Origin of the sequence: Vibrio sp. Y29_XK_CS5 (assembly GCF_024181835.1) — a bacterium.
Taxonomy (GTDB): domain Bacteria; phylum Pseudomonadota; class Gammaproteobacteria; order Enterobacterales; family Vibrionaceae; genus Vibrio; species Vibrio harveyi.
The window spans coordinates 405,273-445,801 of record NZ_JAMZAM010000002.1 but is presented as its reverse complement, the minus strand read 5'-3'; the positions used below and the strand labels follow the sequence as shown (position 1 = coordinate 445,801).

The 40,529-nt window shown below is 46.2% G+C and carries 33 protein-coding genes and 1 pseudogene (1 of these 34 only partly in view); 8 read left to right on the top strand and 26 right to left on the bottom strand.

Annotated elements, in window-relative coordinates:
* Positions 1-1,023: 1,023 nt before the first annotated feature.
* Both NL647_RS12270 and NL647_RS12265 read right to left on the bottom strand, forming a co-directional pair.
* Complete coding sequence (locus NL647_RS12270) at positions 1,024-4,185, bottom strand: efflux RND transporter permease subunit (RefSeq protein ID WP_029789086.1); 3,162 nt, start codon at positions 4,183-4,185, stop codon at positions 1,024-1,026.
* A gap of 2 nt (positions 4,186-4,187) precedes the next feature.
* Positions 4,188-5,324 carry an efflux RND transporter periplasmic adaptor subunit gene (locus NL647_RS12265; RefSeq protein ID WP_017188234.1) on the bottom strand — a complete coding sequence of 379 codons (1,137 nt, stop codon included), beginning with the start codon at positions 5,322-5,324 and terminating at the stop codon, positions 4,188-4,190.
* 498 nt (positions 5,325-5,822) lie between these two features.
* On the opposite strand from NL647_RS12265, the gene NL647_RS12260 reads away from it, so the two are divergent.
* Together NL647_RS12260 and NL647_RS12255 are read left to right on the top strand one after the other, a co-directional pair.
* Positions 5,823-6,449: a winged helix-turn-helix domain-containing protein gene (locus NL647_RS12260; protein ID WP_253650206.1), complete on the top strand. Its 627-nt coding sequence runs from the start codon at positions 5,823-5,825 to the stop codon at positions 6,447-6,449.
* Positions 6,403-6,825, top strand: coding sequence for a hypothetical protein (locus NL647_RS12255; RefSeq protein ID WP_050923014.1), 423 nt, complete (start codon positions 6,403-6,405; stop codon positions 6,823-6,825). The genes NL647_RS12260 and NL647_RS12255 overlap by 47 nt, the downstream gene beginning before the upstream one ends.
* Before the next feature lie 62 nt (positions 6,826-6,887).
* Here the strand turns inward: NL647_RS12255 and NL647_RS12250 are convergent, their stop codons facing one another.
* The 16 genes from NL647_RS12250 to NL647_RS12175 all read right to left on the bottom strand — a co-directional run bounded on the left by NL647_RS12250 (position 6,888) and on the right by NL647_RS12175 (position 25,450).
* Positions 6,888-7,784: an alpha/beta hydrolase gene (locus NL647_RS12250; protein ID WP_154203061.1), complete on the bottom strand. Its 897-nt coding sequence runs from the start codon at positions 7,782-7,784 to the stop codon at positions 6,888-6,890.
* Between the two features lie 17 nt (positions 7,785-7,801).
* Positions 7,802-9,721: a TonB-dependent receptor gene (locus tag NL647_RS12245; protein WP_253650205.1), complete on the bottom strand. Its 1,920-nt coding sequence runs from the start codon at positions 9,719-9,721 to the stop codon at positions 7,802-7,804.
* A 145-nt stretch (positions 9,722-9,866) separates the two neighbouring features.
* The gene (locus tag NL647_RS12240) at positions 9,867-10,805 is read right to left on the bottom strand and encodes a LysR family transcriptional regulator (protein WP_020195661.1); all 939 of its coding nucleotides are present in this window, start codon (positions 10,803-10,805) and stop codon (positions 9,867-9,869) included.
* Positions 10,806-11,001: 196 nt separating this feature from the next.
* Entirely contained in the window at positions 11,002-12,639 is a 1,638-nt protein-coding gene (locus tag NL647_RS12235) for a methyl-accepting chemotaxis protein (protein WP_017819109.1), read from the bottom strand.
* A 183-nt stretch (positions 12,640-12,822) separates the two neighbouring features.
* Entirely contained in the window at positions 12,823-13,299 is a 477-nt protein-coding gene (locus NL647_RS12230; protein WP_253650204.1) for a hypothetical protein, read from the bottom strand.
* A 164-nt stretch (positions 13,300-13,463) separates the two neighbouring features.
* Entirely contained in the window at positions 13,464-15,173 is a 1,710-nt protein-coding gene (locus NL647_RS12225) for an ABC transporter permease subunit (protein WP_252044944.1), read from the bottom strand.
* Between the two features lie 46 nt (positions 15,174-15,219).
* Complete coding sequence (locus NL647_RS12220) at positions 15,220-16,734, bottom strand: ABC transporter substrate-binding protein (protein ID WP_005441857.1); 1,515 nt, start codon at positions 16,732-16,734, stop codon at positions 15,220-15,222.
* Positions 16,724-17,572 (bottom strand): ABC transporter ATP-binding protein, encoded by an 849-nt coding sequence (locus NL647_RS12215; RefSeq protein WP_009698234.1) that lies wholly within the window; start codon positions 17,570-17,572, stop codon positions 16,724-16,726. The genes NL647_RS12220 and NL647_RS12215 overlap by 11 nt, the downstream gene beginning before the upstream one ends.
* A gap of 20 nt (positions 17,573-17,592) precedes the next feature.
* Positions 17,593-18,354 (bottom strand): ATP-binding cassette domain-containing protein, encoded by a 762-nt coding sequence (locus tag NL647_RS12210; protein ID WP_017819105.1) that lies wholly within the window; start codon positions 18,352-18,354, stop codon positions 17,593-17,595.
* Between the two features lie 171 nt (positions 18,355-18,525).
* Entirely contained in the window at positions 18,526-19,830 is a 1,305-nt protein-coding gene (locus tag NL647_RS12205; RefSeq protein WP_253650203.1) for an MATE family efflux transporter, read from the bottom strand.
* Positions 19,827-20,609: an ABC transporter ATP-binding protein gene (locus NL647_RS12200; RefSeq protein WP_253650202.1), complete on the bottom strand. Its 783-nt coding sequence runs from the start codon at positions 20,607-20,609 to the stop codon at positions 19,827-19,829. The genes NL647_RS12205 and NL647_RS12200 overlap by 4 nt, the downstream gene beginning before the upstream one ends.
* Positions 20,609-21,415 (bottom strand): ABC transporter ATP-binding protein, encoded by an 807-nt coding sequence (locus NL647_RS12195; protein WP_053052876.1) that lies wholly within the window; start codon positions 21,413-21,415, stop codon positions 20,609-20,611. Before NL647_RS12195 ends, NL647_RS12200 begins: the two co-directional genes overlap by 1 nt.
* Positions 21,412-22,236 (bottom strand): nickel/cobalt ABC transporter permease, encoded by an 825-nt coding sequence (gene opp1C, locus NL647_RS12190; RefSeq protein ID WP_253650201.1) that lies wholly within the window; start codon positions 22,234-22,236, stop codon positions 21,412-21,414. Before opp1C ends, NL647_RS12195 begins: the two co-directional genes overlap by 4 nt.
* Positions 22,233-23,177 (bottom strand): nickel/cobalt ABC transporter permease, encoded by a 945-nt coding sequence (gene opp1B, locus NL647_RS12185; protein ID WP_038866927.1) that lies wholly within the window; start codon positions 23,175-23,177, stop codon positions 22,233-22,235. Before opp1B ends, opp1C begins: the two co-directional genes overlap by 4 nt.
* A 108-nt stretch (positions 23,178-23,285) precedes the next feature.
* Entirely contained in the window at positions 23,286-24,872 is a 1,587-nt protein-coding gene (gene nikA / locus NL647_RS12180) for a nickel ABC transporter substrate-binding protein (protein ID WP_253650200.1), read from the bottom strand.
* A 281-nt stretch (positions 24,873-25,153) separates the two neighbouring features.
* Entirely contained in the window at positions 25,154-25,450 is a 297-nt protein-coding gene (locus tag NL647_RS12175) for a DUF2607 family protein (protein ID WP_038866925.1), read from the bottom strand.
* Between the two features lie 258 nt (positions 25,451-25,708).
* Here NL647_RS12175 and NL647_RS12170 point away from each other — a divergent pair, with 258 nt between their 5' ends.
* Positions 25,709-26,374: a DUF1007 family protein gene (locus NL647_RS12170; protein ID WP_080992764.1), complete on the top strand. Its 666-nt coding sequence runs from the start codon at positions 25,709-25,711 to the stop codon at positions 26,372-26,374.
* Entirely contained in the window at positions 26,374-27,243 is an 870-nt protein-coding gene (locus NL647_RS12165) for a nickel/cobalt transporter (protein ID WP_253650199.1), read from the top strand. The genes NL647_RS12170 and NL647_RS12165 overlap by 1 nt, the downstream gene beginning before the upstream one ends.
* A gap of 80 nt (positions 27,244-27,323) precedes the next feature.
* On the opposite strand, the gene NL647_RS12160 is transcribed toward NL647_RS12165, so the two are convergent.
* Positions 27,324-27,647, bottom strand: coding sequence for a cupin domain-containing protein (locus NL647_RS12160; protein ID WP_050921699.1), 324 nt, complete (start codon positions 27,645-27,647; stop codon positions 27,324-27,326).
* Positions 27,648-27,650: 3 nt separating this feature from the next.
* A complete protein-coding gene (locus NL647_RS12155; RefSeq protein WP_253650198.1) occupies positions 27,651-28,457 on the bottom strand; it encodes a class I SAM-dependent methyltransferase in 807 nt (268 codons plus the stop codon).
* 212 nt (positions 28,458-28,669) lie between these two features.
* Here NL647_RS12155 and NL647_RS12150 point away from each other — a divergent pair, with 212 nt between their 5' ends.
* From NL647_RS12150 to NL647_RS12140, 3 genes are all read left to right on the top strand, one after another.
* Positions 28,670-29,350 (top strand): Crp/Fnr family transcriptional regulator, encoded by a 681-nt coding sequence (locus tag NL647_RS12150; RefSeq protein WP_050921074.1) that lies wholly within the window; start codon positions 28,670-28,672, stop codon positions 29,348-29,350.
* A gap of 201 nt (positions 29,351-29,551) precedes the next feature.
* On the top strand, positions 29,552-31,807 hold the full coding sequence (locus tag NL647_RS12145) for a TonB-dependent hemoglobin/transferrin/lactoferrin family receptor (protein WP_253650197.1): 2,256 nt from the start codon (positions 29,552-29,554) through the stop codon (positions 31,805-31,807).
* Positions 31,808-31,900: 93 nt separating this feature from the next.
* Positions 31,901-32,737 carry a hemin ABC transporter substrate-binding protein gene (locus tag NL647_RS12140; RefSeq protein WP_049535749.1) on the top strand — a complete coding sequence of 279 codons (837 nt, stop codon included), beginning with the start codon at positions 31,901-31,903 and terminating at the stop codon, positions 32,735-32,737.
* A gap of 81 nt (positions 32,738-32,818) precedes the next feature.
* Here the strand turns inward: NL647_RS12140 and NL647_RS12135 are convergent, their stop codons facing one another.
* The 4 genes and pseudogenes from NL647_RS12135 to NL647_RS12120 all read right to left on the bottom strand — a co-directional run bounded on the left by NL647_RS12135 (position 32,819) and on the right by NL647_RS12120 (position 37,323).
* Positions 32,819-33,154 carry a zinc ribbon domain-containing protein YjdM gene (locus NL647_RS12135; RefSeq protein ID WP_005450215.1) on the bottom strand — a complete coding sequence of 112 codons (336 nt, stop codon included), beginning with the start codon at positions 33,152-33,154 and terminating at the stop codon, positions 32,819-32,821.
* A 153-nt stretch (positions 33,155-33,307) separates the two neighbouring features.
* A complete protein-coding gene (locus NL647_RS12130) occupies positions 33,308-34,762 on the bottom strand; it encodes a sucrose-6-phosphate hydrolase (RefSeq protein ID WP_239923854.1) in 1,455 nt (484 codons plus the stop codon).
* Between the two features lie 31 nt (positions 34,763-34,793).
* A complete protein-coding gene (locus NL647_RS12125; protein WP_253650196.1) occupies positions 34,794-35,717 on the bottom strand; it encodes an aminoimidazole riboside kinase in 924 nt (307 codons plus the stop codon).
* 165 nt (positions 35,718-35,882) lie between these two features.
* Positions 35,883-37,323: pseudogene (locus NL647_RS12120) on the bottom strand (sucrose-specific PTS transporter subunit IIBC).
* A 235-nt stretch (positions 37,324-37,558) separates the two neighbouring features.
* Between NL647_RS12120 and NL647_RS12115 the strand changes: the two are divergent.
* Positions 37,559-38,545, top strand: a complete 987-nt coding sequence (locus tag NL647_RS12115) for a LacI family DNA-binding transcriptional regulator (RefSeq protein ID WP_009698245.1) — start codon at positions 37,559-37,561, stop codon at positions 38,543-38,545.
* A gap of 63 nt (positions 38,546-38,608) precedes the next feature.
* Here the strand turns inward: NL647_RS12115 and NL647_RS12110 are convergent, their stop codons facing one another.
* Complete coding sequence (locus tag NL647_RS12110) at positions 38,609-39,982, bottom strand: carbohydrate porin (protein ID WP_253650302.1); 1,374 nt, start codon at positions 39,980-39,982, stop codon at positions 38,609-38,611.
* Positions 39,983-40,442: 460 nt separating this feature from the next.
* A protein-coding gene (locus tag NL647_RS12105; protein ID WP_009698247.1) for a carboxymuconolactone decarboxylase family protein crosses the window boundary here: on the bottom strand, positions 40,443-40,529 show its 3' portion. It continues 297 nt past the right edge of the window; the window shows 87 of its 384 coding nt (coding positions 298-384); its start codon lies off the right edge, out of view — the gene reads right to left on this strand; the stop codon is at positions 40,443-40,445.

Sequence of the window (40,529 nt, the reverse complement as noted above, 5' to 3'; positions counted from 1 at the left end):
GAGATCAGGAATCTAATTGCCACACGCTCTCACTCAATATTTCACGTCAAGCTACGGCTCTCGGTGAGCAAATTCTGAATCACGCTCGTCCCTCGCTATTCAGAATGACGAGAAACATAACCCAGAGAGCAACACCCCGTCATTCCGACGAGCCTAAGCGAGATCAGGAATCTAATTGCCACACGCTCTCACTCAATATTTCACGTCAAGCTACGGCTCTCGGTGAGCAAATTCTGAATCACGCTCGTCCCTCGCTATTCAGAATGACGAGAAACATAACCGAGAGAGCAACACCCCGTCATTCCGACGAGCCTAGGCGAGATCAGGAATCTAACTCCCACACGCTCTTGGCTCAATATTTCTCATCAAGCCACAGCTCTCGGTGAGCAGGTTCTGAATCACGCTCGTCCCTCGCTGTTCAGAATGACGAGAAACATAACCGAGAGAGCACCACCCCATCATTCCGACGAGCCTAAGCGAGATCAGGAATCTAACTCCCACACGCTCTTGGCTCAATATTTCAAGTCAAGCTAAGGCTCTCGGTGAGCAGATTATGAATCACGCTCGTCCCTCGCTGTTCAGAATGACGAGAAACATAACCGAGAGAGCAACACCCCGTCATTCCGACGAGCCTAAGCGAGATCAGGAATCTAATTGCCGCGAGCTCTTGGCTCAATATTTCACATCAAGTCACAGCACTCGGTGAGCAGATTCTGAATCATGCTCGTCCCTCGCTGTTCAGAATGACGAGAAACATAACCGAGAGAGCAACACCCCGTCATTCCGACGAGCCTAGGCGAGATCAGGAATCTAATTGCCACACGCTCTCACTCAATATTTCACGTCAAGCTAAGGCTCTCGGTGAGCAAATTCTGAATCACGCTCGTCCCTCGCTGTTCAGAATGACGTAAAAATTAAACTTAAAACCCAAACTATCCAATTAAATCCAAAAATAAAGGACGCCGAAGCGCCCTTTTCTTGTACTTATTAGCAATAGTATAACTTAGTCTTTAGCGCTAAGTCCTACTCTTGGCTTGCCGTTGGTTGTGAAGTAGATTCCACTTGCTCTTTTTGAGCCTCTTTTCTTGCGCGGCGGTCGAACAAACGCTCAACCACAACGAAGAACACAGGCACGAAGAAGATACCAAGCAAGGTCGCACTTACCATACCACCAAGTACACCCGTACCTACCGCGTTCTGACCCGCAGAGCCTACGCCCGCACTGATCGCTAGCGGCACTACACCCAGACCAAACGCAAGCGAGGTCATGATGATAGGACGGAGACGAACACGTACCGCGTGCAGCGTTGCTTCAATCAAGCCCGCGCCTTTCTCGTAGTATTCCTTCGCAAATTCAACGATAAGAATCGCGTTCTTCGTTGCCAGACCAACAGTGGTCAACAAACTAACTTGGAAGAATACGTCGTTATCCATACCGCGAGTCATGACCGCAAGTACCGCACCTAGCACACCCAGAGGCACTACAAGTACAACCGCGAATGGTACTGACCAGCTCTCATAAAGTGCAGCTAGTACAAGGAAGACAACCAGAATCGACAGCGCGTAAAGCATTGGCGCTTGGTTACCTGATAGACGTTCCTCGTAAGAGATGCCGTTCCAGTTCACCGTAAAGCCAGGAGGCAGTTTTTCTACCATGGCTTCAATTTCTGCCATCGCTTCACCAGTACTTACGCCCGGAGCCGCGCCACCTTGGATGTTCATCGCAGGTAGACCGTTAAAGCGTTGCAATAGCGGAGAACCGTAAGTCCACTCACCCGTTGCGAATGCCGAGAATGGCACCATTTCGCCCTGTGAGTTCCGCACGTACCACGAGTCGAAATCTTTCGGCTGCATGCGGTGTTCTGCGTCACTCTGTACCATTACCTTCTTCACGCGTCCGCGGTCGATGTAATCGTTGATGTACGCACCACCCCATGCCGAAGCTAGGATTTGGTTTACATCGTTGATGCTCACATCAAGCGCACGCAATTTTACGTGGTCGATATGAACTTGGTACATCGGCGCATCTGCCTGACCGTTTGGACGCACACCCACCAGTTTCGGGTTTTGTGCTGCCATACCTAGGATTTGGTATTGCGCCGCTACAAGCGCTTCATGACCGTTACCGGTTGAGTCTTGTAGGTAGAAGTCGAAACCAGTCGCATTACCCAACTCTTGAATCGCAGGTGGCGCAAACGCAAACACCATTGCTTCTTTAATCGTTGAGAAGTAACCCATCGCACGACCTGTCAGCGAAGCCGCATCCGAACCTGGTGCTTCACGCTCTGACCAATCTTTCAGACCGATAAACGCCATACCCATGTTCTGACCTTGACCAGCGAAGCTGAAGCCCGCTACCGAGAACACTGACGCGACGTTGTCTTTCTCTTCTTCTAGGAAGTAGTTACGGACTTTTTCTAGCGTCTTTTCTGTCTGCTCTTGAGTCGAGTTCGGTGGCAAGATTGCCATGGAGAACACCGTACCTTGGTCTTCATCCGGTAGGAACGACGTCGGTAGGTTCATGAACAACCAACCTGCACCCGCACTCATTGCCGCGAACACCAACAGCATACGACCAGTGCGTTTTAGCATTTTCGCTACGCCTGCTTCGTAACCCGCCGTTGCCGCATCAAACTTACGGTTGAACCAGCCAAAGAAGCCTTTCTTATCCGAAAATTCTGCATCGCCTTTCTTCAGTAAACTCGCACAAAGTGCCGGAGTAAGAATGATCGCCACCAATACCGATAGCGTCATCGCCGCTACGATGGTGATAGAGAACTGACGGTAAATAACACCAGTTGAGCCAGACATGAACGCCATCGGTACGAATACCGCAGACAGCGTCAAACCAACACCCACTAGTGCGCCAGTGATCTGCCCCATTGACTTCTTCGTCGCTTCTTTAGGATCGAGACCGTCTTCGTGCATTACACGTTCCACGTTCTCTACTACTACGATCGCATCATCCACCAGCAAGCCGATTGCCAGAACCATCGCAAACATGGTTAAGGTATTAACACTAAAGCCGGTCGCATAAAGGATCGCGAACGTACCCAGCAATACCACCGGAACCGCAATCGTTGGGATGATCGTCGCACGGAAGTTCTGTAAGAACAGATACATGATCAAGAATACCAACACGATCGCTTCAAGCAGTGTCTTGATTACTTCTTTGATCGACGCGTCTACGAATGGCGTTGTTTCGAACGGGTAAGCGATCTTCAAGCCATCTGGGAAAGTCGCACTTAACTGACCAAGACGTTCTTTTACAGCTTCTGCCGTTTCTAGCGCGTTTGCACCAGTACCGAGGGAAATACCAAGACCTGCTGCCGGGAAGCCGTTGTACTGACCTTTGATGTCGTAGCTTTCTGCACCGCGCTCAACACGCGCCACGTCTTTCAGGTAAACGTTCGAACCGTTCGCTTCTGATTTCAGAATGATGTTTCTGAATTCAGCCACGCTGGTTAGACGGCTTGCAGAAGAAATTGTCGCGTTAAGCAACTGACCTTTTTGCGCAGGCGCTGCACCCAACTGACCAGAAGAAACCTGTGCGTTCTGTTCACGAATAGCGTTCGCGACGTCGATTGCAGTAAGGTTGAACTGAGTCAGTTTGAATGGGTCTAGCCAAACACGCATTGCGTATTGAGAACCAAACGCTTGCACTTGACCTACGCCCGTTACACGGCTGATCGGATCTTGAATATTGGTAACAACAAAGTCACCGATGTCGTTTTCTGTAAAGTCCGGGTCTTCAGAGTAAACCGCCACAACCATCAAGAATGAGGTGTTAGATTTATTTACAACGATACCTTGGCTTTGTACTTCCATCGGAAGCGACGTCATCGCCAATTGCAGTTTGTTCTGCACCTGAACTTGCGCGATATCTGGATCGGCTTCGCTATCAAACGTCAGCGTGATGGTGGCATTACCAAACGCATCACTGCTTGAGTTTAGGTAGCGCAGGTAGTCCAGACCCGTCATGTTTTGCTCGATAACCTGAGTTACTGAATCTTCTACGGTTTTCGCAGAAGCACCAGGGTAACGAGCACTGATTGAGATCGTGGTCGGTGAAATCGTTGGATATTGAGAAACTGGCAAGTTGAACAAAGACATTACGCCCGCCAACATAGTCAGAATCGCAAGTACCCAAGCAAATACCGGACGATCGATAAAGAATCGTGCCATGATTAAGCCTGCTCACCTGATTGAATAGTTACTGGATTACCCGGTTGGATCATCTGTAGACCGGTTGTGATGACTTTATCACCCACTTTCAGACCGTCAGTAATACGCCACTGGTTACCAATAGACTCCGCCGTTGTTACCGGAGTTATTGTTACCTTGTTGTCCGCACCCACTGTCATTACTGAGGCTTTGCCCGTTGCGTCACGCGTAACTGTGTTCTGCGGGATAAGAATAGCCACTGGGTCCACACCTACTGTTACCGTTGCGCGCACAAACATACCCGGTAGCAATAAGCCATCTGGGTTCGCGAATTCTGCACGTAGCGTTACGCTGCCAGTACTTTCATCTACATTCACTTCGGTAAACTTCATAATACCTTTATGCGCATACGTCGAACCGTCTTCAAGCGTTAGTGTTACTTGAGCGGATTCGTCTTTTTGCAAGTGACCTTGTGACATCGCTGCTTTCAAACGGAGTAGCTGAGCAGAAGATTGCACGATATCAACATTGATTGGGTCTAGCTGTTGGATAGTCGTTAGCGTCGCCGCTTGGTTTGCCGTTACTAGCGCACCCGCCGTTACGTTAGACTTGCTGATCACACCGCTGATTGGCGCTTTCACTTGTGCGTAAGAAAGATTGATCTTCGCTGTATTGATCTTCGCTTTCGCTACCAACACTTGCGCTTTCGCTTCTTTGTACGCTGCTTCTGCTTCATCGAGATCTTGTTGGCTGATCGATTTCTTCGTAATCAACGCGCGGTAACGACGAACTGTTGAGTACGTCGATTCTTCCGAAGCTTGAGCACGGATCAATTCCGCTTCTGCACTTAATAGGTCTGCTTGGAACGTAGAATCGTCGATCTGGTAAAGCGATTGACCTTTCTCAACCACACCACCCTCTTCAAAATTGCGCTCAGAAATAATACCCGTTACCTGTGGGCGAACTTCTGCCTCTTTAAACGCTCGGCTACGACCAGGCAATTCTACCGTTAACGCTTGGCGAACCGGTTCAACCGTCATTACCGTCACTTCTGGTGTCGGCGCTGGACCACCTTGTGCTTGTCCTTCTTGGCTCTGTTCACACCCGACCAATAATAGGCTCGACGCAATCAAGAGCGATAGCGTGGTTCTACGTGTCATGAAAATTCTCTCTTCCTAACTAAAAAACGTGACTCAATAAAAAGTCAGCAAATATTAGTCGGGATGATAATTACTCAATGTTGTACATACAACAAAATTTACCGCTCTTTACGATAGACAAAAATGTTTGTTCTAAAGCTGTTATTGATCTCTCAATTTGAGCGCTTTTCTATTGGAAAAATAAATTTTCTGTGAGCAATTGAAATTGGATTTTTCTTAAGAAAAACAGGAGAAAAGAGTAGACAAAACCAGAGAATTCGTGACAAAGAAAGTCAACAAAAAATCATATTGGAGAGAAATTAATATAAGCAGAGCATAAACTGAAATGATAACAAAATGGCATTGAATTTCATTTACAACTGATTAACATTGAATCATAAGCTGAACATTTACGCTTCGCTTTGTGTAATTATCTTTCAAATATAACCATTGATTTCCTTTTTTAAATCCCTATAATTCGCTCCCCCTACACACCCTAACATACGAAACACGTTGGTTATGAGTAACAATAACTCTTTAGTATTAGGGAATTACCTTTGGGACAGGACGACTCACTATTTACACCCATCTCCTTTGAATGGCAAAACAGAAGAACAAGAGACGGTTAAGCTAACTAATAAGCAAAAAGCGTTGTTAAATTGCCTTGTTGATGCGTATCCAAACACGATCAGCAATAAAGAGATTATTCAGCAGGTTTGGGGCTATGAGCATATCTCACAAGAGAGCTTGCCGCAGCTGATTAATCGCACCCGACGCACATTAGAAGATAACGAAAAGACCATTCTGGTTAATACCCCTGGGGTTGGCTACTCCCTCAGTTTTGAATTTGCTCCAGACGAGCCAGTTTCACAGCCAATGACCAAGCCAGAAGAGTGCGAACTCAAACCCGTCAGCAAGCAAAACACAAAACTATGGAATGCGCTTTTTATAGTAATGCTGTTAGTCACCCTCTTTAACCTTTGGGAAACCGGGAATGCTCTTTATTACAAGCACGACTTTGAGCAGGTACTAAAAGCCAAAGCTTACCCAGAAATAAAACGTTCCGATGACGGAAAAACAATAGTGACAATTAACAACCATGAATGCATTTATCACAAAGATCAGCTTTTACTTCAATGCCCGTAAATTCAAAGTATTGATAGCATTAGTTGTGTTCAACGGCATTCTCTTGTTCACTGCACATCAATCAAAAGTACAACTGTTTGGCAAAGTAGAAGCGATGCAATACAGGTGGACGACCTATACTCTACTCTATAAGGACTACCTTGAGAGCCGTCTTCATTACTCTGCTATTGATGCCGCGGAAACAAAGTTTCAGGCAATGGACTATAAGTACGAATATTCAAAGTCTAAGGGAAACGAGTACATCGTATTGGGCTATGAAGAGCCGGTGACCATACGCCACAATCGTGTTTTCTATCTGGATGATCAATGCAGTCTGGTTTTCTTTGGTAAGGCAAAACGAACCTTAAAAAATATGACATTCCGCTGCTTATACTGAGAAGATTGCAATCGCTGTTAGAACATAAAAACCGAGCTGAATAATTTCAGCTCGGTTTTCTTTTATTTCGAAACAACAGGAAAGTGTTTGTTAAGAAACGCCATCACGTGCGGAACATACTTCTGGGAATCAAATATCGGCGCACTATGCCCCACTCCTTCTTCAATCCACAACTGGTTCTCAATGTTATTCTCATCCAATTTAGCTTTGAGTAGTTCGCTTTGTGACAAAGGAACACGCTTATCTATCGTTCCATGTAACTGGATAAACGGCGGCGTTTTGTCGTTAACATAGGTCGTTGATGATGCCTGCTTGGCGATTTCAGGAATGGCACTTGGCGTGTCACCTAAAAAGCGAGACACCGATGATTTCTTACTCGCACTCTTTCCCCCCTTACTGCCTAGCGCTAACAAATCAGTGGGACCAAAAAAACTCACAACCGCTTTCACCTGATATTTGGGCTTCACATAAAATGAGATGTCGCCGTGCGCATTCGTCGTTCCAATCAAGCCCGCTAAGTGTCCACCCGCAGAGCGCCCCATCATCACTACGTTATCTGCCGCAATATGGTATTGCTTCGCATGATCATGAAGGAAGTTAATAGCATCATTGATGTCTTGCACTGGCGCCGGAAATATAGCCTCGCCGCTCAAACGGTAATCGACTGAAGCAAGCGCATAACCTTTCTCGATGACTGATTGCAATAACAGTGGGTTCTTAGTAGGTATCGCATCCTTACTCCCGCGCTTCCAAGCACCACCATGAACCCAAACCAAAAGTGGATAAGGTTGCTCACTGTGCACTTTCGGTTTATAGAGATCGAGCTTAATCTCTCGACCTTTAACGGTTTTAAACACAATATCTTTGTCAACGACAGCACTTTCTAAGGTGTTTGCCTGTACATTTACCGTCAATATGCTGAGTGAAATTGCACTAAGCAAAGTCATGATTTTCTTCATTGATTTTAAGTCCACCATTAGAACGATGCTTCTGCAGCAACCCAGTATCGACGACCATCTTCAACATAGCCATATTTATCGTATGTTGTTTCCGCATCGAATAAGTTGTAGATACCTGCCATCAGCTTAAATTGGCGATTGATTTGCCAGTTACCACCAAAGTCAACATAAGTAATTGACGGAGCAGAGGCATTTCTTGAATCCACAGTAATTGGGTCGGATTCTTCGCTGCGATAAGACACACGAACCCACGAGTTAATATTGTCACGAATCGCCCAATCTGCGTTCAGCGCAACCAAATGCTCTGGAGCTTGTGTTAACGGCTGACCTTTATCTTCACCTGACTTTTTCTCACTATAGGTATAAGTGTAAGTGGCACCGACATTGATCGTTTCAGTCACGCCTTTGTTAATCGAGCCTTCCGCACCATACGTGATAGCATCTTCAATATTTACATACGTTGCATCGCATGCACGTCCAGTACAGCTTGGATCGAGGTTAATCGTGTCGATCTTGTCTTTAAAATCGTTGTAAAACACCGTCAAACTGGAGTTCAAATCATTCACTCCGGAGTAATACATGCCTAACTCAGTGTTGACGGAAGATTCAGGTTTCAAGTCTGCATTGCCATAAACTTCACATTTACCGTTACAGCTTTCTTGCACCCAATCTTCCTCCATTTCCGTCAAACTTGGTGCGCGATACCCCGTTGAAACACCACCTTTCATTGTCCATTCTGGATTAAGCGTCCAAACACCGTACACACGCGGACTAAAGTGTGAGTTAAACTGCTCGTTGTCGTCGTATCGTAGACCCAATGTGAGCGCAAAGTTGTCTGTCAGGTACCATTCATCTTCGGCAAATGCCGACCATTGCGAGTTCTTGAAAACAAAATCACCGTTATCCAGTTCTTCACTTTCAAATGCAGCACCGATTGAAATGTAATGCATACCAAATGCCTTGGACCATTGAGTATTGGCATTGATGTTTTGCACTTCTAAACCACGCCCTACATTTTCAACCGTTTCAGTGCTGATGTATGAAGAACCAGTTACAGATTCATAGTTAGCATCATGTGCAATACCAACCGATTGACGGTTATTGTTGGTCGCAGAGCTCCTAGTCCGTGATTTCCCTTCCGTGTTCACTCGCTCTTGATCGTGATGAGTGTAATCAAGGGTGAATGTATCTTCTTCCGTTGGAGTGAAATACACAGATGCACGATAGTTCTCAAGCGTTTTACCGCCGTTTGCATAAAGTATTTCGTCTTCAATACGCTCTTGATACATCCCTGAAATCGCAGTGCTCACCAAGCCATCAATCAAAGGACCTGCGAGGTACATTTCGCCTTGATAGAAATCGCCTGACTTACTGTTTTCTTGTAGCGTTGCTTCCGCGCGGAGACTACCTGTCCACTCTGGAAAATTTTTGCGTGTAATGATGTTGATCACTCCACCGATGGCATCTGAGCCATACAAAGTCGACATTGGACCACGCACTACCTCAATACGCTCAATCGCATTTAGCGGTGGTAACCAATCCTGCTCAAAGCCTCCCCCGCTACTAACCTGCGTTTCACGACCAGATTGCTTACGTCCGTCAACGAGAATTGCGGTGTAATCTGAAGGCATGCCACGCAAGGAGATCTCTTGGCGAGAACCGCCACCAGTGATAACAACACCCGGTATGTCTTTCAGGGCATCGGTTAGATCTTTATAAGAACGGTTTTCGATTTGCGCGCGGTCAATCACACTAATCGACGCAGGAGCTTCCAACGTAGATTGCTCATACCCAGAAGCTGTCACCACCATGGTTTCCATAATGGTGTGATCTTCAGTTATTTGAGAATCAGCAAAAGAAACAAGAGGGAGTGCCGCTGAAATACCTGCGGTAACGTTTACCGCAGTGCGACAATTAAAAGGGATATTCTTGAGCATGTTTGATAACTAATTTTATTTACAACTGATAATTGTTATCAATTAAACTCTCATTACCCTATGCTTTCAATCAATACAGTATGCACGACATCGAATCTTACTATGCAGGATCTGCAACGTTGATTCACAATACCCAATCAAGCATTTATGCATGCATTTCGTTATCTTCGAACAACTCGTTGAATAACTCACGAATCCAAATACACATTGGGTCATCATGAAAACGCTTATGCCAATACAAATACACTTGTGAGAAATCCAAACGTAGTGGTTCTGGCACTTCACGTGTAATTAGGCGTTCATCCTGACAAGCCGCTTCGGCGAATGGCGTCGGTAAATGAAAGATGATATCCGTCTCAGCCGCAATACTCGGTGCTGATGTGAAATTAGTAAGTTGTACTGGCGCCGACAAACGCTGCTTTTTATCTGCTAAGCCTAACTCAATGAACTTGTGCTCAAATGACAACGTTTTCTCTCCTTGTAGAGAGATTTGACCAAAATGGTAATCACGCAACTTCTCTGCCGTTAAGGCTTCATTGGCAAGTGGATGGTTTCTACTCATTAATAAACGAAAGTCTCGTTTAGCCACGACCTTACGATAAATATTTTGTTCCGATGTCGGCGGCTCGTGGGAAGAAAGCGAGAAATGCACATCGCCAGACACCAGTTCCTCAAAATGGCGTTTCGGTGTTGTGTCGATACTGACCACAAGATTTGGTGCTCGCTCACGAATGGCAGCAACAAGCTTGGGCATCATAGTGTTGATCTGCGGCTGCAAACCATAGAATCGAACGGTGCCTTCCACCTTCTCTGGTTCGAATGAATTCTTATGCGATAACTTTTCAAGACTAATAATCAACGCAGATATATCTAACTTGATCGCTTCTGCCTTTGGGGTAAGTTCATAGCCAAAGCTCGTACGTACCAATAACTCATCATCAAAAAACACTCGCATCTTTTGCAGTGCTCGACTTACTGAAGACTGACTCGTATTGAGCAGCAAAGCAGTATTCGATACGTGCTTTTCTTCGAGAAGGTATTTAAGAATGTAGAGAGACGTTACGTCAATTTGAGGAATTTGCATAAGCGAAATCTGGCAGCGAAAAGTGAAATTGTAGAGCCAGATTATATGATCGATGCTGCCATGAGTAACAACTTTTCACCAGTTTCAATGATGAATAGAGAGTTCCCGCCCCCCGCATAATGGTGTGGATTCAAACACCTAAAGACAAAAAAGCCCCAAACTAAAGGGGCTTTGAGTTACCTAATCTTCCACTTGATTAAACGCGGAACTGACTGACTTGCTTGTCTAACTGTTGCGTCTGTTCTGACAGCATAGACAGTGACTGTTGCGCTTGGCTCACCACATCAACAATCGACGTGCTGCTGTCTGCGATACCTTGAACGTTGCTGTTCACTTCATCACTTACTGAGCTTTGTTGACCTGCTGCTGTAGCAATGTGCGTGTTCATCTCGTTCATACGTGCGATCGCGTTAAGGATTTCAGCCAAAGATTCTGTCGCCAAACCTGCCGATTGAATGGTGTCTTCGCTGCTGGTTTTACTGCCCTGCATCACTTCCACCGCCTGAGCAGCGCCTGCTTGCAGCTTCTCAATCATCGATTGAATCTCGCCCGTGCTCTTTTGAGTACGGCTGGCTAAGGAACGCACTTCATCTGCCACGACAGCAAAACCACGACCTTGTTCACCAGCACGCGCCGCTTCAATCGCCGCGTTCAATGCCAACAAGTTGGTCTGTTCTGCAATGCCACGGATAACATCCAATACTGAAGCAATGTTGCTTACGTCATTATCTAGTGTGTTGATGACTTGGCTTGCACTTTCAATCTCACCCGCAAGATCACGAATCGCTGCGACTGTTTGCTCCAAAATCACATTGGTATTCGACAACTCTTCGTTCGCTGTTTGGCTTGCCAAAGCGGCTTCTGTTGCGCTGTCGCTCACGTTGCGACTGGTCACTTGCATTTCATGAACTGCTGCGGCAACAGCTTCGCTATCACGTTGTTGGTGAACTGTTGAATCTGCAATGGTTGAGGTCAACGAATTCAGGTTGTTCATTTCCTGACGCAATGTGTTTGCGCTTTCGACGACTTGTGACACTGTCGCTTGAATTTTAGTCACGAACTGGTTGAAGCCACCGGCAAGTTGACCAATTTCATCTTGCGAGTTGATGCTAATACGTTGGCTCAAATCCCCTTCTCCAGACGCAATTTGCACCATTGCTTCTTTGATGTCGTTGATTGGCTTCACAACAGTTTTTAGCAGTAATACCACCATACCAAGCGCTGCGATAATTACGATTGCGATGCCTGCTTCAAGAATAAGTTCTGCACGGAGCGCCGCTGCTGCGATATCCGTTTTTAGCGTCTTTTGTTTCGCTTCAATCGCATCTTTCACCACATTTAGTTGCTCACGTACCGCGCCAAATTGGTGTTCAAATTCCGCTTTGTTTGACTCGTAATAACTTACCCACTGCGATTGTGGCTTGCTGATCATGGTTTCATAGCTTTGCAGCCATTTCTCACCTGTTGATACTAGCTTCTGCACCTCGCTACCATGACTGCGAGGCATTACCCCCGCATCGGACAGTGACATGACTTTCTTCATACGTGGCAGAGCTTTGTATGCGTTGTCTTTGTATTCAAATAGATGGTGGTCAATTTCCGCTTGAGACTGCGCCAGAGCTAAACCTTGAATCGCTGACGTCGCTTGATAAAGGTCGCGATACGCATCTTCAATGGTAAAAAGGCTTGGGGTAACCTGCTCGTTAAGCGTGTCGCTAAGCTCGGTTTGTTTCCACATCGTGAGAACATTCAATACTGAGCTTAAAGTCAGTAATACAATCATCAAAGATAGAGGGAGAACTATCTTTTGCTTGATAGAGAGGTTGCTGAACATGAATAGATACCTTTTGTTATATTGTTCAAATCGCGCCCAATTATAACAAAGAGAAAGCACAAGTAATTTCATATACAGTGCAACGTATTATAATAATTTTTATCTTTACGACTAATATTTTAGATTCAACAAATAATTGAATCTATTGGCTTATCTATAAGGGACCAAGGTCACAAAGACACATCAAGAACTTCTGTCAATACAAGTTGTTTCCCCTTGTTTTGGTTGGAAGATCTCCATCATGGGTTCAATTTGACCATTACCCCACACGACAAAGCCAAAGCACAATAAGGGGAGTAAGAGATGAATAAGGGATTTGAACGTACCGAGCTTGCCGCGTTGAATCGCTGTGGGTCTGAATACTTTGACGCCTTTTGGTGGGAACTGACCTTCGATCAAACCACGTACGCCAAGTGGCAACATCAATACCGCAGCAAGTAAAAACACGGACAGTGGCACCCAAAAGAACAGTATGTGAACCAGAAGTTCTAAGCCCTGCATACCGAACACTTCATAGCATTCGGGCGCTTCGACGACTGCTTGCAGCAGAGGCTCTCCCTTAAGCTTAAACAGCACGCCAACTAGAAGACCAAATACACCAGCGATAGCGACTCTGATGATCTTTTCTTTTTTGCTGTACTGCGGCGCGTATTCCTTCATGCCCTTTCCTATCAAGATAAAAACCGAGAAAGTTAGCTTAAGAATGGCACGCCAGAGTGCAAATGCGTGCTTGGCTTTTGGGACACACAATGGCGAATAATGAAACAGAAAGAAAACAGCCTCAATATCGCTATTGAGGCTGTTGGAAAGTTCACGAGTCCGGTTTAATCGTCGAACAACAAGTTGATTGCAATTGCCATCAAAACTAAGCCTGAGATTGGCAGTAAGACACCCAATGGTGAGCGCTCGATGTAAGGCAAGTTTTCCGCAATCAATAAGCCCCATTCAGGTTCTGGCGGTTTAACGCCAAGTCCGATAAAGCTCAGAGAAGTCAGACTGAGCGTAATGTATGGCAAACGTAGAAACGCGTGACGAATCAATGGCGGCAGCACGTAGGGCAACAAGTAGTAGCGGAGTACTCGCCACTGACTGGTTCCCCAAATGGGCGCAAGATGCGTATAAGGCTGCGCTTTGGCTTCCATCAACAAGCTCGCACAGTGCGCCGCTAATGGTGCCCACGACACCATAACAATCGCAATCAAAGCGCTGTTTGGGTTCATCCCCGTTAGACCAGCAATCAGCAGACCCGCCACAATGTATGGCACACCTTTGGTGATCTCAATTAAGCCTTGGCTATAACGAGTCACGAAGCCGAGCAGCAAACCAATAACCAAACTTAGGAACGTCGCGATGATGCCCATTTTGATTGTCGACATCATACCGCCGCCAACACGAGCAAGCAGATCTCGACCAACGGCGTCGGCACCAAACGGTGCTGCTAAGCTTGGCGATTCAAGGCGGGTAAATTGGATGGTGTAAGGATCGCGCATTAACGCCCATCCTGCACAACCAATCAGCAAGGCAAAGATCGTGGCACTGACGATACGTTTGGTGGTGTTTTGGGTAAAACGGAACGTGCTGTGACTGCTGATCAACTTGCCACTCGTGACACTGTGCCCGAGTAACCAGCGTTGCAATAAGATGCTCGCACTGCTAATCAACATAGAGAACACCAGCAACACCAACAAGCCACCTTGCAGCATCGGCAGATCTTGTGACTTCGCTGCGCCTAAGATTAGTCGTCCGATACCCGGAATAGAAAACACTTGCTCCACAGCAACCGCGCCGCCGGTTAAACCAATCACCGTCATTGCGATTTGAGGAATCAAGTTACTAACGGCACGCCACAAGGCAAAGCGTAAGATTTGAAACTTACTGACGTTCGCCGATAGCCAAGTGATCACCCAAGGCTCATCTAATACACGCTTGAGGCTGTCATTGAGCAAGCGCCCGAACAAGCCAGCAGCAGGTAATGCCATTGCCAAACTTGGTAACCAGAGGTTTTGCACGCCTTGCCAACCATAAGGTGGGAACCAACCCAACCAGATGGAGAACACCATGATCAGCAATGAAGCAATCACGTATTCAGGCAATGAAACCAACACCGAACTGAGCGTGTCATGATGTTTGTCTAAACGATTCTGTTGCCAACGACGCACGGTGTAAAGCACGCTCGCCATGCACATTACAAATGCCATGCCTAGCGCTGTAAGCATCAGTAATAGTGACGTTTTTGCGGTTTGTTGAACGCTCTCCATGACGGACGCCCCGCTCACCCAAGAGACACCTAAGTCACCTTGCATGGCAAGCGTCAACCAATCCCACAGTCGCTCAGCAGCGCTGCGGTCAAGTTGAAGATCTTCTCGAATTGCTTGCAGAGCTTCTGCCGTCAGCAATTGTTGAGCACCCGCACGGGCACGGAGGATTGATTGGCTTGGGTCGATACCCGCAATATCCGGCATCAAACCCACCAGCACAACCACTACCCCGAGTGATAGGAAGCGCGACAAAAAACGCGTAAACCATTCAGGCATACAAGCGCTCCAACGAGAGCGCATGTTGGCAACAGACGACATCGAGTTAGTTCACCTCAGTAAACTGGTCGATCAGGCGACGCTCACGTGGGTCACGTTGTGCATTCTTCACGCGATCACTCTCACCTTGGATTACACGCTCGTGAAGCAGTGGAATCACAGCGTATTGCTCAAGGATTTTGCTTTCTGCTTCGATGATCGCTTGTTGGCGTTTCTCACCCAATGGCTGACGATCAGCGTGTTTCAATGCTGCGTCCACTTCTTCAGAGCAGAACTGACCTAGGTTGTAAGAACCTTTACAGCTAAAGTCACTTTGCATGTACGCCACTGGGTCACCAGAATCCAGCACTGTTGCACGTGACAACAAGAACGCATCGAACTTACCTGCTAGTGCATCGTTTTCGATTTGTGCGTATTCACGAACGTCTAGCTCAACCACAAAGCCAGCCGCTTCAAGTTGTTGCTTTAGTAGCACCGCCACTTCTGGCAACTCTGCACGGTCGGTAAACGTACCAATGGTGATCTTTTCACCATTCGCGTGGCGCATTTCCATGGTTTCCATACGAGGGTTCGCATCACGAATTGGTTGAGCCCATGCCAATGCTGGACCTAAAAGACCTTTCGCTGAATCGGCGTGGTTCTCGTAAACCGTTTTGATGATTTGCTCACGGTTAACCGCTTGAGCCGCTGCTTTACGCAAACCAAACTGGCTAAACACATCAGATTTGTTGTTTAGGTAAAGCGTGTTGGTACGTGGCATTGCGACTTCGTGCAGCTGTGAAGATTCCATCATCGCGATTTGCGAAACAGGAACGGCTTCAACGACATCCGCCTCACCGGTACGCAGTGCAGCAGCACGAGCAAAACCGTTTGGTACGTATTCAGCAAAAATGCTGTCTACTTTCGCTTTTTCGCCCCAGTAACCATCAAAACGTTTCAGTTTCGCGCTGGTTGTCCCGTTGATTTCTGTCAGAACAAATGGACCCGTACCCGCATTGATTGGCACAACACGACCGTTTTCTTGGTATGCAGCACCAGAAAGGATCGCTAACTGTGGGCTAGATAGACGGCTTGGCAACAATGGATCGTTAAAGGTCGTTTTGATTTCAACAGTGAAGTCGTCCAATGCGCGAACTTGCCATTCGATACCATCCAAAATGCGTGGCTTTGGTGCGGCATCTAATGCTTTTTGTAGAGAGTTCACAACCGCGTTGGCATCAAGGTCAGAACCATCGTGGAATTTCACGCCCTTACGTACCGTAAATTGCCACGTCATCGGATCAACTTGTTCCCACTCTGTTGCCAGCATTGGCTCTGCTACCGACTGATCGTTGAGGTTCACTAGCGTTTCTGCTGTGCTCCAACGTGACAGTTTGAACGCGTCATCTGAGAGTGGCGACAAACCTGTGCGTGGTGGTTGCATCATGGCAACGCGAATTTCCGTTGCTTGCGGTGCAGCTGCTTTTTCCGCTTCTGGCTTGCTTTCGCCAGAGTCAAAACAACCCGTCAGCAGTGCGCTTAAAGCCAGCGACAAAGCTAACTTGGGAGTACTAAGGTGCATAAGAAACCTCTCCAATGGTTTTTGTGAATTCATTACTTTTGTGTTGAGCGCTCATCAAGGCTCTCGTGATCAAGTGTGATGGGTTATTTGTCACGTTCTGTGCTGTGCCGTGCTCGACAACACGTCCTTTGTCTAACACTAGGATTTCATCGCATAGGGTTTGTGCCGCATCGAGGTCATGCGTCACCAAAATCAGGCGCATCTGACGACTCTTTTGAATGCCTGCCAACAGGTCAAGAATCTGTTTACGACTGACGGGGTCTAGGCTGCTGGTTGGCTCATCGGCAACCAACACACAAGGCTCAACAATTAAAGCTCTAGCGATAGCCACACGTTGCGCTTGCCCAACCGATAACTGCTGCGGGTTACGATCCAACAATGTGAGATCCAAACCGACATCCGCCAACACCTTTTCCACCTTCTCGTTAAGCTCTTGCGTTAAACCAATGTTGCTTAGCGGTTCGAGTAAGATCTGGCGAACGGTGTAATACGGATTCAAGCTAGACTGCGGCTCTTGCGGGATCAGTTGAATGTGCTGACACAACTCTTGTCGCTGCTTAGCCGAGCTACGCGATAGCGGATAGCCACACACATACACTTCACCAGATGTGGGCTTACGAAGACCGAACAAAAGCTCAATCAAGGTCGATTTACCCGCACCAGAAGGACCAACAATCGCAATATTCTTTGTGTCGATAGCAAGATCCAATTGTTCAAGCGCTTTAAACGGTTTACCCCCTAACCAACTTGGTTTGGAGTAATAGTGAACACTGGCTTGCTCAAAGCGAACTTCCGCCGATTTAGGCTGCGTGTGCCCGCTCAAGTTGTGCTTAGTCAAAATAGGCTCCAGAGATGAGGTTAAGGCAGCAGTTGCGCAAGTTGTTGGCAGAAAGGATGCGAACTTTGCTGAATGGCTTGCCATGGTGCGCCATAAGCCACCATGGTGTTGTCCGCAATCACCAAGACTTTGTCACACGCCAAAGCCGCAGACAGATCGTGTGTGATCAACAAACCACTGATGTTGCGTTGCTGAACACTACTGCGAAACAACTCAAGGATCTCCGCTTCGGTGATTGGATCGAGCGCACTGGTGGGCTCATCAGCGATGATCAAGTTGGCACTACCAAGCAATGCAATGGCAATACAAATACGCTGACGTTGACCACCAGATAGCTGGCTTGGATGCTGCGCTAATGCTGCTTTTGGATCCGCAAATCCGAGTTGAGACAACAAGGTCGTAACCGTGTCTCGGTTTGCTAAAGACAAGCGCGTTTTGTTGCCCGTCAATGCCAAACACAGTTGTTGTTCAACAGACGCCAATGGATTCAGTGCTTTGAGTGCATCTTGGAAAATGACCGCGGGACGCTGTGATTGACTCCGTTGCAGCATGGCAGTTTGTGCGACTTCACTGCTGTTAAGCTGGATACTTCCGTCTACCCAAATATCAGACGGCAAAAAACCTGCGACGGCTTTCGACAACATGGATTTACCAATGCCGGAAGGTCCCATAATGGCAAGAACTTCACCTTGAAACAGCTCAAAAGAAATGTCTTTGAAGAGTGTGCGTTCTGAGTCTGTAAGGCTGAGATTATTAACGGAGAGTATTGGTTGAGAAATCACGACACCAACTAAATGTAACAATATAACATAACAATAGTATCACGCAGGTCTGAGCAAGAAAACAACTCAGAGGGGTTATTTCATCACCTTTTTCACGCTTTTATCAGCAAGGGCAGATGGCTCCGCCCTTGTGGTAGCGCATCTAAATAACCGAGTTTGTAAAACCGTGAATTACTGACACTTTTGTTTGACTTGATCGAGGTATGGAAACAAGAAGACAAAGCGTCCAACGTAGAACAAAGTGAATGCCAACCACAAACCGTGATTGCCCCAATATTGCACCGCAATAAATTGAGTCACTAAGAACAACACCATGGTTAGGAAGGTAGAGTTACGTACTGGTCGCGTCGTCCCTGTGCCAGTAAAGATGCCGTAAAACGTAAGCCCAAAACCAGCAACCAACGGGAATGCCAATAACCAAGAGCTCATGTTTAGATACAGCTCAACAAGGTTTGGCAAAGTGGTAAACAACGTCACTAATTGGTGTTTGAACAGCACCAACAGCAAGGTCAATACAACAACGAACGCCGCGGTCCATTGTGTGTTTAGCTTAATCACGTTATCAAGCAATGTCGGATTCTTCTGCCCTACGGCTTTACCTGCAAAGACGCTCGACGCATTCGCCACACCATCGAACATGTAGCTGACGATGAAGGTCACTTGCATCAAGATTGCGTTCGCCGCGAGCACATCAGAACCTAGTTGAGAACCTACACGCGCCATCATGTTGAAGAACACCAGTAGACACACCGTACGAAGCAGCAGATCCATATTGGAAGACGCGATAACTTTAAGATCTTTACGCGTCATTTTCGCGGTTTGAATGTAATCAAACAGTGGGAAGCGACAAGTTTTCAGCACCAGCACCGCACCAATAACAAACGTCGAGATTTGCGCAATAAGTGTCGCCACCGCAACACCAGCAATGCCCATATCGAAGTACAACACAAATACGATATCCAGCACGATGTTCAGCACGTTACCAAACACTTGCGTGAACAAGGTTTCTTTGGCTTTCGCCTGCCCCATCAACCAACCAATCACGGTGTAGTTCAGCAGCACAAACGGCGCACCAAAGATCATGATATCGAAGTAAATCTTCGCGTTTTCTGCCACGACGGCATCAGGGGAGATAATCAGCTCTGCCCCCATCCAAATCACGGACTGCAACGCAATGAAAATCAAGCCAAGGCAGAGCGAAAGCACGAAAGGACGGAATAAGCTGCTCGCTTGATCTTCTGGGCTATTTTTACCTAATGCAATTGCACTTTGCCCGGTAGTACTGACGCGGAAAAAGCCAAACAGCCAATACAAGGTATTCATGATAACGGTGCCGATCGCCACACCACCAATCATCTCAGCCACACCGAGTTTACCGATCACCGCGGTATCCACCGCCCCCAATAATGGTTGGGTAACCGTAGAAACAATGAAAGGAAATGCGATTTTAAAATAGTCTTTATGAGTCAGATTCATTCTTGGTTAAACTCAGTTTCAAATGGGATTTCTAGGTAGCCAGCGGCTTCTAGCAGTTCTTTCGTATATGGGTCGCGTACGTGCTTGAGATTACGCATATCATCAACGCGTTCAACAATCTGACCGCCTTTAAAAAACATCAAACGATCACACAAGAAACTCGCTACCGCAATATCGTGAGTGATAAACAGGTATGAAATATTGCGCTCTTGTTTGAGCTTTTGTAGCAAGTCGAGGATCTGTACCTGAACCGACACATCAAGCGAACTTACCGCTTCATCAAGCAGGATGAATTTAGGGTTCGGTGCGACTGCACGCGCAATACAAACGCGCTGCAATTGACCGCCGCTCAATTGATGCGGATAGCGTTCCAGCATTTCTGCTTTTAGCCCGACCTCTTCGAGCAATTGAACCAATAAAGCTTCGCGCTGCGCTTTGCTCATTGCTTCAGTAATCAGCGGTTCATTAATGATTTCACGTACAGTTAAGCGTGGATTCACCGAGGTATTGTAATCTTGAAAGACCACACTGATGGCTTTGTGTGTCGGTAAGCTAGCAATCGCTTCGCCTAGTACCACCTCACCACTGTCGGCAGATTCCAAGCCTAAAACAACTTTGCCCAAGGTGCTTTTTCCGCTGCCTGATTCGCCAACGATACCGACACATTCGCCTTCATTTACGGTAATCGACACACCATTGAGAACATGCTGATAGCTTGGGAACAACCAACTGTCATCGTTTTTGAAAGCCTTAGTGACTTTTCGAACATCAATCAGCATTAGGCACTCTCCATCACGGATTTAAAACGATTAATCAACGCCATACGGGTATCAACTAAATAACGTGTGTGCTCGCTTTGTGGGTTGGTAAACACTTGCTTGGTGTCGCCATATTCCACGACCTTGCCTTGATTCATCACCATCACGTTATCGGCAATGTGCGAAACCAAACTTAAATCGTGACTGACGAAAATCAGGCTCGTGCCAAACTGCTCTCGTACAAATTGCAGCTCTTTGATGACCTCTCGTTGTGAGATGTAATCGATCGCTGTGGTTGGTTCATCGGCAATAATCAGCTTAGGTTTTAGCACTAAAGCCAGCGCCACCATGATGCGTTGCAGCATGCCACCACTCAGCTCGTGCGGGTATTTCTTCAATAAAGATTGCACCGATTTTAAATTCACTCGGGTGAGCACATCGCAGAATAACTCGGTCGCATCTTTACTGCTCATCGCTGAGTGCTGTTTAATTGTCTCGACGGCTTGGTTACCAATCGTGAACAGCGGGTTGAACGCCGTCATTGGGCTTTGCATGATCATCGAGATTTTCTCACCACGCATTTGGCGGCGCTGCTTTTGCGGCATCGAGAATAAATCTTCGCCCTCAAAAATAGCCTCGCCAGAGATAGCAAAGTGCTCGCCCAACAAGCCGTTAATCGCATTACAAGTTAAGCTTTTACCACTGCCCGATTCACCTAAAATGCCCAAGCATTGGTCTTCTTTCAGCGTGAAACTGACGTCAGAAACCAATTCACGATGAGTAGGTTTCTCCAATGTCACAGCAAGATTCTTCACTTCTAACATCATCGTTGCTCCGTTCTTGGGTCTAACACATCGCGCAGTGAGTCACCGAGCAAGTTACAGCACGCTACCACCACCATAATCGCCGCGCCCGGAATCAACATTTGTTCAGGGTTAGAGAACAGCACTTCTTTGGCATCGCTAAGCATTGCGCCCCACTCTGGTGTCGGCGGTTGAATACCCAGTCCCAAGAAAGACAGGGTTGAAATACTTAGGATGATCCACCCCAAGTCCAAGGTAGCGAGAATAATAACCTCAGCAGCAATATTCGGAGCTAAATGCTTGCGGAAGATGAAGCTTTGCGGTGTTTTTACCGTGCGCGAATACATGATGTAGTTCTGATGATTAAACGCGATCACCGAGCTACGCACGATGCGTACATACCATGCGATCTTGGCAATGAAGTTCGCCACGATGATGTTAGTGATGCCCGGTCCCATGATGCCTACGATACTTAGCACGATGATTTCATAAGGAAAAGACAACATGACTTCACAACCACGCATGATCAGAGCATCGACTTTGCCACGCACATAACCAGAAACAACACCAATAAAGCCACCGACCAAAGCGGTGATCACCATGGTCAGCAAGGAGTAGTAAAGCGTGGTGCGAATACCAAAAAGAAGGCGTGAGTAAATACAACGACCTAAATGGTCAGTGCCCAGCGGGTAATCCGCCGACATTGGCATCAAGGTGTTAATAACATCGGCTAAGTTTGGATCGTGCGGCGCAAGATAAGGCGCAAATGCCCCCATCAAACAAATCACGGTAAGAATGAACAAACAAGCGACAACGGTTTTGTTGCTAAAGAGACGTTGCATCATTGGTTGTTACCTCCTGATTTCAAGCGAGGATCCACTACCGTATGTAAGATATCGATCAGTAAGTTCGATACCACGAACAAGCTGCCCATCACCAAGATGTAAGCTTGAATGATTGGGTAATCTCGATTGAAGATTGCTGCGAGTGCAAGACGCCCTAAGCCCGGAATGGCGAAGATGCTTTCGATGACTACGGTTCCTGCGATCAATCGCACGATACCAATACCCAAAGCCGTCATAGAGGTTTGCAGCGAGTTCTTAAGAAGGTGTTTCCACACCACGCGATATTCGGGAATGCCACGCGCTCGGGCGTAAACCACGTAGTTGTGATTCATCGAGTCCAACATCGAGTTGCGGATCAGACGAATGTACGTTGCCACATACGCCATACACAACGTAATTGATGGCAGAATAAAATGACTGAAGGTCGATGCCCCGCTGCTTGGCAGCCAGTACATGTAAATTGAGAAGAACCAAATCAGAATAAACGCGAGCCAGAAGTTTGGCATCGCTGTGCTGGCGAAGATAAACACTCGCACAATGCGATCAAACCAGTGGTCTTTATACACCGCACTGAGCACACCCATCGGAATACTCACACACACCAACAGAATCAGCGACAACCCAGCAAGCTTTAAGGTGTACGGGAAACTGCGCGCCAACTCTTCAGACACGAGGCGGTTGGTGTTGGTGTAAGACACACCAAAGTCGCCTTGTAATGATGCCACCAGCCAATTGGCGTAACGCACCAAAAACGGTTTATCTAAACCAAGCTCTTGGCGGATCTCTTCAATCGCCTCTGGGCTTGGCGTCGTGTCGTTAACACGCAATGCAACTTCGGCAGGATCAGCGGGAATGATATTGACCAAGGCAAAAGCGATAAAGGAGACAAAGAAAAGTGTCACGCTTGCACTTAGTAGCCGCTTGATTATGTATTTCGCCATGCAGATACTTTCTCTACGTTTTAGTTAGAAAAGTAAAAAGACTGACACCCAATTCAGAGTGTCAGTCGTGATACTTTAAGTCAGTGTTTTGTCCACCGACTGGTGAGGTTACTTAACAGACATACGTTGCAAAGGAATCTCAAATTGAGATGGGTTAAAGCCCACACCTTCTACACGTTTGTTGAAAATCGCGCGGTTTTGCTCGTAGCTGATCGGGATGTAGATCGCTTGCTCATGCAGTGTTTTCAATACGTAGGTGTAGTGTGCTTGGCGCTCGGTTTCATCAATCGCTTCTAGTGCTTCAAGGATGTTCTTATCGATTTCTGCTTTTTCAGGAATGCCCTGCTGCGCTGCATAATCGCCGTAAACCGGTTTACGCATACCACCTAGGAACGATTGAGGATCGTAAGGCGTACCCCAAGAGATGTTGAACGATAGGTCAAAATTACCTTGTTTCAAACGGTCACGGTGTGCCTGTTCTTCTTCACCAACAAGGTTCATTTTCAAACCCACTTTTGACCATTCACTTTGTAGGTATTGCGCGATAGTACGCTCAACCACTTTGTCGCTGTCGTAAGAAAGCGTGATTTCAAAAGGCTTACCGTTTAGCTTGCGCACTTTGCCGTCTTTCTTCCAACCTGCTTCATCCAGCAGTTTTTCTGCTTGAGCAACGTCGTATTGGTATGGCGTCAGCTTGATGTTTGCGTAAGGTACGTTTTGCGCCAATAGCGTGTCTGCTGGTTTTTCAAGACCTAGCATAATGCGCTCAGCAATGATCGCTTTGTTGGTTAGATGGCTCAACGCTTGGCGAACACGCGTATCACTCAGGCTTTCACTCGCTGAGTTCAGAATCAGCATACGTGTAGAAACCGGATCTGACAGGTTAGTGCCAAAACGTGGATCTTTTTCAAACTGTTTGAATGATTGCGCACTGATCAGCTGCAAACCGTAAACCATGTCTACTTCGCCACTGCGCAGTGACAACAGGCGCGATTGGTTGTCTGGGATCACTTTCGCGATAATCTTGTCAATCTGAGGCTTTTCACCCCAGTAGTTTTCATTGCGTTCAAACGTTGCACGTTGATCTACTACGTTGTCCGTTAGGACATAGCTACCCGTGCCGACGTAACAATTAGTGCCATCTTTGGTTGTGCCGTCTTTGAAACATTTTGGAGAAAGGAAACGGAACGGACGTGTCACACCAAGCTCAACAAGGAATGGGTAGTAGGATTCAGCAAATTCAACTTCGATGGTGTTATTGTCCACCACGCGAACACTCTCTTTACCTGACTTCTCGACTTCAACCATTAGGCGAATTGACTCAAGCCAAGTGTGGCGGTTTGCGTTATCTAGCAATGCATCAAAGTTTGCCTTCACGACGTTAGCGTCAAACTTTGTACCATCAGAAAAAGTGACGTCATCGCGCAGTTTAAATGTGTAGGTTTTGCCGTCTTCTGATGTGCTCCAGCTGGTTGCTAACCAAGGTTCAAGAACGCCGTTGTCACCAAGGTGAACCAAACCTTCGAAGATCAGGTTTTGCGCAAAAATCTCACCGCCATAAAGATGCGGGTTAAGGTCGCGAATGTCGCGGTAATTGGCAAACGTCAGTGTGCTCTCTTCTGCAAAAGCACTTTGAATAGGAAGAATGGCAGAAGCAGCTACCGCAACCGCGGCGATCAGTTTTTTAGACGGCATAAACAAAACCTTTAAATGTTAATGATAATTATTATCTTTAATCATATTAATACTACAATAAGGGCAATAATCATCAAGCCCTTAATGGCATCAAACTGACTGTCATTGGCTCATACAAAAATAAGACAATGATTTAGATAGAAAAATATTTAGTTGTGCTCGTGGGCGTATCTGGCAAAGTCGCCAGAAAACATACCGAAAACAGCAGGCGTCAAGTCCCGCAATCTCGCTACTACGGCAGACGAACAGAAGTTTAAAGCTGATAGGAAATGAGCACGCAATTACGCGTGAGGGGGCGACCGAGTACGTGGTAGCTCATAAACATTGAGATGCGCTTCGGTCAGAATTGTATGATGATATTCTGGGGTTTGATTGACGACAGGCAATTCAAAATCGCTGCTGTGAACAGCCGTTTGAATCGCGTCATAGATTTCGCACTGATGTTGAAGATGCGTTTCCGGCTCCATTTCCAAATCGTGCACGATCGACAGCGTACTCAAGCCGACAGGCAGCATGAGCAGTGCGAGCATTAACAGCACATTGTTGGTAAAGCGAGAAAAGTAGTTCAAATTCCACATCCAGTGATGATGATGGGGCGAAATGTAACACCGCATTGCGTGCTAAATCTTTATCTAGATCAAGTTAACACCTTAAGTTTGAAAAATAATGAGAATTAATCTTACTTTCGATACATATTCATCAAACCTAGCCATCTCTCCTCAAACAGGCAAATCCTTGTAAAATTTAGTGATAAAAAATCAACCGCGTTCAAATCACCAAAATGTTATGTTATAACAACTCCCACTTTTCATATTGCTTCACACATAGGTAATCGGATGTCCATTTTTGGATCGTTTTCTCTTTCTAGATTACGCCTAACTCTTACTGCTTTCTCACTGCTGTTTTCTTGTTTTGTCCACGCCCACCCTCATTCTTGGGTGACGATGGAAACCCAAATCAATATCAAAGAAGATAAGATTCAATCGCTCTCAATGAACTGGGAGTTTGACGCCATGACCACGGCTTACATGCTCGCGGGAGAGAAACTCACCGACGAAAATCGAGATGAAGTGCTTTCGACACTCTCTAGTCAGGTGATTTACAACCTGTTATCAAGCCATTACTTCACCTACTTTTATGCCGACGATGAACCGATTCGCTACAAGATGGTGGAAGAAGGGTCTATCGAGATGAATGGTGCAAAAGCAACATTGAAGTTCAATCTTGAACTCGCTAAGCCCACCAGTATCTACACGCCTGATCTGCGTCTGCTTATCTTTGATCCAAGCTACTTCGTAGATATGAGTTGGGAACACAAGCACGCCATCACCATCAATAAGCCTTACGCTGATCGTTGTCATATCGACGTGGTTGAACCAAACCCAACACCTGAGCAAGTGACTTACGCGATGTCACTCTCTGTTGATGCCGATCCAGATAACGAACTCGGTCAGCTATTTACCCAAAAAGCCCTCTTCACCTGTGAGCCGGAGGAGAACTAATGGGAAACTCGTTAGTCTTCAAACGCGGTCTGTTCGCAGTATTCGGCTTAGTGCTATTAGCCATTACTCTTCATATTTGGAATCACTTCCCTGCTTACTGGATGCAGTTGATTCGGCTTCAACGTGACACGGTAAACTCGCTCAGTGAATATCTGATGCTCATCAGTCAAGGGCAACTGTTGTACGGTTGGTACTTGTTGGGCTTCAGTTTTCTGTATGGTTTGCTGCATTCGGTTGCCCCTGGACACGGCAAAACAGCAGTGACGTCAATGAGCCTGATTCATGGCTACCGTCGCCGACAGGCGCTTGTTTTGGTCGCGATTATTGCCGCCCTGCAAGCCGCGAGCGCGTGCATTCTTTTCGTGATTACCGCCAAGATTGCAGAGCAGTTTGCTTTCAGCCTTTCTGATAATGTTCGTCTGCTAACGCAAGGTTGTGCGGTTTTTATTATTCTACTGGCGCTGAAAGAGTTTGCGTCGGTGGTTAAACGCCGCATCAAGCAAACACCCTCTCAAGAAGATGATGATTCCGCAGATTCTAACGGCAATATTTCATGGAAAGCACTACTGCTTATTGGCTTTCGCCCTTGTACTGGCGCGGTGCTGGTTCTGTTTCTCTCTAACATGTTAGGCAGCTTAATGTGGGGCATGGTCGCGACATTTGTGATGGCTTTAGGAACAGCAATGACCAACTCGATATTGGTGTTCAACGCTTTAACGATTCAACGCCAAATGAAAAACCACAGCGCCAAACCCAATGCCAACTTGAGCGATACGCTTAACCTTGTTTTGGCAGTTACTATGGTGGCATCGGGTTTCATTCTCTATAACTTTGCCAGTGTGGCGGGATTGCAGAACTTCGTCAGATAAGTGCCGACAGCAATAAACGCAAAAGCCCCAACACTTGGTTGGGGCTGAATTTACATTGATTTGTATTTCAATACTGCGTGTTACTTAGGCTCGCGCAACAGGTAAAGCATTAACTTCAATGGCGTTTTTGCGATAATGCTGTGAGGCAAATGTGCGTCCATTAGCAACCAAGCGCCAGCTTTTAGTTCCTTCGCCTCTTCCTCTAGCGTGAACGTACATTCTCCTTCGAGTATTTGTGCAATCGCTGGTACTGCTGCAGTATGTTCGCTCATTTCTTCACCTTCGGCGAACCCGAAGATAACACCTCGCAAACGCTCACTTTTGTACACAGGACAACTCGTGATACCTGCTTTGGGGATATCCACTTCATTCGCGAGATCTTCATATAAGGTGTATTCAAACATGATTTAGCTTTCCTTCTTTCTTGCGACAAGCGTTATCGCAGATAGGTTCTTTTCGTGTTTGCGGAAAATCTTACGCATGCCTAACACACGCTTTCTCGCTTGCGGTTTAGTCAGTACGTTTTTCACGATTTTTAAGAACCCACTCAAGCCTTCATCGGCGATAACGCGTTTTGGTTCGAGTAAATGCATTGGAGCAACGGCTTCGAATTCAACGACAAAACCATTCTCTTCCATCAGAGCTTTCCACTCTGCGGGTGTGATGGGTTTGGCGGGGTGCTGAATGGTCTCGGAAACTTCTCTTTGAATTGCGCGCTTTTTATCTTCATCGATAGTATCTGGCGTAATGCACAGTTCATGGATACCGTAACGACCATGAGTTGCGAGGATTCGAGCAGCCTCAGCAATAATTTCGTTTTTACGCGCATCGGATTGCATCGTCAGCATAGCTTCGCCATAAACCACAGAAGCGCATTCTGGCTCTAACCCTGTCTCTTGTGCATTCCCGACATGACAACGTTGGTTTGCACCCTGTAAGTAAGAGCGAACAATCTCCGCTGCCTGCTCATTTTGTTCGATAGCGGTGTAGCTTGCAGGGGATTTTTCCAAGCACAAACGTGCCGTGTAACCCATACCGGGCGCGAATTCGACAACGAGGTCATCACGCGTAATCGCCAACCCTTGTAGCATTTTTTGTGTTAGTTCTTTGCCACCAGGACGCAGCACTTTCTTACCCAGTTGAGCGAGTACCCAGTGTCCCGGTGTTTTTGTCACTTCTCGCCCTTCATTGGGCATCGCTAATCGTTTAGACATAATGACTCCTAAGCAAAGATGGCGACGGGAACAAAAAGAACGACCAGACCGCACAAGGCAACCCATCGAAATACGTGGCTAATACCGTCCATAACTGTTCTCCTTTCTCAGGTTGGATAAGTTGGCACATCAATCAATAATGATTATTATTTGTATCTTATCCCCCAAGTCCGAATTTGCTGCTTGATAATTATCAAGCTAAGGAAAACAGCGTGCCCGGCTCTATTGTTTCGCTCCTTAACGAAGAAGAAAAAACGCAACTCTTTTCAAAACGCTCGCCTTTGCATTGCGATGCAGGACATCAACTGTTTGAACGTGGGGAACCTGCGGAAAATATGTATTTGGTCGAGAGAGGAAAAGTCTCGCTGTTTCGTTTGATGCCAAACGGCGACGAAAAGCTGTTTAGAGTGTTCATGGCGGGAGAAATGATTGCGGAAATGGCGATGTTTATGTCCCCAAGAACCTATCCGATGAGTGCCCGTGTCGATCAGGATACGGAGCTGTCTGTGTTCTACTACCAAGATGTGTTAACGGTGTTTACTCAGTCTCCACAGACTTCATTAAAAGTCATGAACTACATGACCAATCGCATCCACCAGCTGATGGATACCGTGAACATTTTGACGCAAGTAAACGCGAACCAAAGACTGGTGATGAAGCTGGCTGACTTCTATTGTGCTCAATCGAGAAGCGAAGGGAAAATCACATTACCCGTGACAAAAAAGCTGCTCGCAACACAGCTAGGGATGACGCCAGAAACGCTTTCTAGAACGTTCAAAAAACTGAAAAACGATGGTTTTATTACTGAGTGCGAAAGTCATATCACGCTGCTAGACATTCCCGCCATGTGCGAAGCGGTGGAGTTAGCACCAGAAATATTCCAGCGAGATTGAGAGGCAGTCATCAACGGTGTTTGCTGACTTGAACAATCCATCACCACCTAAAAGATGCAAATGAGATGCATTATTAGTTGATAAAGATCAAATCTAAGTGAACAAATCTTGTTCATCATACTGCGATAATAATGATAACCATTCCCACTTGAAGTGCTAAGAGCTTTTATTTTTAGTGCGATTTTTCTAAGGAAATGCAGTATGTCTCTTTTAAAGCCAAGGGTGGCACCTTTTACATTATTGCTGCCAACGCTTATTGCCCCTCTCACCTATGCATCTAGTGATGCCGAACAACAAAAGCCCACGGCAAACACACAAAAAATGGAAACCGTTGTCGTCGTTGCGTCTCGTATGGAACAGTCTATTTCTGACGTCGCAGGTAGTGTGGCGGTTGTCAGCTCAGAAGATATTGAAAAGCAGATGGCAAACAATATCGAAGAAAGCCTACGTTACATACCGGGCGTCAGCATGAATGGCAACTCACGTTTTGGGGCGTCAGATTTCAATGTCCGAGGAATGGACGGAAGCCGGGTTAAAGTTCTAGTCGATGGCGTAGAACAACCCGTCGCTTACGGTTCAGGAGTCAGCGGAACTGTGATGAATGTTCTTGGCAAAGGTCAAGGGCAAGTCGAAGTTGATACGCTCACCGCCATTGAAGTTAACAAAGGTTCGTCTTCAAGTTTGTACGGCAGTGGTGCACTCGGCGGTAGCGTTTTGATGAGAACAAAATCCGCTGATGATCTCCTCCAAGGCGAAGAAGGTCATGCGAGTGTCGACGCAGGGTATCAATCTCGCGACGGCAGTTACAAAGCAACCGTAAACGCGGCTCGCCAGTTTAATGAAGACCTTAAAGGGATGATTATCTTTACTCACCGCGATGGTGACGAACTGGAAACGCATGGCGATGGGGCTGATATCACTGGCGAAGGTCGCGGTAAAGCCGATCCGATGAACTACACATCAAACAACATTTTGTCTAAGTTAGAACTTCAAGCCAGTGAAAAGCATCATTTCGTGTTTACTGGGCAGTACTTCGAACAAGACTCGGATGGGAAAAGTCGTTCTCTAGAAGGCAGCTCTAGTGGCTTCAATAAATATTCTAACTATCATTTCGAGGACACTCAGCGCAGAGGTCGCGTTGGCATTGAGCACACTTGGAATGCTCAATACTCCGCTTTTGATCGCTTAACTTGGCAAGCAAACTGGCAGATTTCGGAAGCGAAAAACACCACAAAAGACACACTGACAAGCGCTTTCCCACCTTTTACCAGCACCGATCGAACCAGACAACGTAACGCGAAGGATACATCGCTCCAGCTGGATGTACAGCTCGATAATTCGTTCGTGCTAGGAAACACAAATCACGACTTTATTTACGGAGCAACCTTAATCGACAGCGAGTTCAAGCTCGAAACTCGTGACACGGATAATAAAGGGAAAGACACCAGTGGCGTTGTTGAAATGCCACCAAAAACTGACGTACGCAAAGCTGGGCTTTTCGCGCAAGATCAGATGTATCTTATGAATGACCGCTTGATTGTAACCACTGGTCTTCGCTACGACATGTTCCAATACCGACCAACCAAAGATCATCGCAATATCAACGGTAACCTAGGTGAATACAAAGATCTCGATACCGATGCAATCACAGGACAATTGGGAGGCGTGTTCCACTTTACCGATACCACCAGCGCCTTCGCTAAATACGCGCGTGGTTTTAAAGCACCAACACCAGAAGAGCTTTACTACAGCTTTGAGCGTAATCCCGTCCCTGGAATGCATGTTGTAGTGCTTGCAAACCCTGATTTGAAGCCCGAATCCAGTGATTCTATTGAACTGGGTGTTCGCCAGAACTATCAAGCGTTGAACTGGGAATTAGCAGCGTACTACAACGATTACAGTGACTTCATTAACTCGACATCTTGGACTGAAGTACACCAAGGTACTCGATACATGTACAGCAAAAACGAGAACATCGACAACGCGAAAATCTACGGTGTGGAATTCTCAAGTGCCCTGCAGCTCGGAGCATTAATGCCTGTACCAAATGGCACTTACTTACGTGTCAGTGGTGCATGGTCCGAAGGTGAGGATAAAGACTCAGGAAAAGCCATAGACAGTGTCGCACCACTGACCGGGGTATTGGGTCTTGGCTTCGACCAAGCCAATGCACTGTACGGTTGGGAAACCACCTTAACGGCTGTTGCTAGCAAAGATGGCAGCGATTGGAGCAATAAAGATAACTTGTCAGCACCTGGCTACGGCATCGTTGATGTTACCGCCTATGCGCAACCAATCAAGAACCTAACCATTCGAGGTGGTGTATTTAACGTATTTGATAAGAAATACTGGAACTACAGCCGTGTGAAAGGGTTAACACCAACGTCCGTTGCAAATTCAGACTCGTTCACTTCGCCAGGTATCAACTTCGGCGTGAACGCGAAATACGTTTTCTAAAGCACATTTATACTATTTAGCCCCTTCTTCTACGGAGGGGCTTTGATTTATCAAACATACCCGTATTTGTTCATGGTATGTAAGGTGAAATACATGAAAAAACTCTTATGTTTGGCACTCGCTTCTTTGGTCACGATGCCCTTGCATGCTGAAGATCGCATGATCAGCGCAGGCTTTGGGGTAACAGAAATCATTTATGCATTAGGCGCGCAAGACAAGCTAGTCGGTGCAGATTTTACCAGTAGACATTTGATTGAAGGCAATGAAGACATCGCACAGTTAGGCTTACATGTTCGTCTCTCTGCTGAAGGAGTAATGGCACTGCGCCCTACCCACTTGATCGGCACTGATGAAATGGGACCACAAACTGCCATCAAACAAATTGCGAAAAGTGGTGTCGAAGTGGTAACAATCCCTTCAGGGCAACATGTCCCTCAGCTGTTGTCTCGAATAGACACTCTGGCAGCAGTCATGGGGCATCCTACTGAAGCCAAGCAGCTAAAACAAAGCGTGACATCAGAAATTGAGAAACTAGAGCACAAACAATGCCAAACCAAGCCAAAAGCTATTTTCTTTATGCTTGACCGCTCTGGAGCAACACGCGTCGGTGGCGCTGATACGGCAATCGACACCATCATTACTCTCGCAGGGGCGATTAATCCTGCACAAGCACACTTTAAAGGCTATCGCTCAACCAGTATGGAAGCGATGTTAGAGATGCAACCCGACTACATTTTAGTGAGTCAAAGAGCGTGGGATATGTATCAGAGTGCGGATAAGATTCTGGACAAGTTGCCGGTTCTAAAATTAACGCCAGCCGGCATCAACAAAAATATCCTTGTCGTACCAAGTGGCGCCTTATTGGGTGGATTTGGGCTAGCAAGTATCGAGGTAGCAAAAGAGCTCAATCAAACGTTTTGCCCTCAATAATCAAGCGTTGCTTAAAAACAAAAAAACAGCTCCTAATGAGCTGTTTTTATTGCTTCTGAAAGCGATATCTAAGTGCAGGTATTACGCCTTCTTCACAAACTGCGCCGTCACCATCATCTCGCCAGCACCATCGACTTTACAATCTAGTTGATGATCTTTGCCGTCTTTAATACGACGAATCACAGCTTTAGTGCCGATCTTCAGCACCAATGAGCTGCCTTTTACTTTTAGATCTTTGGCTAACGTGACCTTATCACCTTCCTGCAGCAAAGTGCCGTTGGCATCTTTCACGTTTACGGCGTCTTCTTCTGCTGCCTGAGTCGGGTTCCACTCGTGTGCGCATTCAGGGCAAACTAAGTGGTCTTGATCTGGATAAACGTATTCCGAGTTACAATTTGGGCAAGGAGGTAAAGACATAAATAATCACGAGCTAATGAATTTGCCAATATGGTAATGGTAATTGCTCACCTTATCGAGCCTATTTGCAAACTATCGTATATATCGAAAAACAAAGCTGATTGAAAACGGCGTCATCTCTTACCCTAGGACAACGCCGTTTGATGCGCCGAACTACATAGACGATTCAAACAAGCCTGTAATACCTTTCAAAGGGAAAAGCCTTGCTTGATCCAACCCTCTCAACGTTACCGTATTGAGGTCGTCAATAAAGAAACGACTGGTCATCGTGTGTTTGCCACCATTAATGAAAATCTCGATGACAGAATGGTCGATATACATCTCAATCGTCTGCTTAGCGTCCAATCTTGGTGCTTTTCGAATGCCACCAAATTCTTCTGCGTACAAGTGCGACATGTGATGACGGTCCAGCACAAACTCGTGCTCTGTCGCACTAAAGACGATGTTGTCACCTTTGAGGTTGCTCAGCTCAAGTTCAAAGCCATCGCCCACAAGGTCTAATTGGATCAAACAACTGGTGCTTTCCAGTGTATGGGATTGTGCAAAGACCACCTCTTCTTTTCTTAAACTTTTCAGCTCAGGGAGCGGAGTTTGAACAAGAAAACCATCTTTCAACGTTAGTTCTCTAGGAAGAGACAGCATTCCTGCCCACTGGTGTGTGACCGATGGCGTGTCGATTTCTGGCAACCCTATCCATGCAATAAGAATGCGACGCCCATTCTCATCTAAATAGGTTTGTGGGGCGTAGAAATCAAACCCATAATCTGGCTGTAAAATATCTTGGTGGTTTTCTAAAGTCATCGACTCTAGGTTCAACTGATCACCCACGATATACGCGACAGAATAGATGTTTTTGAAATCATAAGGATTACTACTGCTCACGCCCTGTGGAGAAAACAGCATCACCGATTGACCATTAATCTCAAAGAAATCAGGACACTCCCACATGTACCCAAGGTCAGAAAACTTGGTCTTGATTGAACCTTTATGCTGCCACGTTTTCAAATCTTTGCTTTGATAGAGCGCCATTGAACCATGTTCAGTTTTGGTTTGAGCACCCACCACCATCAAATAGTCGTCGCCTTTCTTCCAAACTTTTGGATCACGAAAGTGCTCCGTGTAATGTTCGTTCTCAATGACCACACCGTGCTTTTCAATGTTGCCGTCTGAATCCATGGTGGCAAAACACTGTGTTGGGATTCGATTCCAGTTTTGGTCACGCTTGTTGCCAGTAAAAAACAGCAAAGCCTTGTTGTTTTCCACCAAAGCACCGCCCGAATAGACACCATGTGAATCGTAGTCTTGGTCAGGATGAAGACCCACGCCATGATCTTTAAAATGGATGAAGTCTTTAGTAGAAAGGTGGTACCAATACTTCATTCCATGGACTGGTCCCACGGGCGTCCACTGGTAAAAGATGTGGTGCTCACCATTGAAATAGCACAACCCATTTGGGTCATTTAATAGCCCAAATCTAGGGGCGATATGAAAACTAGGAAAGCCTTTATCTTGCTGACGTAAAAGTGTCATTTCTTCGATATCACACTGAGGGATTTGTTCAAGTCGGCGATATCTTTGCTCTACAGTCCAACGGTTGTCTAAGCTCATAATTTTTCTCAACTGAAATTGGATCTGAAGATCATTGCCCAATAAATTGCAGCAATTCTGTCTGGGTTGGAAGCGCGGTCATTGCGCCTTTTTGCGTCGTCGCTAATGCACCACAGCCATTTGCCCATTGAGTCGCAGAGCTAACAACAGGATGATTTTTCCAATCGTCATGTTGAGACAGACATGCCAGTAGCCCTCCGACAAAAGCATCACCCGCACCTGTGGTATCAATCGGACTAACGACTTGACCTGCGATCAGCTCACTCTGACTTTCAAAGACGCGCCAAACGCCTTTCGCACCTTGTGTCACCAAGACCAAAGCAATATTCAAAGCGGCTATTTGTTGTAAACCTTGTGCCATCGATGTTGAGTCAGTTAAGAACAAAAGCTCCTCTTCAGAGAACTTAACCACATCAGCCATCGCTACAGCCTTCATTACGACAGCTTGGATTTCTGATTGATCTTGCCACACTTCATCACGCAAGTTAGGGTCAAAGCTAATGAAACCACCAGCGGCTTTTGCTCTTTTAATCGCCTCAAATGTGCTGCTTCGACTTGGCTCATTTGCCAGTGAAATCGAGCAAACATGTAACCAGTCACCTTGCTTAAAGTTTGGGATGTCTTCAACAGACATAAACTGATCAGCGCTCGGTTTTACCATAAACGTAAAGCTGCGCTCACCTTGATCGTCTAAATCCACCACCACTGTTGATGTTCTTTGCTCAGGATCTTTAACGAGAAACTCCGTGCACACGCCCTCGTGATCCAGAGTTGATTTCATAAAGCGACCAAATGGGTCATCACCCACACGTCCAAAAAACGCACTCTTACCAGATAGACGAGCAATTGCTACGGCGACATTCGCTGGTGCACCACCGGGACATTTGAGTAAAGAAGTCTCAGATTCCGGTATTAGATCGACAACAGCATCACCAGTTACCCACACTTGATTCATCTTGCTTACCTTAAAATTAAAGCCCTGATAGTCCAACGTGTTGAACACCTTCACTACCAAGTAAAAATTGAAAAAGGCTAGCCAAGCCATTAGTGCTTGGCTAGCACCCCAAACATTTAGGAAAAGAAGTGGATTTTGGGGGACTCCACCCTTAAGGAGTTCAGATTAAGCCGTTGCTTTTTTACCGACTTTAGCGCGGTCACGCATACCAAGAACAATGGTGAGAACAAATGCGGTCAAGAACGCGATCACCATACCCGCGATGTAGTAACCAATCTTATCCGGCGTGATGGAAATGATGCCTGGAAGACCAGCTGCCCCCAATGCCTGAGCTTTCACATTAAACATTGTGATGAACGCACTTGATAACGCCGCAGCGCAAACTGCCGCAATAAATGGGTAACGTAGTTTTAAGTTAACACCAAACATGGCTGGTTCTGTAATACCCAGCAAACCCGTGACACCCGATGGAATCGCAATACCTTTCATCTTCTTATCTTTACTCATCACGCCCACCGCCAACGCTGCTGCGCCTTGAGAAACGTTAGACATTGCCGCAATAGGAAAGATAAAGGTGCCGCCCGTCGTCGCAATATCCGCAAGAAGTTGCGTTTCAATCGCAATGAAGCTGTGATGCATACCGGTAATAACAAACGGAGCATAGATAAGACCAAATACCGCACCACCAACAAAGCCAGCTGTGTTGTATAGCCAGTTCAGACCATCACCCAATAGGAAACCGATATCACGCGTGAATGGACCGACGACAGTAAACGTCAATAAGCCCGTAATGAAAATCGCAAGTAGCGGCGTTAAGAGGTTATCTAAAACAGAAGGAATGACCTTGCGCAGACCTAACTCAACCTTCGCAAGAATGAATGCCGATACCAAAACCGGTAACACCGAACCTTGGTAGCCCACTTTTTGAATTTCAAAGCCAAGAATATTCCAAACCGGAATGTTGCCAGATACCGCAGCCCCCCCCGAAGCCCCACCCGTTAAGTAATTCTGGGTGAACCATCAACATACCTAGCGCCGCCCCTAAATATGGGTTACCGCCAAACTTCTTACTGGCTGAAAATGCCAGCAGAATAGGCAGGTAAACAAACGGAGCATTCGCAAACGTGTTGATCATGTTCGCCAAGTCTGTCAGTCCTGGGTTGGCATCAATCAAAGATTTGCCATCAATAAACAAGCCTTGGGCAGTCAATAGGTTATAGATACCCATCAACAAACCGCCAGCGACGATTGCGGGAATGATTGGAACGAAAATATCAGACAGCCCTTTCACCGCGCGCTGAACGATGTTTTGTTTCTCTGCGCCAGCAGACGCAACGTCGTTGGTGGACATTTCACTCATTCCCGTCAACTTCGCCATTTCTGCATAAACTTGGTTTACGATGCCTGATCCAAAAATGATTTGGTACTGACCCGCAACTTTGAACTGCCCTTTTACCCCTTCAAGGCTATCAATCGCTTGTTCATCTATTTTTTGCTCATCTGCAACGGCAAGGCGTAAGCGTGTCGCACAATGCGCAAGTGCGGTGATGTTGCTTTTACCACCTAATAGAGTTAACAACTCTTTTGCTACTGCCGGATAATTCATTTCATACCCCATTGGATTATTATCTGAGCTTGCGAAATTTTCGGGAACGTTTGCAAAACAGATTTTTGCTCAATAAAACCAAATGATCAAAGATAAAGCAGAGAGAATGTGAGAATGATCGTCAAATTCTCTCCCTAAGAGCAGTATAGGAGGTTAGAATCGCTACTTATCAAAGAGATTTTCATCTTCTCTTTGCAAACAATCCCAAAAACGAAAAACAGAATGGATAGGAACAATGGCGAGTCTGCATGATGTCGCCCGTCTGGCTGGCGTATCAAAATCAACAGTGTCACGGGTTATAAACGATGAGTATGGCGTAAAAGAAGCGACAAAACAAAAGGTCCGCCAAGCAGTAGCGGAGTGTGGCTATGTGCCGAACCAAGTCGCTAAAGATCTAAAATCTCAAAAGACCAATCTGGTTGGTGTCATTGTTCCTCGGGTTTCCTCTCATGCCACATCCCAAGGTGTCGATGGATTAACCGATGTCCTTGAAAAAGCTGGGAAACATGTCTTACTTGCTAGCACTCACCAAGCCCACGAAAAAGAACTGGAATACATTCAGATCTTTAACCAAAAACGGGTTGAAGGGATCATTCTTTACGCCACCCACCTCGATTCCAAGCTGGTAAAAGCAATTCAAAACTCAGCTGTCCCAGTTGTGCTCGTCGGTCAAGATGGTTCCATGTTTAATATTCCAAGCATCATTCATGATGACGCACGAGTAGGGTTTGAAGCGGGAAATAGACTGGTTGCAAAAGGTTGCCAAACCATGGGTTTTATTGGTGTGCAAGGTGACGATATCGCGGTAGATAAGCAACGCTCTGAAGGATTTGTTCAAGCACTACAACACCATGGTTTTGAGCTCGCCTTCCATGCTCGTGGTGACTTTACAATCGATTCTGGCTATTCATTGGCAAAACAACACTTAACAAAGAACCCTAAGCTAGATGGCTTGTTCTGTGCGACAGACCGTATTGCTATCGGTGCGATGAGAGCGATTCAAGAGCTCGGGTTAACACCGGGTAAAGACGTTTTAGTGCTAGGAGTTGGTGATGATGAGCTCGCATCAGTGTGCACCCCAACCTTATCAACATTTAACTATGCATTTGATAAAGCAGGGGAAAATGGTGCGAAACTGTTACTAGATAGAATCGCCAACAGAAGTTTTGAAATGAGTAAGATGGTACTAACCTTCAAAACAATTGAGCGTCAGTCCTGTTAATGAAAAAGCGCCAACTGAAATCAGTTGGCGCTTTTCTTATTACTCTTTGTCGGTTAAAGCCCTTTAGAACCAAGTTTCCATTTGCAGTGCAAACAGAACTTCACCACCATCACCCATCGTTGCAGCGCCCGCATCCTGGCTAATCGAGTAGCCATTCAAGTCTTCGCTCCAATCAACGTAGCTAACTGCAAAACGTAGCTCCGGACGGTCAAAGAAACCTGCTGCGGTAGACATCTTAAGCGTTGGTGCAATTGTCGCTTTGTAAAAACTGCCACTTGCTTTATCAATCGCATTGTCTAGGTCCATGTATTGGTATGAGCCTTCATAAACCATCTCAAAGTTTTGTGTAAACTCTTGCGCTAAGCGGATGTTGAACGATGCCCAAGTAAATTCATCATTTTTAGCAAAGCGATCTTGGCTATGTTCTGCTAGCAACGCAGGTGCTACACGCCAGTTGTCGCCGATGCGTGTTACACCATAACTGAACAAACGTACGGCTTTTGCGTCTTCTAACAAATCACCGTTTGAACCAATGCCTTTAAGTTCCGCACCCAGTCCATCACCCATCAAAATACCGGTTTTAGAGAAGCCTTCACTCATGCCAAAGAAGTTATCGCCATGGTAAGCAAACATCGCATGTAAACCTTTGTCTGCTGCACCTTCTACGCGATCATTGTTATCAGCAGACGTCATGCCGCTCAGCATCAATTGCCAATTACCAAAACGGTTGTTCATTGTCGCGATATAGTTTTCAACATCAGTTGACGAGCTATCAATCTCACCAAAATCACGACCATAGATCGAGAAGTTTGCTTTCCATGAATCGTTCATTTGGACGTCATACACGCCAGCACCAGTACCAGATAGGAAAACGATATCCGAGTCAAAGAAGTGAATGTCAAAGTTATCACGGTCAAATCGTTTACCTGCCCAAAACGTTGCGTCAGCAAACGCACTTGATTCAGAGAACATGCTCAACTTGTTTAGCTCAGCATATACCTGACGAACGTTTAATTGACTCTCACTCGCTGTCCATTCGTTATTGGTTTCCGTACTATCTGCCAACATGATTCGGAACAATGCGCTGGAACCATCATCTGCAAAGCGTTTGTGAATAAGGTTTGCTTCCACATAATGATCATCCTCAACCCCTAATCGTCCAATTGGCGCGCCAATAGCACCAGCTGCCGTCATGTAAGGACCAGTACCCACTGCACCATTCAGATCATCATTAACGAGCAGCCCGGAACGAGCGTAGCCATGAAACTCAAAGCTTGAGGCTTTCTCATTTGCTTCTGTGGATACTTTTTCTGTCTGTTCAAGTCTCTGTTCTAATTCATTAATTCGCTTTTCAAGAGCGTCAACATCTGTTGTTGCGAATGCAGGTGCTGTAACCAGCCCAAGCGCTACTGCCATCGTCAAAGTGTGTAGTTTCATTTCCATAGTCTCACGTAAATTTATACTTAGGTTATTTGCAAACGTTCCCAAGTAAAATTGCAAACTTATGGTGACTTTAAATACCTATCTAAAGTCTGAATTTCAGAGCGCTCAGACTCAGAGCGTCTCTACCACTTGTATCAATGGGGCGATAATATACAAACTTTTCGGGAACGTTACCGAACAAAAATGATTTTGTTAGCTGTATCACGTCCGGGGGCATTATTTACATAAAAATCATTAACCAGCGCACATTCCATTGATTGAAGCTATATAAACGAGGAATTGGTATAGCGGTGACCAAGCAGAGATAAGAAGATCATCCCATGTTGTCCTCGCCTTCTTAGTAGATTAGAGATGAGATGAGTTAAGAAAAAGCCAGATTCGACGCTCTGGCTTTGTTGTATTACCTTTTCAAGACCTTGAGTGCGGTTTGATGCTACGACCTGCGAGCTCCCTATTAATTCAGATCACTCCGTTCAGCGAGGACCTCCTTGAACGCAAACATTCCGTTTAATGCCGCAGGAAAACCTGCATAAACCGACAT

Coding starts and splice junctions, on each gene's coding strand:
- NL647_RS12220 (WP_005441857.1), bottom strand. CDS start 16,734: ATGCACCTTAGTACTCCCAAGTTAGCTTTGTCGCTGGCTTTAAGCGCA.
- NL647_RS12140 (WP_049535749.1), top strand. CDS start 31,901: ATGAAAAAACTCTTATGTTTGGCACTCGCTTCTTTGGTCACGATGCCC.
- nikA (WP_253650200.1), bottom strand. CDS start 24,872: ATGCCGTCTAAAAAACTGATCGCCGCGGTTGCGGTAGCTGCTTCTGCC.
- NL647_RS12130 (WP_239923854.1), bottom strand. CDS start 34,762: ATGAGCTTAGACAACCGTTGGACTGTAGAGCAAAGATATCGCCGACTT.
- NL647_RS12175 (WP_038866925.1), bottom strand. CDS start 25,450: ATGTGGAATTTGAACTACTTTTCTCGCTTTACCAACAATGTGCTGTTA.
- NL647_RS12170 (WP_080992764.1), top strand. CDS start 25,709: ATGTCCATTTTTGGATCGTTTTCTCTTTCTAGATTACGCCTAACTCTT.
- NL647_RS12145 (WP_253650197.1), top strand. CDS start 29,552: ATGTCTCTTTTAAAGCCAAGGGTGGCACCTTTTACATTATTGCTGCCA.
- NL647_RS12165 (WP_253650199.1), top strand. CDS start 26,374: ATGGGAAACTCGTTAGTCTTCAAACGCGGTCTGTTCGCAGTATTCGGC.
- NL647_RS12160 (WP_050921699.1), bottom strand. CDS start 27,647: ATGTTTGAATACACCTTATATGAAGATCTCGCGAATGAAGTGGATATC.
- NL647_RS12235 (WP_017819109.1), bottom strand. CDS start 12,639: ATGTTCAGCAACCTCTCTATCAAGCAAAAGATAGTTCTCCCTCTATCT.
- NL647_RS12250 (WP_154203061.1), bottom strand. CDS start 7,784: ATGAAGAAAATCATGACTTTGCTTAGTGCAATTTCACTCAGCATATTG.
- NL647_RS12135 (WP_005450215.1), bottom strand. CDS start 33,154: ATGTCTTTACCTCCTTGCCCAAATTGTAACTCGGAATACGTTTATCCA.
- NL647_RS12225 (WP_252044944.1), bottom strand. CDS start 15,173: ATGCCTGAATGGTTTACGCGTTTTTTGTCGCGCTTCCTATCACTCGGG.
- NL647_RS12245 (WP_253650205.1), bottom strand. CDS start 9,721: ATGCTCAAGAATATCCCTTTTAATTGTCGCACTGCGGTAAACGTTACC.
- NL647_RS12265 (WP_017188234.1), bottom strand. CDS start 5,324: ATGACACGTAGAACCACGCTATCGCTCTTGATTGCGTCGAGCCTATTA.
- NL647_RS12255 (WP_050923014.1), top strand. CDS start 6,403: ATGAATGCATTTATCACAAAGATCAGCTTTTACTTCAATGCCCGTAAA.
- NL647_RS12195 (WP_053052876.1), bottom strand. CDS start 21,415: ATGATGTTAGAAGTGAAGAATCTTGCTGTGACATTGGAGAAACCTACT.
- NL647_RS12125 (WP_253650196.1), bottom strand. CDS start 35,717: ATGAATCAAGTGTGGGTAACTGGTGATGCTGTTGTCGATCTAATACCG.
- NL647_RS12110 (WP_253650302.1), bottom strand. CDS start 39,982: ATGAAACTACACACTTTGACGATGGCAGTAGCGCTTGGGCTGGTTACA.
- NL647_RS12260 (WP_253650206.1), top strand. CDS start 5,823: ATGAGTAACAATAACTCTTTAGTATTAGGGAATTACCTTTGGGACAGG.
- NL647_RS12230 (WP_253650204.1), bottom strand. CDS start 13,299: ATGAAGGAATACGCGCCGCAGTACAGCAAAAAAGAAAAGATCATCAGA.
- NL647_RS12200 (WP_253650202.1), bottom strand. CDS start 20,609: ATGCTGATTGATGTTCGAAAAGTCACTAAGGCTTTCAAAAACGATGAC.
- NL647_RS12270 (WP_029789086.1), bottom strand. CDS start 4,185: ATGGCACGATTCTTTATCGATCGTCCGGTATTTGCTTGGGTACTTGCG.
- opp1C (WP_253650201.1), bottom strand. CDS start 22,236: ATGATGCAACGTCTCTTTAGCAACAAAACCGTTGTCGCTTGTTTGTTC.
- NL647_RS12205 (WP_253650203.1), bottom strand. CDS start 19,830: ATGAATCTGACTCATAAAGACTATTTTAAAATCGCATTTCCTTTCATT.
- NL647_RS12115 (WP_009698245.1), top strand. CDS start 37,559: ATGGCGAGTCTGCATGATGTCGCCCGTCTGGCTGGCGTATCAAAATCA.
- NL647_RS12240 (WP_020195661.1), bottom strand. CDS start 10,805: ATGCAAATTCCTCAAATTGACGTAACGTCTCTCTACATTCTTAAATAC.
- NL647_RS12155 (WP_253650198.1), bottom strand. CDS start 28,457: ATGTCTAAACGATTAGCGATGCCCAATGAAGGGCGAGAAGTGACAAAA.
- opp1B (WP_038866927.1), bottom strand. CDS start 23,177: ATGGCGAAATACATAATCAAGCGGCTACTAAGTGCAAGCGTGACACTT.